Annotated in this window: 49 protein-coding genes, 5 pseudogenes and 1 riboswitch (2 of these 55 running past the window's edge); of the genes and pseudogenes, 19 read left to right on the top strand and 35 right to left on the bottom strand. The window is 73.3% G+C overall.

The features are described from left to right. The 4 genes from ACZ8ZB_RS05300 to ACZ8ZB_RS05285 form a co-directional block, all read right to left on the bottom strand. Nucleotides 1-168, bottom strand: partial view of a beta/gamma crystallin domain-containing protein gene (locus tag ACZ8ZB_RS05300; RefSeq protein WP_470736554.1) — the 5' end (the start) only. The gene continues 168 nt to the left of window position 1, outside the view; 168 of the gene's 336 nt are visible here — the first part of the coding sequence; its start codon is at nt 166-168; its stop codon lies off the left edge, out of view. Between the two features lie 131 nt (nt 169-299). Beyond that, nucleotides 300-767, bottom strand: coding sequence for a cupin domain-containing protein (locus ACZ8ZB_RS05295; protein ID WP_470736553.1), 468 nt, complete (start codon nt 765-767; stop codon nt 300-302). 1,227 nt (nt 768-1,994) lie between these two features. Next, nucleotides 1,995-2,666 (bottom strand): response regulator, encoded by a 672-nt coding sequence (locus tag ACZ8ZB_RS05290; RefSeq protein ID WP_470741424.1) that lies wholly within the window; start codon nt 2,664-2,666, stop codon nt 1,995-1,997. Between the two features lie 141 nt (nt 2,667-2,807). Beyond that, complete coding sequence (locus ACZ8ZB_RS05285) at nt 2,808-4,853, bottom strand: sensor histidine kinase (RefSeq protein ID WP_470736552.1); 2,046 nt, start codon at nt 4,851-4,853, stop codon at nt 2,808-2,810. 333 nt (nt 4,854-5,186) lie between these two features. On the opposite strand from ACZ8ZB_RS05285, the gene ACZ8ZB_RS05280 reads away from it, so the two are divergent. After that, nucleotides 5,187-6,776, top strand: coding sequence for an alpha/beta hydrolase (locus ACZ8ZB_RS05280; RefSeq protein ID WP_470736551.1), 1,590 nt, complete (start codon nt 5,187-5,189; stop codon nt 6,774-6,776). An 814-nt stretch (nt 6,777-7,590) separates the two neighbouring features. Here ACZ8ZB_RS05280 and ACZ8ZB_RS05275 read toward each other — a convergent pair. From ACZ8ZB_RS05275 to ACZ8ZB_RS05260, 4 genes are all read right to left on the bottom strand, one after another. Then, a complete protein-coding gene (locus ACZ8ZB_RS05275; protein WP_470736550.1) occupies nt 7,591-8,817 on the bottom strand; it encodes an MFS transporter in 1,227 nt (408 codons plus the stop codon). A 117-nt stretch (nt 8,818-8,934) separates the two neighbouring features. Then, complete coding sequence (locus ACZ8ZB_RS05270) at nt 8,935-10,320, bottom strand: amidohydrolase family protein (RefSeq protein WP_470736549.1); 1,386 nt, start codon at nt 10,318-10,320, stop codon at nt 8,935-8,937. Nucleotides 10,321-10,525: 205 nt separating this feature from the next. Beyond that, complete coding sequence (locus tag ACZ8ZB_RS05265) at nt 10,526-11,293, bottom strand: Atu4866 domain-containing protein (protein ID WP_470736548.1); 768 nt, start codon at nt 11,291-11,293, stop codon at nt 10,526-10,528. A 342-nt stretch (nt 11,294-11,635) separates the two neighbouring features. Beyond that, on the bottom strand, nt 11,636-12,313 hold the full coding sequence (locus ACZ8ZB_RS05260; protein ID WP_470736547.1) for a GntR family transcriptional regulator: 678 nt from the start codon (nt 12,311-12,313) through the stop codon (nt 11,636-11,638). A gap of 156 nt (nt 12,314-12,469) precedes the next feature. On the opposite strand from ACZ8ZB_RS05260, the gene ACZ8ZB_RS05255 reads away from it, so the two are divergent. The 5 genes and pseudogenes from ACZ8ZB_RS05255 to ACZ8ZB_RS05235 all read left to right on the top strand — a co-directional run bounded on the left by ACZ8ZB_RS05255 (nt 12,470) and on the right by ACZ8ZB_RS05235 (nt 18,735). Beyond that, nucleotides 12,470-12,892, top strand: a complete 423-nt coding sequence (locus tag ACZ8ZB_RS05255) for a VOC family protein (RefSeq protein WP_470736546.1) — start codon at nt 12,470-12,472, stop codon at nt 12,890-12,892. Continuing rightward, nucleotides 12,889-13,650, top strand: coding sequence for an SDR family NAD(P)-dependent oxidoreductase (locus tag ACZ8ZB_RS05250; protein ID WP_470736545.1), 762 nt, complete (start codon nt 12,889-12,891; stop codon nt 13,648-13,650). The genes ACZ8ZB_RS05255 and ACZ8ZB_RS05250 overlap by 4 nt, the downstream gene beginning before the upstream one ends. A gap of 225 nt (nt 13,651-13,875) precedes the next feature. Next, nucleotides 13,876-14,223: pseudogene (locus tag ACZ8ZB_RS05245) on the top strand (transposase); the annotation flags it as partial. 358 nt (nt 14,224-14,581) lie between these two features. Next, the gene (locus tag ACZ8ZB_RS05240) at nt 14,582-15,745 is read left to right on the top strand and encodes an exonuclease SbcCD subunit D (protein ID WP_470736544.1); all 1,164 of its coding nucleotides are present in this window, start codon (nt 14,582-14,584) and stop codon (nt 15,743-15,745) included. Further along, a complete protein-coding gene (locus ACZ8ZB_RS05235; RefSeq protein WP_470736543.1) occupies nt 15,742-18,735 on the top strand; it encodes an AAA family ATPase in 2,994 nt (997 codons plus the stop codon). Before ACZ8ZB_RS05240 ends, ACZ8ZB_RS05235 begins: the two co-directional genes overlap by 4 nt. 7 nt (nt 18,736-18,742) lie before the next feature. Here ACZ8ZB_RS05235 and ACZ8ZB_RS05230 read toward each other — a convergent pair whose 3' ends face one another. Next, nucleotides 18,743-19,189: an Lrp/AsnC family transcriptional regulator gene (locus ACZ8ZB_RS05230; protein WP_470736542.1), complete on the bottom strand. Its 447-nt coding sequence runs from the start codon at nt 19,187-19,189 to the stop codon at nt 18,743-18,745. A gap of 93 nt (nt 19,190-19,282) precedes the next feature. Between ACZ8ZB_RS05230 and ACZ8ZB_RS05225 the strand changes: the two genes are divergently transcribed. From ACZ8ZB_RS05225 to ACZ8ZB_RS05215, 3 genes and pseudogenes are all read left to right on the top strand, one after another. Then, entirely contained in the window at nt 19,283-19,756 is a 474-nt protein-coding gene (locus ACZ8ZB_RS05225; protein ID WP_470736541.1) for a rhodanese-like domain-containing protein, read from the top strand. Between the two features lie 43 nt (nt 19,757-19,799). Continuing rightward, nucleotides 19,800-20,289 (top strand): annotated as a pseudogene (locus tag ACZ8ZB_RS05220) (Imm21 family immunity protein). A gap of 48 nt (nt 20,290-20,337) precedes the next feature. Continuing rightward, a complete protein-coding gene (locus ACZ8ZB_RS05215) occupies nt 20,338-21,183 on the top strand; it encodes an SDR family oxidoreductase (RefSeq protein WP_470736540.1) in 846 nt (281 codons plus the stop codon). A gap of 16 nt (nt 21,184-21,199) precedes the next feature. On the opposite strand, the gene ACZ8ZB_RS05210 is transcribed toward ACZ8ZB_RS05215, so the two are convergent. Together ACZ8ZB_RS05210 and ACZ8ZB_RS05205 are read right to left on the bottom strand one after the other, a co-directional pair. Further along, nucleotides 21,200-22,888 carry a DUF885 domain-containing protein gene (locus tag ACZ8ZB_RS05210; protein ID WP_470736539.1) on the bottom strand — a complete coding sequence of 563 codons (1,689 nt, stop codon included), beginning with the start codon at nt 22,886-22,888 and terminating at the stop codon, nt 21,200-21,202. Nucleotides 22,889-22,920: 32 nt separating this feature from the next. Then, the gene (locus tag ACZ8ZB_RS05205) at nt 22,921-23,412 is read right to left on the bottom strand and encodes an Lrp/AsnC family transcriptional regulator (RefSeq protein WP_470736538.1); all 492 of its coding nucleotides are present in this window, start codon (nt 23,410-23,412) and stop codon (nt 22,921-22,923) included. Between the two features lie 72 nt (nt 23,413-23,484). Here ACZ8ZB_RS05205 and ACZ8ZB_RS05200 point away from each other — a divergent pair, with 72 nt between their 5' ends. Continuing rightward, entirely contained in the window at nt 23,485-24,660 is a 1,176-nt protein-coding gene (locus tag ACZ8ZB_RS05200; protein WP_470736537.1) for a trans-sulfuration enzyme family protein, read from the top strand. Nucleotides 24,661-24,730: 70 nt separating this feature from the next. On the opposite strand, the gene ACZ8ZB_RS05195 is transcribed toward ACZ8ZB_RS05200, so the two are convergent. The 4 genes from ACZ8ZB_RS05195 to ACZ8ZB_RS05180 all read right to left on the bottom strand — a co-directional run bounded on the left by ACZ8ZB_RS05195 (nt 24,731) and on the right by ACZ8ZB_RS05180 (nt 30,091). After that, on the bottom strand, nt 24,731-25,990 hold the full coding sequence (locus ACZ8ZB_RS05195; protein WP_470736536.1) for a GNAT family N-acetyltransferase: 1,260 nt from the start codon (nt 25,988-25,990) through the stop codon (nt 24,731-24,733). A gap of 97 nt (nt 25,991-26,087) precedes the next feature. Next, a complete protein-coding gene (locus tag ACZ8ZB_RS05190; RefSeq protein ID WP_470736535.1) occupies nt 26,088-27,671 on the bottom strand; it encodes an alkaline phosphatase D family protein in 1,584 nt (527 codons plus the stop codon). A gap of 102 nt (nt 27,672-27,773) precedes the next feature. Further along, nucleotides 27,774-29,204 (bottom strand): MocR-like pyridoxine biosynthesis transcription factor PdxR, encoded by a 1,431-nt coding sequence (pdxR, locus tag ACZ8ZB_RS05185; protein WP_470736534.1) that lies wholly within the window; start codon nt 29,202-29,204, stop codon nt 27,774-27,776. A gap of 56 nt (nt 29,205-29,260) precedes the next feature. After that, on the bottom strand, nt 29,261-30,091 hold the full coding sequence (locus tag ACZ8ZB_RS05180; protein WP_470736533.1) for an alpha/beta fold hydrolase: 831 nt from the start codon (nt 30,089-30,091) through the stop codon (nt 29,261-29,263). 566 nt (nt 30,092-30,657) lie between these two features. Between ACZ8ZB_RS05180 and ACZ8ZB_RS05175 the strand changes: the two genes are divergently transcribed. After that, complete coding sequence (locus tag ACZ8ZB_RS05175) at nt 30,658-31,419, top strand: GntR family transcriptional regulator (protein WP_470736532.1); 762 nt, start codon at nt 30,658-30,660, stop codon at nt 31,417-31,419. Between the two features lie 258 nt (nt 31,420-31,677). Here ACZ8ZB_RS05175 and ACZ8ZB_RS05170 read toward each other — a convergent pair whose 3' ends face one another. Further along, complete coding sequence (locus ACZ8ZB_RS05170) at nt 31,678-32,859, bottom strand: ROK family transcriptional regulator (RefSeq protein WP_470736531.1); 1,182 nt, start codon at nt 32,857-32,859, stop codon at nt 31,678-31,680. 95 nt (nt 32,860-32,954) lie between these two features. Beyond that, nucleotides 32,955-33,229: pseudogene (locus ACZ8ZB_RS05165) on the bottom strand (response regulator transcription factor); the annotation flags it as partial. Between ACZ8ZB_RS05165 and ACZ8ZB_RS05160 the strand changes: the two are divergent. Next, nucleotides 33,225-33,440, top strand: a pseudogene (locus ACZ8ZB_RS05160) (ABC transporter ATP-binding protein); the annotation flags it as partial. The pseudogenes ACZ8ZB_RS05165 and ACZ8ZB_RS05160 overlap by 5 nt on opposite strands. A 2-nt stretch (nt 33,441-33,442) precedes the next feature. Then, nucleotides 33,443-34,165 carry an ABC transporter permease gene (locus tag ACZ8ZB_RS05155; RefSeq protein WP_470736530.1) on the top strand — a complete coding sequence of 241 codons (723 nt, stop codon included), beginning with the start codon at nt 33,443-33,445 and terminating at the stop codon, nt 34,163-34,165. 132 nt (nt 34,166-34,297) lie between these two features. On the opposite strand, the gene mug is transcribed toward ACZ8ZB_RS05155, so the two are convergent. From mug to ACZ8ZB_RS05125, 6 genes are all read right to left on the bottom strand, one after another. Further along, nucleotides 34,298-34,846 carry a G/U mismatch-specific DNA glycosylase gene (gene mug, locus ACZ8ZB_RS05150; RefSeq protein WP_470741423.1) on the bottom strand — a complete coding sequence of 183 codons (549 nt, stop codon included), beginning with the start codon at nt 34,844-34,846 and terminating at the stop codon, nt 34,298-34,300. After that, nucleotides 34,843-36,285: an adenylosuccinate lyase gene (gene purB / locus ACZ8ZB_RS05145; protein WP_470736529.1), complete on the bottom strand. Its 1,443-nt coding sequence runs from the start codon at nt 36,283-36,285 to the stop codon at nt 34,843-34,845. Before purB ends, mug begins: the two co-directional genes overlap by 4 nt. 72 nt (nt 36,286-36,357) lie before the next feature. Further along, a complete protein-coding gene (locus tag ACZ8ZB_RS05140) occupies nt 36,358-37,140 on the bottom strand; it encodes an SGNH/GDSL hydrolase family protein (protein ID WP_470736528.1) in 783 nt (260 codons plus the stop codon). A 58-nt stretch (nt 37,141-37,198) separates the two neighbouring features. Continuing rightward, complete coding sequence (locus tag ACZ8ZB_RS05135) at nt 37,199-38,212, bottom strand: hemolysin family protein (protein ID WP_470736527.1); 1,014 nt, start codon at nt 38,210-38,212, stop codon at nt 37,199-37,201. Further along, nucleotides 38,209-39,591, bottom strand: a complete 1,383-nt coding sequence (locus ACZ8ZB_RS05130; protein ID WP_470736526.1) for a hemolysin family protein — start codon at nt 39,589-39,591, stop codon at nt 38,209-38,211. Before ACZ8ZB_RS05130 ends, ACZ8ZB_RS05135 begins: the two co-directional genes overlap by 4 nt. A 159-nt stretch (nt 39,592-39,750) precedes the next feature. Continuing rightward, on the bottom strand, nt 39,751-40,176 hold the full coding sequence (locus tag ACZ8ZB_RS05125; RefSeq protein ID WP_470736525.1) for a GNAT family N-acetyltransferase: 426 nt from the start codon (nt 40,174-40,176) through the stop codon (nt 39,751-39,753). A 218-nt stretch (nt 40,177-40,394) separates the two neighbouring features. Between ACZ8ZB_RS05125 and ACZ8ZB_RS05120 the strand changes: the two genes are divergently transcribed. Together ACZ8ZB_RS05120 and ACZ8ZB_RS05115 are read left to right on the top strand one after the other, a co-directional pair. Continuing rightward, entirely contained in the window at nt 40,395-40,670 is a 276-nt protein-coding gene (locus tag ACZ8ZB_RS05120; RefSeq protein ID WP_470736524.1) for a toxin-antitoxin system HicB family antitoxin, read from the top strand. Between the two features lie 4 nt (nt 40,671-40,674). Next, on the top strand, nt 40,675-41,049 hold the full coding sequence (locus ACZ8ZB_RS05115; protein WP_470736523.1) for a fic family toxin-antitoxin system, toxin component: 375 nt from the start codon (nt 40,675-40,677) through the stop codon (nt 41,047-41,049). Here ACZ8ZB_RS05115 and ACZ8ZB_RS05110 read toward each other — a convergent pair whose 3' ends face one another. The 4 genes from ACZ8ZB_RS05110 to bioB all read right to left on the bottom strand — a co-directional run bounded on the left by ACZ8ZB_RS05110 (nt 41,050) and on the right by bioB (nt 44,962). Beyond that, complete coding sequence (locus tag ACZ8ZB_RS05110; protein ID WP_470736522.1) at nt 41,050-41,751, bottom strand: class I SAM-dependent methyltransferase; 702 nt, start codon at nt 41,749-41,751, stop codon at nt 41,050-41,052. Nucleotides 41,752-41,819: 68 nt separating this feature from the next. Then, a complete protein-coding gene (bioD, locus tag ACZ8ZB_RS05105) occupies nt 41,820-42,536 on the bottom strand; it encodes a dethiobiotin synthase (protein WP_470736521.1) in 717 nt (238 codons plus the stop codon). Between the two features lies 1 nt (nt 42,537). Then, nucleotides 42,538-43,818, bottom strand: a complete 1,281-nt coding sequence (locus tag ACZ8ZB_RS05100; protein ID WP_470736520.1) for an adenosylmethionine--8-amino-7-oxononanoate transaminase — start codon at nt 43,816-43,818, stop codon at nt 42,538-42,540. Beyond that, the gene (gene bioB, locus ACZ8ZB_RS05095) at nt 43,811-44,962 is read right to left on the bottom strand and encodes a biotin synthase BioB (protein WP_470736519.1); all 1,152 of its coding nucleotides are present in this window, start codon (nt 44,960-44,962) and stop codon (nt 43,811-43,813) included. The genes ACZ8ZB_RS05100 and bioB overlap by 8 nt, the downstream gene beginning before the upstream one ends. 147 nt (nt 44,963-45,109) lie before the next feature. Between bioB and ACZ8ZB_RS05090 the strand changes: the two genes are divergently transcribed. Further along, entirely contained in the window at nt 45,110-46,237 is a 1,128-nt protein-coding gene (locus ACZ8ZB_RS05090; RefSeq protein ID WP_470736518.1) for an 8-amino-7-oxononanoate synthase, read from the top strand. Between the two features lie 53 nt (nt 46,238-46,290). Here ACZ8ZB_RS05090 and ACZ8ZB_RS05085 read toward each other — a convergent pair whose 3' ends face one another. Continuing rightward, complete coding sequence (locus ACZ8ZB_RS05085; protein WP_470736517.1) at nt 46,291-46,515, bottom strand: DUF397 domain-containing protein; 225 nt, start codon at nt 46,513-46,515, stop codon at nt 46,291-46,293. A gap of 9 nt (nt 46,516-46,524) precedes the next feature. Next, entirely contained in the window at nt 46,525-47,385 is an 861-nt protein-coding gene (locus tag ACZ8ZB_RS05080) for a helix-turn-helix domain-containing protein (RefSeq protein WP_470736516.1), read from the bottom strand. Nucleotides 47,386-47,596: 211 nt separating this feature from the next. Between ACZ8ZB_RS05080 and ACZ8ZB_RS05075 the strand changes: the two genes are divergently transcribed. After that, nucleotides 47,597-48,058: an ATP-binding protein gene (locus ACZ8ZB_RS05075; RefSeq protein ID WP_470736515.1), complete on the top strand. Its 462-nt coding sequence runs from the start codon at nt 47,597-47,599 to the stop codon at nt 48,056-48,058. A gap of 37 nt (nt 48,059-48,095) precedes the next feature. Here ACZ8ZB_RS05075 and ACZ8ZB_RS05070 read toward each other — a convergent pair whose 3' ends face one another. From ACZ8ZB_RS05070 to ACZ8ZB_RS05060, 3 genes are all read right to left on the bottom strand, one after another. Beyond that, entirely contained in the window at nt 48,096-48,569 is a 474-nt protein-coding gene (locus ACZ8ZB_RS05070) for a C40 family peptidase (protein WP_470736514.1), read from the bottom strand. Between the two features lie 3 nt (nt 48,570-48,572). Continuing rightward, nucleotides 48,573-48,762: riboswitch (cyclic di-AMP (ydaO/yuaA leader) on the bottom strand. Between the two features lie 345 nt (nt 48,763-49,107). Continuing rightward, on the bottom strand, nt 49,108-49,416 hold the full coding sequence (locus tag ACZ8ZB_RS05065) for a hypothetical protein (RefSeq protein ID WP_470736513.1): 309 nt from the start codon (nt 49,414-49,416) through the stop codon (nt 49,108-49,110). A gap of 7 nt (nt 49,417-49,423) precedes the next feature. Continuing rightward, complete coding sequence (locus tag ACZ8ZB_RS05060) at nt 49,424-50,059, bottom strand: ATP-dependent Clp protease proteolytic subunit (protein ID WP_470736512.1); 636 nt, start codon at nt 50,057-50,059, stop codon at nt 49,424-49,426. Between the two features lie 67 nt (nt 50,060-50,126). On the opposite strand from ACZ8ZB_RS05060, the gene ACZ8ZB_RS05055 reads away from it, so the two are divergent. Then, entirely contained in the window at nt 50,127-50,414 is a 288-nt protein-coding gene (locus tag ACZ8ZB_RS05055) for a type II toxin-antitoxin system Phd/YefM family antitoxin (protein ID WP_470736511.1), read from the top strand. A gap of 420 nt (nt 50,415-50,834) precedes the next feature. Here the strand turns inward: ACZ8ZB_RS05055 and ACZ8ZB_RS05050 are convergent, their stop codons facing one another. After that, nucleotides 50,835-51,560, bottom strand: a complete 726-nt coding sequence (locus ACZ8ZB_RS05050; protein WP_470736510.1) for a lysophospholipid acyltransferase family protein — start codon at nt 51,558-51,560, stop codon at nt 50,835-50,837. Nucleotides 51,561-51,747: 187 nt separating this feature from the next. Here ACZ8ZB_RS05050 and ACZ8ZB_RS05045 point away from each other — a divergent pair, with 187 nt between their 5' ends. Beyond that, nucleotides 51,748-52,203, top strand: coding sequence for an RpiB/LacA/LacB family sugar-phosphate isomerase (locus tag ACZ8ZB_RS05045; RefSeq protein WP_470736509.1), 456 nt, complete (start codon nt 51,748-51,750; stop codon nt 52,201-52,203). A gap of 23 nt (nt 52,204-52,226) precedes the next feature. Here the strand turns inward: ACZ8ZB_RS05045 and ACZ8ZB_RS05040 are convergent. Continuing rightward, nucleotides 52,227-52,460: pseudogene (locus ACZ8ZB_RS05040) on the bottom strand (hypothetical protein); the annotation flags it as partial. Between the two features lie 123 nt (nt 52,461-52,583). Further along, on the bottom strand, nt 52,584-54,539 hold the 3' portion of the coding sequence (locus ACZ8ZB_RS05035) for a SpoIIE family protein phosphatase (RefSeq protein WP_470736508.1). It continues 492 nt past the right edge of the window; the window shows 1,956 of its 2,448 coding nt (coding positions 493-2,448); its start codon lies off the right edge, out of view; its stop codon occupies nt 52,584-52,586.

Here is a 54,539-nt window from a genome sequence, read left to right as displayed (position 1 = left end):
GGCGAAACAGGCGGTGTTCTTGCCGCCGTTGTACCAGACCTTCACGAAGTCGATCCGGTTGCCGCAGTCGGCCCTGTTCATGGCAACGGCGGGGCCTGCGGGTATGAGGACTGCCAGGGCTCCGGCAGCAGCCATGACCAGCGTCGTTCGCTGAGTGACACGCTTCATGATGGGTTTCCTTCACATGGTGGGAACAGCACTGGGTTTCGGCGCACCGTGGCCGGTGACCGGTATGCGTCTGGTGAACATCCGCTCAAGCACCGGGTACGGCGGTTGCGGCGTCGCGGAGGGGCGGTCGTTCAGCCGAGGGTGTAGCCGTACTTCTCGGCAACCTCACCCATGGCGACCACATCGGCCGGGTCGAGGGGAGGGCCGACTCGGCCCCGGACACCGGGGCGGCCGATCTCCTGGAACATGCCGTCCATGCCGCCAGGCACATAGAGGAAGTACATGCGGGCGGGGTGGCCCGGGCTGGTGTTCTTGAAAGAGTGACGAACCCCCTTGGGGACGTACACGACCCCTCCGGGCTCGACGTCGAACTGCTCGTCACCGGCGGTCACACGAAGTGTTCCGTCAAGAAGAACGAACGTCTCGGACTCGCCGTGGTGGGTGTGCGGCGGGGGGCCGGCATCGGCCGGAACGATGGCCTCGGCCAGGGACAGCTCACCGCCGGTGTCAGCGGCGCTGAGCAAGGTGGTGTAGGTGTCCCCCACGAGGAACACCGGGGATCCGCCGTCCGGCGGTATGTGCAGTGGGGGCAAAGACATGGATCGTACTCTCTTGCGGGTGCGGGGAGCGCTGTGTTGCGCCTGGCTTGTGGGAAAAGGCGTGGCCGGTGCCCGAACCACCGGCCCGTCGGCGGTCGCCCCGCGCCCGTCCGGTGCCAAGAACGGTCGAAGAGCGGTCGGCGGGGATGCTCGCCGGACGGGTGACGAGAACAGCGCCGCTCGTGGAGGGCGTGGCGTTCTCGGGGGTGTCGCCGGGGGAGTGACGGCGGCTCGCCGGCCGGTCCGTTGCGTCGACAACTGCGGAGCGTGTGGTCTCCCAGGAGCCGCCGGAGGATCGTCTGCCCACCGTTGGACCCGAGCAGTTCCCGCCTCGGTGGGTCCGTTCGCCAACACCAGGACGCCAACACCAGGAAGGGGCAGCAGAAGTGGGGCGGCCGCGGTCAGCTCCTCGGAACCCCCGCCGCTCGTCTGCTCGCCGATGCCGGAGGAATCGAAGGCGACGACGCGCTTGCCTTCAAGCGGACTCCTTCCCAGACGGTGTGTGCAGGCACGGTGGGTTCCCTCCTCCTCGTGTATTGAGCCTCTCGTCGGGGCTGCGGGACATATCCGAGCACACGATGCCGCGATACGGCGGCTGGACGAGCGACAGCAACATGGCGCCCCATATCCCTTTTGCGGGGAATCGGTCGCAGGGTCGGCGGCCGTGTCACCGACCGTCGAATGCCGCACTCCAAGCAGCGTCGGTCGCCTCGACCATCAGCGAGGTTCCCTTCCGCGCAAATGTGTGAAGGGAGGGTCATGGGCAAGATGAGCCAGGAATCATGCATGGAAGATGCCGTACAAGCGACCTCCGAGTTGCTTCAGTAACTGATGTGGCGCGACTCGTCGATTACCGGCAGGAACAATGCGCCGTCTCATCCGTCCGCGAACCCCGCGTCTCGACGGCGCGGATCGTCGCAGTGAGATCACGGAACGACCCGTGCGGGTTTCGTGACCTTCTCTGCCGGTGGTCTTCGTGGTCGTGCCTGCCGAGCAGCAGCGCACGGGGAGCGGACAGGGGCCCAGCGGTGACGGTTCCGGGGCCCGTCCCTTCCGTGCTTGGCGGCACTGCTTTCGGGGCCCTGGGCAGCAGGCGAAAGAGCTGGGCGGAGACGGACCGCACAGGGCAACGGCGGCGCAGTCGTCCACGGGTCCGCGATCGCGCCTGCCGGGTTCACGGCCAACCCTCCCTCTGGCTGCCCCGGTAACAGGCAAGCGGAGGGCCGCTCAGAGAGCCGGCGTCACCGACGGGCGGACCAGCCCGCTCTCGTAGGCGAAGATGGTCGCCTGCACACGATCCCGCAGGCCCAGCTTGTTGAGCACTGAGCTCACGTGCACCTTCACCGTTCCCAGGGCCACTTCCAGACGCGCGCCGATCTCCGCGTTGCTCAAGCCCGTGGCGACGAGGACGAGGATCTCGCGTTCGCGGTTGGTGAGGCTGCCCAGTGCCCCTGTGATCTCCGGAGCGAAGGAGGCCCCCTGAGCGAAGGCAGCTATCAGACGTCCCGTGACCGCGGGCGCGAGGACGCCGTCACCGGAGGCGACCACCCGTATCGCGGCCAGGAGGTCCTCCGGCTCGGAATCCTTGAGCAGAAAGCCGGAGGCCCCGGCGCGCAGGGCCTCATAAACATAGGCGTCGAGGTCGAACGTGGTGAGCACGAGAACCCGGGAACCGCTGCCGTGACTGGTGATCAGCCGGGTCGCCGTCAGTCCGTCCATACCCGGCATGCGGATGTCCATGAGCACCAGGTCGGGCGCGAACTGTGCCGACATCGCCACAGCCGCGTCACCGTCCGCCGCCTCGCCGACCACGGTCATGTCGGCCTCGGCCGTCAGGATCGCCACGAAACCCGCGCGGACGATCGCCTGATCGTCCACGACCAGCACACGGATACCGATGGCCCTGCTCCTCTCTTCGCCCGCACCGAGGCCACTGTCTGCGCCGCATCCTCCCATGGAGGCGGTGCGCGGGACCCACCAGGTCGGCGTGCGTATCCAGAGGCCGCCACGCACTCGCTGACCCGTCGGCACGGACCACTTCTACATGCGAGGGGTGTTCGCCACAACGGCTCTTCGAGGCGCTTTCGGCGCTCTGCCGGCGTCCAGGCTTCCGAGCAACAGGCGCATGGCGCTCAGCGTCGCTCGCGTAGCGGCGGCCACCTCCTCCAGGCTGCCCGCCTCAGCCGAGGAGATCACCCGGTCCGTCTGCCGGAGCACCGTCTCCCGCAGACCGACGGCGACTCGCTGCCGTTCGCCATGGACCATGGCCCTCGTGCTCGACAGCACAGCTGTGAGCGCCGTGTCCTCCCGGCTCAGTTCCCGCCTGCGACGCCTGTGCATCAGCCATCCCGCCCCCCAGGCGGCCGTGCATCCCAGGCCGGACAGGCCCAGCGTCCAGCAGGCGAGGAACAGCACGAGAAAAGGCCCGGCCGGGTCTCCGAGCAGCGTCCCGTCGGCGGCGAAGGCGGCCGTCATGGAGATCGCCGACGAGAGGACCGCGGCGGGCACGGACAGGTACGACAGCCGCGGACCCGCCGGATACGTCAGTGGATGCGTCGTCGGCGGCGGGACGCGTCGGCCGGAGGGCACGGGCGCGGTTCTCAGGACTCGGCCATAGGCCGCGACCGCGTAGACCGCGGCCGGCGCGACGATGCCGCCGCCGAGGAAGCAGATCGCGGAGGACGGCGGCAGCACACCACCGCGGAGCAGAACCGGCCACAAGAGGGCGGTGGCCCCGGTCGCTGCCAGGACCGCCCAGGGCGCATGGCGGCGCCACAGCAACGGCAGGGCATGAAGGGTCAGCACCAACACGAGCAGCAGGCATGTGCCGGCCCCGTAGCCGGCGTCCTCCGCCTTCGTCAGGGCGACGCCCGACGCCACCGCGGCGGCCGAGCCGAAGACCGCCCCGTCCGCGATCCGCTGTTCGCGAGGAAAGTCGCGCCGTCGTCCTGGGTTCGGCCGAGGGGCGGACGCAGCGTCGGGGAGCACGGCGTGTACCCGCCAGCCCCCGTCGGGGCGGGGTCCCGCGGACAGCCGCCCGCCGAGGACGGCGGCACGCCGGTGCATTCCTTCCACCCCCCGCCCGGAGCCGATCCCCGCCGTGCCGGTGTCGGCGCCGCCGGGCGGCCTGCCGTTGTCGACGGTCAGGTGCAGCGTGTCCCCGGCCCGCTGCACCCGCACGCTGACCGCGGCGCCCGGCGCGTAGCGCAGAGCGTTGGTCAGGGACTCCCGGATGATGCCGTGGGCCGCTTCCGCCGCGGGTCCGGCGAGATCAGCGGGCAGGGAGACGGAGACGGGGCGGCCCAGCCTGCCGAATCCGGCGATCAGCGTCTCGATCGGAGCGGTCATCGCCTGGGGAGCCGGTACGTCGCCCACCTGCATGACCGCTACGAGACGCCGCAGTGCGGACTGGGTCTCCCGCGCGGTGCGGCGCGCGAACGCGAGCGCCTCCGCGGTCAGGTCGGGCCTGCTGTCACCGAGCCTGCGGGCGGCCTCGACGGATACCACGACGGAGGTGAGGTGGTGCGCGCTGATGTCGTGCAACTCACCCGCCAGTCGTCCCCGTTCGGCTTCGGCGGCCTGCGTCCGCTGCTGCTCGGCACGGGCCAGCCGCTCCTTGGTCGCCTGCCGTTCCCGCAGCCAGTGCCGGCGGCCGGCGCCGAGAGCGGACACCAGCAGAAAGGGGCCGACGCCAGTGAGCCAGTCCGAGAGGAGAAAACCGCCGATGCCATGCCGTGCGGCCGCCTGCAGGAGCTGGACGATGGCGACAGCGGCGGTCGCGCCCAGGCCGACGGGCCAGCTGCACAGAACGGTGACGGTGAACAGCGCCACCATGACCGCCAGCCCCGGCACCAGGCCCAGCAGGTCGGGTGGCGCCAGGATCTGTCCCACCACGGACACCGCGACGATGACGCCCAGGGCGGCGAGCGGTGCCCGGTGACGCCGATCGAGCGCCACCACAGCGAGCGCCGTGGCACAGAAGGCGGTGATCCACGCAGTGGTGTCCGGCGGCTCCCCCGAAGAGGGAACGACGGTGAACCACGAAAGCAGTTGCGCCACCGCGAACAGGACCGGCAGTGGCCGCACTCGACGAATTTTCCCCACTGGCGCAAGTGTATGTCTGGGCGTCGGCCTCCTCCCGTCCGCCGCCGGGGTGCGGGGGCCGGGACGGGGCCGGCCCCGGGGTCGTGCCACCGCTCTATGTCCTGCGGACTAGGCGACGATCCTCCCGGCGGGCGACAGGGCGGCACGTTCAACGCGAAAGGATCGGCACATGGATCGCGTCGTCGCGTCGAGCCTCCGGGGGATCAGGTCCTTCCAGGGCACACGCACCGACCGGTACGCCTACCACCACGACTTCGTGTGAGCGTCCGTCCACTGCGTCCGTATCACCCACAACAACTGGAGACCGGCAAAAGCATGCCCGCACAACCTCGCATGTCCCGGACCGCTGTCGCCCTGGCGTCGCTCGCCGTACTGGCGGCCACCGCGGTGACAGCCTGCAACCCCGAGACCGTCGACGACGCCGACGGCAATGCCGCGAGACCCGCGGTGCCCACCGCTCTCAGCGAGCAGGAACTGAAGTGGAGCGCGTGCTCCGCTCCGTCCACGGCCCAGGGCGGTGGCGACAGGCCCGAGAAGCTGCCGGACGGAACGACGTGGCAGTGCAGCACCATGAAGGCTCCGCTGGACTACGCGGACCCCGACGGCGAAACCATCGATCTGGCCCTGATCCGGGCGAAGGCATCCCCGGACTCCGGCGAGAAGCGCCTCGGGTCCCTGGTCTTCAACTTCGGCGGCCCCGGCGGCTCCGGGGTGCTCACCCTCCCCCTCGCCGCCGGCGACGACTACATGACGCTGCACAAGCGCTATGACCTGGTCAGTTTCGACCCTCGCGGGGTCGGGGACAGTGCCGGCGTGCACTGCCTGGACACGAAGGCCATGGACGCCTGGCTGGCCGCGGACGCCACCCCTGACGACGCCACGGAGGAGAAGGCCCGCGAGCGTGGGGTACGCGCCTTCGCCCGGGCCTGCCAGAGCGGGTCGGGCGCGGTGCTGGATCACGTCGGCACCCAGGAGGCCGCACGTGACCTCGACCTGATGCGCCACGTCCTGGGCGACGAGAAACTCAACTACTTCGGCATCTCCTACGGCACACAGCTCGGCGGCGTCTACGCACATCTCTTCCCGAAGCGTGTCGGACGCTTCGTCTTCGACGCCGTGGTCGACCCCACCGAGGACGCCCTGAACAGTGCCCTCGGCCAGGCGAAGGGGTTCCAGGGCGCACTGCGCAACTTCCTCAATGACTGCGTACGGCAGGACTCCTGCTTCTTCGAGGGCACGGACCCGCAGCAGGGCGAGAAGGACATCATCGCGCTGCTCGAGCGCCTGGACACCGGCCCCCTGCCCACGGAGTTCGGGCGTTCCCTGACCCAGAGCCACGCCCTCAACGGCATCGCCGCCGCCCTCTACGACCAGGAGAGCTGGATGCTGCTCAGGGGCGGACTGGCCGCCGCCATGGACGGCGACGGCAGCGCACTGCTGCTGCTTTCCGACCTCCTCAACGAACGGATCGACGACGACGGATACGCCAACATCAACGCAGCCAACACCGCGGTGAACTGCGCGGACTACAAGGACCGCTTCACCCTTGAGGACGTACACCGTCACCTGCCCGAATTCCGCACGGCATCCCCGGTGTTCGGCGACTGGATGGCCTGGGGGCTGCTCCAGTGCACCGGCTGGCCCGTTGACGGCCACGCACCCACCGTCGAGGTGTCGGCCGACGGCGCGGGTCCCGTCCTCGTCATCGGCAACACCGGTGATCCGGCCACTCCCTATGAGGGTGCCGAGAAGATGGCGGACGAACTGGGAGGGAAAGTCGGCGTCCACCTCACCGTGGACGGTGAGGGGCACGGCACCTATGGCGTCAACGACTGCCTGACCGAGCTGGTCGACGCGTATCTGCTCGACGGGACGGTCCCGGCGAACGGCACGGTCTGCTCGTGACGCTCGCGCCCCTGCGGCTTCCCGGAGCCACCGTCCTCGGCGGCAGACAAGTCCGCTGCCCGTCGGCGTGGACGGGGACGTGGACCCGCCCGACCTCGGGCCCGACGGATCACCACGGTCCGCGGCGTCCGGCGGGTCACCGCCCGCACGGATCAGGGACCGGGCCACCTGGAGCCCGACGCGGTCCCCCGGCGGCCACGACGTGCTGCCCACCCCGGCCGTACCGGTGCTTCCCGTGCCCGTGGGCACGCCCCTGCTGAGGTTCCGCAGGCGCTGGACGGCCGCGGTCGCATCGAACAGCGCGGTCGGTATCCGCTCACCGTTGACCGTCCCGTGCGACGCGGCGGTCCGCCCGCCACATCGGCGCCGATGACAACCGGGGCCCGGAAGGACGCCCGGCTGGGGGCAGTACCACCGGGCTTGGACCCCCGAGGGCCGCCGTCCAGGGGCGGTATCCGGTCCGGCGAGGCGGCGGGTCCTGAGACCGCTCATCGTGCGCGGGACGACGGTTTCGTAACGGACGGGTCCCTGATGAGCAGTGAGGAGGGGACCGGGCAGGAGGCTGTCGCCTCTGGGTTTCGGCAGACCATTTCCGCTGCCCGCCCGGACATCGCGTCTGCTCCGTCCGATGCGCCTCGACGACCGGCATCCGCACCGGACGAACTTCGCTGCCGAACCCGACGCGTTCGGCCGACGGCGGTTCCGGCTCTCGCGGGTCAGCCCGTGGTGCGGCGGGGAACAGCGGTCGGCGTACGGTTGCCGGAGGAGGTCTTTCCGCGGGCCAGTGCGTTGTGTGTCGAGCCGATGGTGGGGGTCACGGGGTGTGGTGGCGCATGGCCGGCAGGGTCAGGGAGGCACCCAGAAGGAGCACCCCGGCGACGACGAGCAGGATGCCGTCGAAGCCCAGTCCGGTGAGCGCACCGGCGAGCTGTGGGCCCAGGCTGGCACCGGTGAACATGCTGCATCCGTAGAGGGCGACCGCCGCACCACGTGCCTGCGAGGCGTTGGCGTTGATGGTCTCGACGACCGCAGGCGCCGCTACTGCGACGGCGGCCACGAACAGCAGCAGGGCCATGGCGAGCAGCGCCGTGTGACCACCGAGGAAGGAACCGGCGGCGACGGTGAGGGCAGCCAGGGCGAAGGCGAGGGCCGCGCGCAGAGGCGCGAGCAGCCGTTGGAGCACGGGAACGAGCAGGGGTACGGCGATCAGGGCGGGGAGCGCGCTGGCCCGCAGGGCGAGGATCGCGGTGGAATTGCCGGTGATGGCCGGTGGACCCGCGATGGCCACCGCCGTGTAGAGGGCGACGAAAGCCGTCATCAGGGCGATGGTGGACAGGCACAAGGCGCCCAGCCGCGGCTGTCGCAGCAGCCGTGGCATCGCTGCGAACGCCTGTAGCAGTCCGCCGTCGGTGCCACGGCGCGGAGTGGGTCGCAGGACCCGGCGCACCGGGAACAGGTTCAGGGCCATCAGCACGGCACTGATCCAGAAGACCGCACGCCAGCCGATTCCGGCCGCAACGGCCTGCGCGCCGACCTGAACGACGACGGCGGCGGCGAGCATGCCACTGGTGATGCAGGTGAGGGAAGTGCCGCGATGCTGAGGCGCGATGTGCCGGACGACGTAGGAGAGCGCGGAAGGGGCGAAGGTCGCGGCGGTCAGTCCCTGCAGGCTGCGCAGCACGATGGCGGCGGGAAGGTCGGAGACTGCGCTGACCGCCGCGGTGGACGCCGTGGCGGCCGCGAGCCCCGCGGTGATCACAGCGCGTGGTCCGTAACGGTCGCAGAGCGGACCGGCGAAGAGGAACCCGGCGGCGTAGGCGAAACCGAACGCGGTCGCCGTCCACGTGACCTGACCGGGTGTGGTGTCGAACTCGGCGGCCATGGGGTGCAGCAGTGCCAGGACGGTGTACATCTGGCCAACCATCAGCACGCCTAGCGCGGTGAGCAGTGCGGTGGTCCTGGCGGCAGGGGCCCAGCCTGTTGGTCGACCGGGCGTTCCGCTCCCGGGTGTGTGATCGAGTGCGCTGGTGGGGTGGGGCATGGGGACTCCGAAAGAACGTCTGGTGGCCCCGTGTGCCGCATGACAGGCCGATGGCGGGCGCGGGGACCGGGGTGCCCCCGACCGGCGAGGGGCCGGCCGGGGGCGGTGACGGGATGATCAGGCAGCCGGGGTGTTCAGCACGTGCTCGCGCGAGGCGTGGACCTCGCGGCGCAGGGCGGGCAGGTCGACGTCGAGGACGTGGCCGTTCCACTTGCGGGGCTCGCCGTTGATGAGGACGGTGCTGATGTTGCGGGCGTCGGAGCCCAGTACGACGGTGCCGATGGGGTCGTTGAGCGGCATGTTGTTGAGGTCCTCGGCCTGGATGACCAGCAGGTCGGCCTTCTTGCCCGGGGTGAGCGAACCGGTCACGCCGTCCAGGCCGTTGGTGCGGGCGCCCTGGAGGGTGGCGAAGTCCAGGACGTCGTGGGTGGTGATGCGGGCCGGTTGCCGGCCGGTGCCGTGGGCGGCGTTGACGGCCCGCATCCGCTGGATGGCGTGCAGGGCCCGCATCTGCGTGAACATGTCGCTGGCCAAGGCGACTTCGACGTCGATGCTCAGCCCGGGGCGGATGCCGACGGACAGGGCCTCGTCGACGGCGGGAATCGCGGTCTCCAGGCCGATCTGCGCGTCGGAGGTGGGGGCGAGCGCCACGGTGGTGCCGGTCTCCCCCATCGCCTTCCATGCCGCGGGAGTCAGTCCGGTGGCGTGGATGAGGGTGACGTCACTGCCGAGGATGCCGTCCTCGGCCCAGCGCAGGATCGCCTCGGAGGAGGCCGTGCCGAAGACCGCGTCCACGCTCACTCCGATGCCCAGGTCCTTGGCTGCGCGGGCGAGTTCGGGACCGTAGGCGAGCGCCGGCCCGGCGATCTCGTCGGTGGCGAGCGTCGCCAGGCGCAGGGTCAGCAGCTGGTCCTCGCTGTTGAAGTACTTCTCCTTGAGGCGGGCCAGGTCGCCGGGCCACTGTTCGTCCCAGTCGCCGAAGTGCGGGCCCATGGAGGCGTGCACGCCGCGGATGCCGGTGTCGCGGAGGGCCTCGACGGCGGCGTCGGAGTGTTCGGGGGTGCGGGAGTTGTGGGAGAAGTCGAGCATGGTCGTGATGCCGCCGTCGATCGCGGTGAGGGCGGCCAGCTTGGTGCCGATGTACATGTCCTCCGGCCGGTAGAGCGTGGCGTAGCCGGCCAGGGTGGACATGACGTAGGCGCCGAGGTCGTCGACGTCCGGCATGATCCGGCGCAGCTGGGCCTCCCAGGCGTGCCGGTGGGTGTCGACGAAGCCGGGGCTGAGGACGGCGCCGGTGGCGTCGACGACCACGGCGTCGCAGGCGTCGAGGTGGGGACCGACGGCGGTGATGGTGTCGCCCTCGACGAGCAGGTCGGCGTCGGGCAGGACACCGAGGCCGGGGTCCATGGTGACGATGGTCGCGCCGGTGAACAGGATGCGCCGTTCGTCCGCGGGGCGACGGCGGAGCTGTTCGAGGACGGCGGTGCCGTTGACGTTGGTCATGGAAGGGCTGCTTTCAGTACTTTGGGGAGGGGGTGGGTCGTCGGGAACGCCCGGCTGCCCGGTTTCCGGTCTTGGCGGGTCCGGCCCCGGCAGCCAGGGCGCCGTGCACCCGGGCACCGTGCGCCCGCGACCGAAAGGCCGCGGAGGCACGGTTCGGCCCCGGCCGTTGTCGCCGTGTGCGGCTCGGCCGTTGCCGGCCGGCGGTTCAGCCCAGCTTCATGACGTAGCCGGCGTGGTGCAGCTCGTCGCCCCTGAACTCTCCGTAGGCCCAGAAGCCGAGGTCGTCCAGGTAGTCGATGCGGTCGCCGTCGATCCAGAACCGGCCCTGGTAGGCGTGGGGCCGGCCGCCCCGTGTCTCGTCGTAGCGGCCGTCCGCGGTCAGTTCCTGATGCAGGAAGTCCTCCCGGTCGATCCAGACGCCGAGCCGAGGGCTGCCGGTCAGGTCCGGAGCGGCGGGGATGCCGGCCTGGGGGGTTGTGGGCCCACCGGGAATCTCGGTGCCCGCCCACCGGACGGGCCGGCCGGCCGCGACCAGCGCGCGGACCTGCTCCGGGCGGGACATGAGGGTGGCGACCGCGCTCGGCACATCGGCGGCGAGTTCGTCGGGCACCACCAGGAAGTCGGTGCTGTTGCCGGGCGTCAGCGTCGCGACGTACTCCGCGCGCCGGCCGCGTCCGCCGACCAGGGCGACGGTGTCCACGACGGCGGGAACGATGGTCGTGCCCGTGCAGTCGACGACGATGGCGTTGTCGTCCTGTGCCGCGGTGACGATGGCGGGGCCGACGCCCACGATCAGGGAACCGACGAACAGGATGTCGGCACCGGTCATGGTCCCGATCAGCGGGTCCATCGTCACGATCCGGGCGTTGGTGAACAGGACGGGGCGGCCCCCGTCGTTCGAGAGAATTTCGTCGAGCGCTTCCGGGTGCCAGCTCAGGGCGCCGGTGTGGGCGTGGGCGTCGTTGGTGGTCATCGTCTTCCTCAGGGGTTCGGCTCATCGGTCTGCCCGGCGAACGAAGCGAGCTTCCTCGCGGGCAGATCGCGGCTGCTCGGCCGTCACAGCAACCGCATGACCACCAGGTTCGTCCGGCTGTACAAGCGGAACCAGGCCGCCGTGCACCCGGGTGCACGGCACCCACCCATGACCGGCCGGAGGAGAGCAGAAGGGGAGCCGGCACCATGACCGGCAGGGAGATGGCGAGTCCGGCACAGGCCCGGTGCACAGCGTCCGGCAAGTCCCGCCCACAGCCACTCGCCGGCAGCCTGGCGCGTACAGGGCACGCTCAGGTACGGCCGGACGCCTCGGTGCTTGATGTCACGGTGCGGCCGGCAGACTGGCCAGCAGACTGCGCCGTGCGGATTCCACATGCTCCTCGGCCCGGCGGGCCAGCGTCCGGATGTCGCCGGAGCGCAGGAGTGCGGCGAGCTCGCGATGCTCGTCGACCACGCGTGCGCGGTAGTGGTCGTAGGCCGCGTCGACGCGGCGCAGCTGGAACAGGTGCAACTGAGAGCGGATCGCCTCCCAGGCGGAGGTGAGCCTGCCGTTCCCGGCTGCGGCGTAGATCTGGTCGTGGAAGGCGATGTCCAGTGCCACCAGCCGGGGGGCGTCGCCGCCTCCGGCGATCTCGGTTGTCATCTCGGCCACCAGCCGATCCAGCTCGGAGAGGTGCTCCGCGGTCGCGGCCCGCCGCGCGGTGGTCGCCGCCAGACGGTCCAGCGCGGCTCGCAGCGCGTAGACCTCCTGCACGTCATCAGCCGTCACCTCGATGACGGTGGTGCCGCGGTGCCAGCCGCCGCGTACCAGCCCTTCCCGCTCCAGCCGGGCCAGCCCTTCGCGGACCGAGCCACGGCTGACCCCGAGGCGTTCGGCCAGCTCCACTTCGCGCAGTGCGGCTCCGGGCGGGAAGTGACCCGAGAAGATCGCGGCGCGCACCAGGTCGGCGGCTTCGTCAGCCAGCCCGCGCCGGGCGGCCTTCGGCAGTGCGAATGACATGCGGACAATGTTGACATCCGGACACTAGGGACCGCCAGGCCGGTCAGGCGACTCGTCCCGGACTTCGTGACGGACGGACTCTTGTCCTAATGTTGACATTAGAACATCAGGTGGGTCAGGCTGCCCTGGCCGCCGAGTCCACCAGAGGGGACCCCGATGCCACACCGGCCCGCTTTCCACCTGGCCGTCCCGGTCGACGACCTGGTCGCCGCCCGCGGCTTCTACGGACAGGTGCTGGGCCTGCCCGAGGGACGCAGCACCGACCACTGGGTGGACTGGAACCTCGAAGGCCACCAGCTGGTGACCCACCTGGTGCCGGCCGCGCCGCAGCCGGCCGGCACCAGCATGGTGGGACAGCACCAGGTGCCGATCCCGCACTACGGTCTCCTGCTGCCCGAACAGTCCTTCCATCAATTCGCCGAACGGTTGCGAGCCGCGGGGGTGGGCTTCGACATCGAGCCGCATCGCCGCTTTCCCGGTGAGCCCGGCGAACAGTGGACCATGTTCTTCCGTGACCCCGCGGGCAACGCCCTGGAGTTCAAGTCCTTCCGTGACGAGTCGATGGTGTTCGCCCGATGAGGGGCGTGCTGGTCACCGGCGGATCGCGCGGCATCGGCCGCGCCGTCGCGAGGGCCTTCGCCGCCGGCGGTGACCGGGTCGCGGTGCAGTACGCCGGCCGCCGTGCGGACGCCGAACGGACGGTGCGGGAGCTGCCCGGTACCGGACACACGTTGCTCCAGGCCGACCTGGGCGAGCCAGGTGCGGCCGAGCGGACCGTGGCCGAGGCGGTGGCCGCGCTCGGCACGGTGGACGTGCTGGTGAACAACGCGGCCGTGGCACCCGCGGCGGACACCCGGCATCCGATCACCCAGACCCCGCTGGAGCACTGGCAGCAGGTCTGGCGGCGGATGGTGGACGTCAACCTCCTGGGCGCGGCCGACTTGAGCTGGGCCACGGCCCGCCACCTCGTCGGCCGGGGCGCCGGCGGGGCGATCGTGAACATCGGCTCGCGCGGCGCGTTCCGGGGCGAACCCGATTTCCCCGCCTACGGGGCCACCAAAGCCGCACTGCACGCCCTCGGTCAGTCACTGGCCGTGGCCCTGGCTCCGCACGGCATCACGGTCACCTCCGTCGCGCCCGGATTCGTGGCCACCGAACGCCAGACGGCGAAGCTGTCCGGCCCGGAAGGCGAGCGCCTGCGCGCGGAGAGTCCCTTCGGACGGGTCGGCACCCCGGAAGAGGTCGCCGCCACGGTGCATTTCCTCGCGTCCCCGGCCGCGGCATGGGCCTCGGGCACCATCGTCGACCTCAACGGCGCATCCCATCTCCGCACCTGACGCCCAACCGCGTCGGAGGAGAACGGCGTGCCTGTGGGGTCCCGCCAACGTATGAGACCAACTCGGTGAACACCGCGGGACGAGCCTGACGCATGCGCTCGGGTTGCGTCCAGGAGGTGGTGTACGGGATCGACCCGATCCGGGGGGTGCTCCGGCATCGGGATGAGGCCCGCATGGACGGACGGCCACCGGCCGGTCTTCGAAGCCTCGAAGGAGATCAGCACGCTGACCGCACCCGGCAGTCTGCCCTTGCACGCCCTCGCCGAGGACAACCTCGCCTGGGGGTGCCCCCGCTTGCGGGGGAGAGTCCCGATCTGCTGCGTGCGATGGTCAAGACGTTCGCCGACGCGATCATGTCCGCGGAGGCCGATGCCCTCCGCAACGCCGAGCACGGGCAGGTCAGCGACGAACGCGTCGACCACCGCAACGGTTACCGGTCACGCGAGTGGGACACCCGCGCCGGCACCGTCGAACTCGTCGTCCCCACTCCGCAGCGGCGGCTACTTCCCGCACCGGCTTCTCGAACGCCGCCGCCGGGCCGAGCAGGCCCTGTTCTCGGTGGTAGTCACCGCCTGCCTCCTCGCCAAGGCCCTCCTCCACCTGATCGAGTCAGGAACCGACGACCCCGCCCTGTCCACGGAACTCACCGCATAACCTCCAAGACGAGATCACCGAGTGGCCGTCGACACACCACTCCATCACGGACGTGACCTGTCCTTCGGTGTCCAGGGGGTGGGTGGGGAGACGACCTCCTGTGCGGACTCACGGACATGTCCATCGGTGTATTGATTGACGTGACCGCGTTTGAGGTCAGTGGTGAACCAGGTGCCGGTAGGCGCTAGCGTGGTGGGTGCCGGCCCGGGTCCCTCGTGCTGGCTTGTGCTGGTTCTTGGGGTGTAACCAAGAGGAACATGCAGGTCAGGGTTATTTTATGAGATTGCTGCACACCTCCGACTGGCACCTCGGCCGGTCCTTCCACCGGGTCGGCATGCTCGGTGCCCAGGCCGAGTTCATCGGCCACCTCGTCAGCACCGTGCGGGAGCGCGGGGTGGACGCGGTGGTCGTGTCGGGGGACGTGTACGACCGTGCCGTGCCGCCGCTCCCCGCGGTCGAGCTGTTCGACGACGCCCTGCACCGGCTCGCCGCTCTGGGCGTGCCGACGGTGATGATCTCCGGCAACCACGACTCGGCCCGCCGCCTCGGCGTCGGCGCCGGACTCATGGGGCGCGCCGGCATCCACCTGCGGACCGAACCGTCCGCGTGCGGCACACCCGTGGTGCTGTCCGACGAGCACGGCGACGTCGCCTTCTACGGGCTGCCCTACCTCGAACCCGCCCTGGTGAAGGACACCTTCGGGGTGGAGAGGGCCGGCCACGAGACGGTGCTGGCCGCCGCCATGGACCGGGTCCGCGCGGACCTCGCCGCCCGCGCGCCCGGGACCCGTTCGGTCGTCCTCGCGCACGCCTTCGTCACCGGCGGCGAACCCAGCGACAGCGAGCGGGACATCACCGTCGGCGGGGTGGCCGCCGTGCCCGCCGGGGTGTTCGACGGCGTCGACTACGTGGCGCTGGGGCATCTGCACGGCTGCCAGGCCCTCACCGAGCGGGTGCGCTACTCCGGCTCCCCGCTGCCGTACTCCTTCTCCGAGGCCGCGCACCGCAAGAGCATGTGGCTCGTCGACCTGGCCGCCGACGGAGCGGTCACCGCCGAACGCGTCGACTGCCCGGTGCCGCGCGCGCTGGCCAGGATCCGCGGCACCCTGGAGGAACTGCTCGCCGACCCCGCACTGGCACGGCACGAGGACGCGTGGGTCGAGGCGACCCTCACCGACCCGGTGCGCCCCGCCGACCCCATGGCCCGGCTCGCCGAGCGCTTCCCGCACACCCTCAGCCTCGTCTTCGACCCGGACCGCGCGGCGGACGGCCCCGCGGTCTCCTACGCCCGCCGCCTCGCCGGCCGCGACGACCAGCAGATCGCCGAGGACTTCGTGGCCCATGTGCGCGGCGCCGGTCCGGACGCGCACGAACGGGCCGTCCTGCGGGACGCCTTCGACGCCGTCCGCGCGGACGACACGGTGCGGGAGGTGGCGCGATGAGGCTGCACCGGCTGGACATGACGGCCTTCGGGCCCTTCGGGAGCACCCAGAGCGTCGACTTCGGCGAGCTGTCCGCCGCGGGGCTCTTCCTGCTGCACGGCCCCACCGGCGCCGGCAAGACCTCCGTCCTGGACGCCGTCTGCTACGCGCTGTACGGCTCCGTCCCCGGGGCCCGGCAGAGCGGTCAGGGCATGGCCCTGCGCAGCGACCACGCAGCCCCGGGCGTGCGCACCGAGGTCACCCTCGAGCTCACCGTCGCCGGACGCCGGCTGGAGATCACCCGGCAGCCGCCCTGGGAGCGTCCCAAGAAGCGCGGCACCGGCACCACCCTGGACAAGGCCCAGACCTGGTTGCGCGAACGCGACGCCGCCTCGGGCGCCTGGAAGGACCTCAGCCGCTCGCACCAGGAGATCGGCGAGGAGATCACCCAGCTCCTCGGCATGAGCCGGGAACAGTTCTGCCAGGTCGTGCTGCTGCCCCAGGGCGACTTCGCGCGCTTCCTGCGCGCCGACGCCGAAGCCCGCGGCAAGCTGCTGGGCCGCCTCTTCGACACCCGCCGCTTCGCCGACGTGGAGAAGCGCCTCGCCGAACGCCGGCGGGCCGCCGAGTCCCGGGTGCGCGAGGGCGACGCCGACCTGCTCGCCGACGCGCACCGGATGCAGCAGGCCGCGGGCGACTCCATGGAGCTGCCCGAGCTGACGCCCGGCGAACCGGGACTGGCCGAGGCCGTGCTGACCGCCGCCGCCGTCGCCCGCAGCACCGCGCGGGAACAGCTCACGGCCGCCCGCTGCCGCCTCGCCACCGCCGAGGCCGCCCTCGCCGACGCCGACCGCGCCCTGGAGGTCGTACGCGAACGGGACCGGCTGCAACGGCGGTTCGCCGAAGCACGGGAGCGAGCGGCCCGGCTCCAGGAGCGGGCCGGCGCCCACCAGGAGGAGCGGGCCCGCTTGGAGCGGGCCCGCAAGGCCGAGACCGTCGCTCCCGCCCTGGAGCTGCGGGACTCCGCCGAGGCCGAGCACCGGCGGGCGGCCGGTGCCGAACTGCGCGCGCGTGCCCTGCTCCCGGCGTCCCTCGCGGACGCGGGAGCGGCCGGACTCGCGGCCGCAGCCCGCCGGGCCGCCGAGGAACTGGGCGGGCTGGAGTCGGCCCGCCGCGCCGAGCGGCGGCTGACGGGACTCCTCGCCGAACGCGCCGGCCTGGACCGCCAGGAACGCGCCGACGAGGAGGCACGGGAGGAGGCGGAGACCTGGCTCGCGGACTGGGAGCAGACCCGCGCGGACCTGCAGGCCGGCATCGAGTCCGCGCAGCAGGCCGCGACGCGGGCCGGTGAGCTCTCCGTGCGGCGCGACCCCGCGCGCCGGCGGCTGAACGCCGCACGGCTGCGCGACCGGCTGGCCGGGGACGTGGAGACGGCCGAGGAACAGGCCCGTACCGCCCGGGAGCAGGCGCTCGCGGCGAAGCAGCGCTGGCTCGACCTCAAGGAACAGCGTCTGAACGGCATCGCCGCCGAGCTGGCCGGCGGCCTCACCGAGGGCGAACCCTGCGCGGTCTGCGGCGCCACCGAACACCCCGCTCCCGCCCGCAAGGTCGACGGGCACGTCGACCGGGAGACGGAGGAACGTGCCCTCGCCGACCACCAGCGCGCCGACGACCACCGCGCCGAGGCCGAGCAGCGGCTCGGCTCGGTCCGGGAGGCGCTGGCCGCCGCGAGCGCGGAGGCCGGTGACACCGCGGCCGAACAGCTCGCCCGTGAAGCCGACGAGGTGGAGCGGCAGTACGCGCAGGCCCGGGACGCCGCCTCCGTACTGCACACGGCGCGGGAGCGGCTGCGCCGTGCGGAGCGGGAACACGAGCTGCGGATCACCGCCCAACGGGAGGCGGCCGTCCGGGCCGCCTCCCGGGTGGGTCACCGCGAGCGACTGGACCGGGAACACGCCGCGCTGACGGAGGAGTTGGCGCGGGCGCGGGGGGACGCCACCAGTGTGGCCGCGCGCGCCGCGCAGCTGGAGCGGAACGTCGCACTCCTCACGGACGCCGCCGACGCCGCCCGCACCGCCGAGGACACGGCCCAGCGGCTCAAGGAAGCCGACGCCCGGCTCGCCGACGCCGCCTTCCGCGCGGGATTCGACACCCCGCGGGCCGCCGCCGACGCCCTCCTCGACGACACCGCCCACCGCGCGCTGCAACGGCGCCTGGACGACCGGCAGCACGAGGAGGCCGCCGTACGGGCCGTCCTCGCCGAACCGGAGACCGCGGCCGCCGCCCGGCAGCCGCCCGCCGACCTCGCCACCGCACAGCGGGCCGCCGAGGACGCGGACCGCAGGGTGCGCGAGGCGGCCTCCGCGCGGGACGCCGCCGACCGGCGCTGCGCCGAACTCGACCGGCTCTCCGCGCGGGCCGTCGCCTCGGCGCGCCGGCTGGGACCGCTGCGCGAGGAGTACGACCGGGTGGCCCGCATGGCCGGACTCACCGCGGGCACCTCGGCGGACAACGAACGCAGGATGCGCCTGGAGTCGTACGTCCTCGCCGCCCGGCTGGAGCAGGTCGCCGCCGCCGCGACCGTACGGCTGCACCGCATGTCGTCCGGCCGGTACACCCTCGTCCACTCCGACGACCGCTCAGGCCGCGGCCGCAGCGGACTCGGCCTGCACGTCGTCGACGCCTGGACCGGACGGGAGCGCGACACCGCGACCCTCTCGGGCGGCGAGACCTTCTTCGCCTCGCTCGCCCTGGCGCTCGGTCTCGCGGACGTCGTCACCGACGAGGCGGGCGGGGTCCGGCTGGACACCCTCTTCATCGACGAGGGCTTCGGCAGCCTCGACGACCAGACCCTCGACGAGGTCCTGGACGTCCTGGACTCCCTGCGCGAACGCGACCGCAGCGTGGGCATCGTCAGTCACGTGGGCGATCTGCGCCGGCGGATACACGCCCGGCTGGAGGTCGTGAAGGACCGCTCCGGTTCGCGGCTGTGCCAGCACGGGACCCGGTGAGGCCGGCTCACCGTCCCAGGGCGCGGCGCGGCAGCGGCGAGGAGTAGACGACGCTGGTGGTCACCGGGCCGAGCGCGCCGATCCGGCCCGCCACCTCCTCCAGGTGCCGCATCGAGCGGGCGGCGACCTTGATGACGAAACAGTCCTCGCCCGTCACGTGGTGCGCCTCCAGGATCTCGGGCATCACGGTGACGAGGTCGTGGAAGGGCTTGTAGTTGCCGGTCGGGTAGCGCAGCCGCACGAAGGCCAGGATCGGCAGCCCGATCCGTTCCGGGTCCACCACCGCCGTGTAGCCCCGGATGACGCCGGCCTCCTCCAGCCGGCGCACCCGCTCGGTGACCGCGCTCGCGGACATCGAGACGGCACGGGCGAGTTCGGCGAAACTGGCCCGTCCGTCCCGCTGGAGGACGTCGAGGATGCGCCAGTCGGTGGCGTCCGGGGAATACGTGGTCATTCCCGAGAAGTAGCAGGGGAATCCCGGCCGATCAAGGAGAAGGCCGGGGTTCCCCGCTTCAGGACCGGAGTGCGCGGCCGTAGTTTCTCTCCCATGACCACCACCGTGAACTCCGTCCTGCGGGTCGTCCCCGCCTCCCCGGCCGAGGCCGCCGCCCATTTCCGCGCGAGCCTGGCCCTCCACGCCGACGTCTCCGACGTGGCCGCCGCCCTCGCGGCCGACGGCGACCCCGGGTTCGTCCTGGTCGACTCGCGTTCCACCGAGGCCTGGGACCAGGGGCATGTGCCCGGCGCGGTGCACCTTCCCACCGGGCTGATCCCCGAGCGGGCCGCGGAGCTTTTGGATCCGTCCGTTCCGGTCGTGACGTACTGCTGGGGACCCGGCTGCGACGGCGCCACCCGTGCCGCGCTCGCCCTCGCCGAACTCGGCTACCGGGTCAAGGAGATGCTCGGCGGATTCGAGTACTGGGTGCGCGAGGGCTTCGAGTTCGAGACCCGGCGGGGCCGTGAGCGCCGCGCCCCCGACCCGCTGACCGCGCCGTTGGGCGCCGACGACTGCGGATGCTGAACCCCGGCCTCCGGTAAGGGAGTCGACCCGACCGGCTCTGCGCGTGGTGCGATACGCGGAGCCGGGCACGGTCGAGCGGGTGGAGCCGGGCGGCGGGCCGCTCGTCGCGGTGGCGGAGACGGTGCTGTCGTTCCGGACGGGAGCCGACGGCCTCGGACCACGACCGGGCCTGCGAGGCGGGCGGACCCGTCGGACTCCTCCCGGTGGGCGACGCGGCGGCCCTGGTCCTGGGCGACGAGCCCGCCGCGACCGCTTTCCCGCCCGAGCACGGCACCCTCGTCCGCCGGCTCGCCGGCGACTTCGAAGCGGAACTCCCGGCGGCGCCGCGCACCGCGCGGTGGCAGCCCGAGGCGCACGGGAAGGTGCCCGGCGCGGTCGTCCTGTTCGACGCGGCCCGGCCCGGCACCGACTCCGCGCGCGCCGACCACGCGAACCCCACGCTCGCCCCGGGCCGTTGCGCGGTCCGCGCGGCCCGGGTCCGGCCGGGCCCGGAAACCCGGCTGCTCCTCGTCCGGCTCCGCCCACCGCTCTGACCGATATTCGCGTGCGCCCGCCCGCCCGGTCCCGCATCATGGACGATCATGCCCAAACTCCCGCCCCCCGCACCCGAAGCGCTCCGCCGTGACCCCCTGCCCCTGCGGGGCCGGACCGCGCTGGTCACCGGGGCCAGCCGGCGCAGCGGCATCGGCCATGCCGTGGCCCGCCGCCTCGCCGCCCACGGGGCCAGTGTCTACCTGCACCACCACGTGCCGCACGACGCCGCCATGCCCTGGGGCGCCGACCGGATCGAGGACGTGACCGCCTCCGTGCGCGACGCCCTCGGCGACCCCGACGCCCGGGTGCTCGCCGGTCCCGGCGACCTCACCGACCCCGCGGCCCCCGCCGAGCTGCACGCCCGGGCGGCCGAGGCGCTCGGCGGACGGCTCGACATCCTCGTCGCCAACCACGCCCTCAGCGGCTTCGACGGCGACCTCGACACCGTGGACGCCGCCATGCTCGACGCACACTGGGCCGTCGACGCCCGTTCGGTGCTGCTGCTCGTCCAGGCCCACGCCCGGCACCGCGCCGCGCTGCCCCCGCGCACCCCGGGCGGACGCGTGGTGATGATGACCTCCGGGCAGGACATCGCCGGGGGCATGCCGGGCGAGATCGCCTACGCCCTCCAAAAGGGCGCCCTCGCCTCGATCACCCGTTCCCTGGCGACCGCCCTGGCCGAGCACGCGGTCACCGTGAACACCGTCAACCCCGGCCCCGTGGACACGGACTACCTGACCGGCGACGCCTACGACGCCGTCGCGGCCCTCTTCCCCGCGGGCCGCTGGGGCATGCCCGACGACCCCGCCCGCCTCATCGCGTGGCTGGCCACGGACGAGGCGGACTGGATCACCGGTCAGGTCATCGACTCGGAGGGCGGCTTCCGGCGCTGACGGGCGCCGGCCCGGCTCACAGCGCCGAGAGTTCGTCCACCAGGTCGTCCAGGCCCAGCGAACCCTGGGACAGCGCCGCCATGTGCCAGGCCTTGAGGTCGAAGGCGTCACCGTGCCGCGCACGGGCGTTCTCCCGGCCCAGCAGCCACGCCCGCTCGCCGAGCTTGTAGCCGATCGCCTGGCCCGGGATCGTCAGATAGCGGGTCAGCTCGCTCTCCACGAAGTCCGCCGGGCGGCTGCTGTGCGCCCCGAAGAACTCCTCGGCCAGCTCCGGTGTCCAGCGCTCACCCGGGTGGAACGGCGAGTCCGCCGGGATCTCCAGCTCCAGGTGCATGCCGATGTCGACGATGACCCGGGCCGCCCGCATCATCTGCGCGTCCAGGTAGCCCAGCCGCTCCTCCGCGTCCGTGAGGAAACCGAGCTCGTCCATCAGCCGCTCCGCGTACAGCGCCCAGCCCTCGGCGTTGGCGCTGACCATGCCCACGGAGGCCTGGTAGCGGGAGAGGTCCTCGGCCACGTGCACCCACTGCGCCAGCTGGAGGTGATGGCCGGGCACGCCCTCGTGGTACCAGGTCGACACCAGGTCGTAGACCGGGAAGCGGGTCAGGCCCATCGTGGGCAGCCAGGTGCAGCCGGGCCGGGAGAAGTCCTCCGACGGAGGCGTGTAGTACGGCGCCGCCGCACTGCCCGCCGGGGCGATCCGCGACTCCACCTTCCGCACCCGCTCGGCGAGGTCGAAGTGGGTGCCGTCCAGGGAGTCGATCGCCCGGTCCATCACGCCCTGGAGCCACCGGCGGACCTCGTCGACGCCCTCGACGTGCCGGCCGTGCTCGTCCAGGTGCGCCAGCGCCACCCACGGCGTCGCGGCGCCGGGCAGGATCTTCTCGGCCTCCTTCTCCATCTCGCCGAGCAGCCGGTGGTACTCGGACCAGCCGTACGCGTACGCCTCGTCCAGGTCGAGATCGGTGCCGTTGTAGTAGCGGGCCCAGCGGGCGTAGCGCTCCCGGCCCACGGTGTTCGGCGCGCCCTCGACCGCCGGGGCGTACACGTCGCGCATCCAGTCCCGCAGCTCCACGACGGCCGCGGTCGCCGCGCGGGCGCCCTCGTCCAGTTCCGTGCGCAGCGCGTCCGGTCCCGCCGCGGCGAAGTCCTCGAACCAGCCCCGGCCCCCGCCGGTGTCCGCCCACTCGCCGAGCTGCCCGGTGAACGTCCTCGTCGGCCGCGGAGCCGCGTACAGCTTGCGCTCCAGCCCGAGGGCGAGGGACTCCCGGTAGCCCGCCAGCGCGGCCGGGACCGCGCGCAGCCGCTCGGCGATCGCCGCCCAGTCCTCCTCCGTCCCGGCCGGCGTCACGGTGAACACCTCGCGCACCGAATGCGCGACCGTGCCCAGGTTGCCGACCGCGCGCAGACCCTCGTCGGCCTCGTGCACGGCGAGTTCCGCGGTGAGCCGCTCGCGCAGCAGGCGGGCGCAGCGGCGTTCGATGCCGCTGTCGGCGCCCGGCCGCCGCTCGGCCTCGTCGAGCCGTACGAGCGTGGCCCGCTGGAGCCCGGCGAGCGCCTCCTGCCCGGCGGGCGAGAGATCGGGCAGACGGGAGGAGCTCTCCCGCACACCGAGGAACGTTCCGGTGACCGGGTCGAGGGCGATGAGCTCGTCGACGTAGGTGTCGGCGACCTGACGGGGAAGCGCGCTGTTGGTCTGAGACATGCGGACCATCCTGGTACGCGGTCCGCCGCACGTCATCCGGTTTGAGCTGTGGGCGAAGGCGGCAGCAGGGGACCGCAGTCCCACCGCTGGAAGATCAGCCGGGTCTCCACGCGGGCCACCTCCCGCCGGGCGGTGAACTCGTCGAGCACCAGCCGTTGCAGGTCCGCCATGTCCGCGACCGCGACGTGCACCAGATAGTCGTCGGGGCCGGTCAGATGGAACACGGTCAGCGACTCCGGCAGCGCCCGGATCCGCTCCACGAACGGCCCCACCAGCTCCCGCCGGTGCGGTCTGACCTGCACCGAGAGCAGAGCCTGGAGTCCGCGCCCCAGCTTGGCGGGATCCAGCTCCAGCCGGTGTCCGAGGATCACGCCACAGCGGCGCAGCCGGTTCACCCGGTCCAGACAGGTCGAAGGCGCGACCCCGATCTGTGCGGCGAGATCCCGGTACGTCGTCCGGGCGTCGTTCTGCAACAGCCGCAGCAGGTGGAGATCCACCGGATCCAGTACGACGGGTTCGGCCATCGGCCGAACGTAGCACGGGGTAGGGCTCCGGGAGCCCGTTCGGTGTTCACCCTTCCCTCCATGGACTTGGGCATGGACACGCGACGCACCACCCGCGCACTCGCCACCGAGGCCGTGCACGCAGGCCGCGACGACCTCGCCGGACTGGGACTGCACGCTCCGCCGATCGACCTGTCGACCACCTACCCCTCGTACGACAGCCGCGCCGAGGCGGCCCGCATCGACGCCTTCGCCGCCACCGGGGCCGAGCCGGAGGGCCCGCCCGTCTACGGGCGGCTCGGCAACCCGACCGTCGCCCGCTTCGAGACCGCCCTGGCCCGGCTCGAAGGCACCGGGTCGGCGGTCGCGTTCGCCAGTGGCATGGCCGCGCTCAGCGCCGCCCTGCTGGTCCGCGGCTCGGCGGGACTGCGGCACGTCGTCGCCGTACGTCCCCTGTACGGGTGCAGCGATCATCTGCTGACCGCCGGACTGCTCGGCTCCGAGGTGACCTGGACCGACCCGGCCGGCGTCGCCGACGCGCTGCGCCCCGACACCGGCCTGGTGCTCGTGGAGACCCCGGCCAACCCCACGCTCGCCGAGATCGACCTGCGGGCCGTCGCCCACGCCTGCGGCTCCGTCCCGCTGCTCGTCGACAACACCTTCGCCACGCCGGTCCTCCAGCGTCCGGCCGAGCACGGGGCGCGGCTGGTGCTGCACAGCGCCACCAAGTACCTCGGCGGACACGGGGACGTGCTGGCGGGCGTGGTGGCCTGCGACGAGGAGTTCGCCGGTCGGCTGCGCCAGGTGCGGTTCGCCACGGGCGGTGTGCTGCACCCGCTGGCCGGCTACCTGTTGCTGCGCGGTCTGTCGACCCTGCCGGTACGGGTTCGGGCCGCGTCCGCGACCGCCGCGGAACTCGCCGCCCGGCTCGCCGCCGATCCACGCGTGGCCCGGGTGCACTACCCGCGCATCGGCGGGGCGATGGTCTCCTTCGAGGTGCACGGGGACCCGCACGAGGTGATCGCCGGCGTACGCCTGGTCACCCCGGCCGTCAGCCTGGGCAGCGTGGACTCCCTCATCCAGCACCCGGCCTCCATCAGCCACCGCATCGTGGACGCCGGCGACCGCAGGGACGCCGGGGTGAGCGACCGGCTGCTGAGGCTCTCGGTCGGCCTGGAGGACGTCGAGGACCTGTGGGCCGATCTGGACGCGGCCCTGGGGGAGCGGACCGGGACCCCGGGGCGTCCGGAGGCGTCGGCCCGGGGCTGAGGCCGGGCACACGGGGGACGGCCCGGCGGCGTGATCCGCCGGGCCGTCCCCCGGACGCCCGCGTGACGGGCTACGGCCGGCCGATCCGCTCGCCGTGCTCCCGGTCCCCGGGTGCATGGCGGCCCGCCACGGCGTCCAGGCGGGCCGTGACGACCAGCGTGCCCTCCTCGATCTGGTAGTCGAGCGGCAGCCCCAGGCCGCGCATCGCGGCGACCATGCCGGTGTTGGACGTCTGGGTCACGGCGTACACCTGGGCGCAGCCGTCCTCGGCCGCCATCGCCACCAGCCGGGTGAGCAGCTCGGCGCCGATGCCCCGGCGCTGCCAGGCGTCCTCCACGATCAGCGCGACCTCGGTCTCGTCGCCGTCCCACAGCAGATGGCCGAGGCCGACGACGCGGCCCGAGGCGGTCTGCGCGGCGAGCGTGCGGCCGAAGCGCGGGCTGAGCAGGTGGTTCAGATAGCGGTCCGCGTCGCCGACCGGCCCGTGGTACCGCATGCGCAGGGTCTCCGTGGAGCACCGCTCGTGCATCGCCCGTGCGGCCGCCAGATCGCCGGTGTCCGCACGGCGCACGGAGATGGCGCCGCCTTCCGGCAGTGTGAGGACGTCACGGCCACGCGGGATGCGGGGACCGAGCCGGGCGTCCAGCTCCACCAGCGCGCGGGCGCGGGCGAACTCGGTGGGCGTGAACGGTGGATACGGCCGTTCCACGGTGATCACCCCGCCCTCCGGGGCGCGCAGCCGGATCACGGTGTCCTCCAGGAGGCCCTCCTCGGGCACCCGTCGGCCGCCCATGGAGGTGGCGGGCCGGGATCGGATCGTGCACCGGCCCAGCAACTGGCGCAATGCGAGCGGCAGTTCGGCCGCGTCCTGGGCGGTGCGGGCGGCCAGCCCCAGGACCCGGGTCGGCGCGTCCACCAGATCGTGGGCGTCGGCCCGCTCGGTCCAGGTGTCCGCGCCTCCGGCGAGCGACACGGCGGCGACGAGGTCCGTTCCCTCGGGGGCGCGCAGCAGGAACTCGTCGACGGTGTCCTCGCCCAGCGGGTGCGTCTGCAGGCTCAGGATGTCGACCCGCAGCTCGGCCAGCGCCGTGCAGAGCGCGGCCAGCGCGCCCGGTTCGTCCTTCACCGTCGTCCGCATCCGCCACAGCACGCTGCCGCCGGCCGCGGCGGAGGGCGGCCGGGCGCCGCCGGTATCGTGCGCCGGCGGTGCGTGGCCGTGGCGCCGTGCCCACCACGCGTGGAAGGCGGCCGTGCACCGCGCGGCGAGTTCGACGGGGTTCCACCGGCGGTGCACGGGCCCGCCGTTCCGGGTGTTCGTCACGTCAGACATGTCTCGACTCATACAGTCACTGTGAAGGAATCGTGTTTCGTGATCACAAACGTACTGTGACTGATGGGTAAAGCGCGCTTCTGCCCGTTTTGTTGATTTACTGACCGACCAGGCCCGGTCGCAGCGTCTTCGTGAACAGCACGGTGCCGTCCTGCTCCCGCATCCGCACCGTCAACTCACCGCTGCCGCCGTCGATGTCGACCTCGCCGAAGAACTGGTAGCCGCCGGCGGGCGAGACGTTCGAGGCGGTCGGCGCCTTCACCCACACCCGCTCCGGGCCGAAGGTGCCGTCGAGCGCGCTGGCCGGGAAGGCGCCCGCGTTCAGCGGACCGGAGACGAACTCCCAGAACGGCTCGAAGTCGTCGAACGCGGCCCGTGAGGGCTGGTAGTGCTGCGCCGAGGTGTGGTGCACGTCGGCCGTCAGCCACACCGTGCCGGTGATCCGCCGGTGCTTGACGAACCGCAGCAGCTCCGCGATCTGCAGCTCCCGCCCCAGCGGCGCCCCCGGGTCGCCCTGGGCCACCGCCTCGACGTGCCGCGCGCCCTCGGTCGTGTCGGGCACGACGAGGCCGATCGGCATGTCGGCGGCGATCACCTTCCACACCGCCCGCGACCGCGCCAGTTCCCGCTTCAGCCACTCCAGCTGCTCCCGTCCGAGGATGCCCTGCGGGTCCACGGTCTGGTCGCCGGAGGAGTTGGCGTTCCGGTACGTCCGCATGTCCAGCACGAACACGTCGAGCAGCGGACCCTGCCGCAGCACCCGGTACACCCGGCCCTCCCGGGCGCCCGGCCGCAGCGTGGACATCGGGAAGTACTCGCCGAACGCGCGCCGCGCCCGGGCGGCCAGCACGTCGACGCTCTTCACCGTGTACCGGGCGTCCGTCTCCGCGATCCGCTGGCCCGGGTACCAGTTGTTGCGCACCTCGTGGTCGTCCCACTGCACGATGGACGGCACCTGGGCGTTGAACCGGCGCAGGTTCTCGTCGAGCAGGTTGTAGCGGAAGTTGCCCCGGAACTCGGCCAGGGTCTCGGCGACCTTGGCCTTCTCCTCGGTGGTGACGTTCCGCCAGACACCGCCGTCCGGCAGGGCGGCGGTCTCGGAGACGGGCCCGTCGGCGTAGACGGTATCGCCGCTGAACAGGAAGAAGTCGGGATCCAGGCGCGCCATCGCGTCGAAGATGCGGTAGCCGCCGATGTCGGGGTTGATGCCCCAGCCCTGGCCCGCCAGGTCCCCCGACCACAGGAACCGCACGCCGTCCCGGCGCCGGGCGGAGACCGTGCGGAACGTGCCGGTGACCGGCTCACCGGTGCGGCGCGGGTCGTCGGGGTCGGCGAGCAGCACCCGGTAGTGGATCTGCTCCCCGGACGGCAGCCCGCGCAACCGGGTCGTGCCGGTGAAGTCGGTGTCCGCGCCGAGCAGCGGACCGTGCCATCGGCGCGGGTGACGGAACGACTCGGTCGCCGAGGTCTCGACGATCATCCGCGCCGGACGGTCGGAGCGCACCCACACCAGCCCCGAGTCACGGGTGACGTCACCGGTCTGCACGCCCCACCCGGCCCGCGGACGCCCCGAACGGGCGAAGGCGGGCGCGGCGAGCGCGGTGGGCAGGGTCAGGGCCGCCGAGGCCGCGAGCGAGCCGCGCAGCACGGCGCGACGGCCTGGGAGCGGACGGTGTGACATGGATGCGCCTCCAGGGACGGGATCCGGCCAGTGTGTGCGACCACACCTACGCGGGCGGCGCGGCGCGCACGCGAACCCCGGGTGAACAACTCGCGCGGGCGGCTACCGGGCGGCGGCCCCCGCCATCAGGCGCACCCCCTCGTGGATCCGCGCGGGCGTCATGTGCGCGTAGCCCAGCACGAGCCGCACACCCTCCTCCGGCGCCCCGTCGTGCGCGTGGTCCGCGAGCGGGCGCACCGCCACACCGGCCTTTGCCATGCGCGTGAGGAAACGCTCCCGCGGCCCGTAGCGCTCGGGCAGCGCGACGATGACGTGCAGCCCCGCCGCGATCCCGGACACCCCGGCGCCCGGGAAGTGCTCCCCGAGGGCGGTGACCAGGGCGTCGCGCCGCTCGCGGTAGGCGCGCTGGCAGCGGCGCAGCTGACGGTCGTAGTCGCCGCGTTCCAGGAACCGGGCGAACAGCGCCTGGTCCAGGGTGGGATGGCCGAGATCCATGGTGCGCTTGCGCTCCACCACCTCCTCGGCCCACCCCCGCGGCACCAGCAGCCAGCCGAGCCGCAGCCCCGGGGCGAGGGACTTGCTGACCGAACCGGTGTAGGCCACGCGCTCGGGGTCGAGCCCCTGGAGGGCGCCGACGGGCGCCCGGTCGTAGCGGAAGTCGCCGTCGTAGTCGTCCTCCAGGACGATCCCGTCCACGGACCGAGCCCAGTCGAGCAGTTCGGTCCGGCGCCGCGCGGAGTACGCGATGCCGGTGGGGAACTGGTGCGCCGGCGTCACGACGGCCGCCCGCGCCCCCGAGGCCCGCAGCGGCTCCATCACGAGCCCCTCGCCGTCCACCGGCACGGGGACGGCGGTGACCCCGGCGGCGGCGTACAGGGACTCGTGCTGCGGACTGCCGGGGTCCTCCACGGCGACGGCGCGCACCCCGCGCGCGCGGAGGGCGGATCCGAGCAGCGCCGACGCCTGCGCCACTCCGGAGACCACCACGATCCGCTCGGGATCGGCCACCACGCCCCGGCGCCGCGCGAGCAGCCCGGCCAGCGCCGTACGCAGCCGGGGCAGCCCGCGCGGGTCGGGATAGCCCAGCTCCCGGTGCGGAAGGTCCGCGAGCACACCGCGCTGCGCCGCCGCCCACGCCGCGCGGGGGAACAGCGACAGGTCGGGTGTGCCGGGGACGAAGTCCGCGCGGGCGCCGGGAGTGCGCGGAGCGAGGTCGCGGGCGTGCGGGCGGGCGGCCCGCACCGCCGCTCCCACCCAGGTCCCGGAGCCCCGGCCGGAGCGCAGGTAGCCCTCCGCCGTCAGCTGCTCGTACGCCTCCGTGATCAGCCCGCGCGACACGCCGAGGTCGGCCGCCAGATCACGGCTGGAGGGCAGCCGGGTCCCCGGCGCGAGCCGCCCCGACCGCACCGCCTCGCGCAGCGCGGCCTGCAGCGAACGGCCACGCGCGCGTGCCGGTGCGGAGGCGGCCGGCAGCAGCAACTCCCAGGCGGAGGAGGCGGCGGGCCCCTCGGGGCCGGTCGGCGGTGACGTCATGGCAGGGCCACCTTAGGCGCTTTCGGGCCGCGGGACGCCTCCGTGCGGCCCCGCCCTCAGCGGCTGCCGTCGAGGATGACGCGCGCGACCAGCGCCGGGTCGTCGTTCATCGGGACGTGGCCGCAGCCGGGCAGCCGGACCAGCCGGGCCCGGGGAATGATCTGCTTGGCGCGGATGCCCTGCCGGGGGACCAGGATCCGGTCCCGGGCGCCCCAGGCGACGGTCACGGGGATGCCGGGCACGTCGTCGGTGAACCGTACGGCGGTGCCCGCGCGGAGGGTCTCGGTGAAACCCGTGGCGCCGGCGAGGGCGAGCGTCTCGGCGACCACGGCCTCGGGGGAACGGCGCCCCGGGCGGGCGTAGATGGTGCTGGTCAGCGCCGCCCGGCCGACCGCGGAGCGGGCGAGGCGCTCGACCAGCGGGAGCGGCATCCGCTCCGCGATCCGCCGCATGCCGATCAGCACGCCGAAGGCGTACCGCCGCTCGGCCTGCGTCCAGAAACCCGCCGGGGACAGGGCGGTGACGGACCGCACGAGCCGTTCCCGGCCGAGCTCCAGGGCCAGCAGGCCGCCGAGCGAGTTGCCCGCGACGTGCGGCCGGCCGAGCTCCAGCTCCTCGCACAGGGCGCCCAGGGCGGCGTTCATGGTCGGCAGGTCGTGGGCGAGGCCGTCGGGCAGCGACGGGGAAGCGCCGAAACCGGGCAGGTCCACGGCGATCACCTCGCGCTCGGTCGCCAGGATGTCCACCACCGGGTCCCAGGCCTGGCGGTGGTGGCCGATGCCGTGCAGCAGGAGCAGCGGCTCACCGCGGCCCACGCGCGCGTAGGAGAGGGTCACGGTCTGCGGGCCGAGGGGAGAGGTGACCTTGCAGGAGACGGTCGCGGACATGAGGGTGCTCCTCGTCTGGGACTCGCGGAAACGGACGTCGCCCGACGCCGTGGACAGCTTGTCAGCAATTGCTACCGACGGGTAGCCCCCGGTCGGCGTGTCCCGTCGGCCGACGGCCGGCGCCGCCCGGACACGGCCGCACGGGCCGGTCGGGACGGGGACGTGACCACCGGCACCGTGACCGACGTCCTCGAGGAACTCCGCCCCCTCCTCCTGGGATTCGCCTACCGGATGCCGGGCCGGGTGGCCCCCGCCGAGCGCCGCGCCGCGAGCCCCGCCGCGGGTCCTGGAGGGCGCCGACCGCACGGGGCGGTTCCTCCTCGGCGTCGCCGGCGGGCGCGTCCGGACGGTGTGCGTCATCCGCGACCCCGGCAAGTCGCGTTCGCTCGCCGAGGCCCGGCAGGAACCTTTGCGCCGAAGCCCCCGGCGCCCCTGGGGGCCCGTCGCCGTGCCCGATTGGTCTTGACCAAGGGTGAGGGGCACCTTATCGTCGCAGATAAGTGAAACAACCTTTAATAAACAAGGGCGCTAAAACGCGGCCGGACACGGCGATCGTGGAGGACAGGGTGGGGACCACGCAGCTGGAAACGGTGCCGGAACCGAAGTACTGGCACCTCAGGACCGTGCTCAGCGAGGCGCTGGACTCGGAGTTCTCGGTGGGCGAGGTCCTGCCCAACGAGCGCGACCTCGCCGCCCGCTTCGGCGTCGCCCGCGCCACGCTCCGGCAGGCCCTGGAACAGCTCGAACTCGAAGGCAGGCTGCAGCGCCGCCGCGGCGTGGGCACCACGGTCGCCCCGCCGCGCATGGGCGTGTCCGTCGGCACGGCACAGCACGCCTGGCCCGGCGGGCCGCACGACGCCTGGCAGAGCCTCGACTGCGCGCTCGAGGCGCCGCCCGCCGCCGTCGCCGAGACGCTGGTGACCGGCCGCGACGAGTCCGTGCACGTCGTGCGGCGCTCCCGCGTCTTTCACGGCCAGCCCGTCGCCGCCGAACTCCTCTACATCCCGGCGGACTCGGTACCGGACCTGTCCGGCATCGACGCGCCCTCCGGCACCGCACGCGCGCGTGCGGTGCTGCGGGAACTGCAGCGCCTGGAGCTGGAGCGGCAGGAGAACGCGGTGGAGCTCGGCTCCGCCCGCGCGGACGACGCGCGGGAACTGGACCGTCTGCCCGGCGCGCCCGTCCTCGTCGTCACCACCCGCTTCATCGCCCGCGGCCGCGCCGCCGCGCTCTCCGTGGCCACGTACCGCGCGGACACCTGCCGTCTGACCTTCGGCGACTTCGGCGGCGTCGAGATCCACCACGGCCCGGAACGCCACGCGTCCTGAGGGCGCGGCGGCCTGCCGACGCGCCCCGCGCCCTGCGCGAGCCGGCGTCGCGCCGGCGCGGTGACGGCTCACGGCCGGCCGGCTGACAGCTGAGGGCGTGAGGTCGCGCTGTACGCCTCCGCCGTCAGCGTGATGCCGTCCCGCCGGGCACCTGCCGTCGGCGCGTTCGCCGTTCCGCGGATCGACCGGGTGCCGGGGCGTCGGCGTCCCCGCGGTTCGTCCCGTCCGGGGGCCGGTGCCGGGGCGAGGCCCCGGCCCTCACCGGGCCGGAGAGCGCGGCCGCCGGCGGCGGGCCGTCACCGTGCCCTCCACCGCGAAGAGTTGCTCCTCCACGTGGTCGAGGGCGAGACGGACCGCGCCGGTGGCGACCGCCGCCTCGCCGAGGTGGGACAGGGCGACCTTCGGCGGACGCAGGCAGTAGCGGGCCAGTTCGCGGCGCAGCGGTTCCAGGACGCCGTCCAGGCCGGCCGCCCAGCCGCCGATCACGACCAGCTCCGGGTCGAGGGCCAGCACCAGCGCCGCCACGTCGTGGACGAGCCGGCGGATGAACCGGTCCATGGCCGCCAGCGCCCGCTGGTCGCCCTCGCGGGCCTGGGCGAAGACGTCCGCGACGGCCTGTTCGTCGAGCGGGTGCAGCGGTTCGTCCGTGGTGGACAGCAGGGTTTCGGGGGTCGCCTCCCGGCCCAGCAGATGCAGCGCCCCGATCTCGCCGGCCGCCCCGCCGTACCCCCGGTGCAGCCGCCCGCCGATCAGCGAGCCGGCGCCCGGACTCAGCCCGGCCAGCACGAACACCACGTCGTCGGTCTCCCGGGCGGCGCCCTTCCAGTGCTCGGCGACGACGGCCGCGTTGGCGTCGTTCTCCACCAGCACCGGACACTTGAAGGACCGGCTCAGCCGCTCGCCGAGGCCGAGCCCCGTCCAGCCGGGCAGCGCCGTGCCCAGCCGCACCGTGCCGTCCGCCTCCACGATCCCCGGCGTGCCCACGCCCACGGCCCGCAGCGAGCCGCGCGGAACACCGGCCCGCCGCAGCAGCTCCGCGACGGCCGTGCCGATCCGCTCCAGCCGCTCGTCGGCGTCGACCGTCTCGTCGACGTCTCGCGCCTGCGCGCCGATCACCTTGCCGTCCAGATCGGCCAGCAGCGCGGCCACCCGGTGCACGCCGATCTCCAGGCCGAGCAGATGCCCGGCCTCCGCCCGGAACCGGAACCGCCGCGCCGGCCGCCCCTGCCGCCGCGCGGTCCCCTCCTCGGCCGCCTTCTCCACGACGAGCCCCGCCTCGATGAGCCCCTCCACGACGCCCTCGACGGTCGGCCGGGACAGCCCCGTCACCCGGGTCACCTCGGTCAGCGTCGCGCAGTCCGTCGCCCGCAACGCGTGCAGCACCACCGCGGAGTTGATCCTTCGCAGCAGCGAGGGGTCCCCGCCGGTCAGCCGACCCACCGTCCGTCCTCCCAGCTCGTCCGCATGTTGGGCGGATCGTACTCGGCGCCGCCGACCCCGGCGACCTCCGGGCACGGCCCCCTTCGCAGGCGAGTTCAGCCCGGCGCCACGAAACCCGACTCGTAGGCCGCGATCACCGCCTGGGTCCGGTCCCGCGCCCCCAGCTTCGCCAGCACGGCGCTCACATGGGACTTCACGGTCTCCGTCCCCACCACCAGCCGCGCGGCGATCTCCGCGTTCGTCAGGCCCCGCGCCATCAGCCGCAGCACCTCCCCCTCGCGCTCGGTCAGCCGCGCCCGCTCCAGCACGGCGCGCGCCGCGCGGTTTCCGCCCCGCTCCCGTACTCGGCGGCCAACTGCCGCACCGAGGCCGCGCTCGCCCGGGAGGGCCACGAGATGGCGGAACATCCCGACGGGCACTGGACCGTGCCGGACGCGCGGGCGGACGACACCGGACGCCTCGCCTCCGCCGCGGGGGTGCCGCTCCTCGAACTCGCGGCGGACGAGGGCACGCTGGAGCAGGCCTGTCTGGACCTGACCGCGGCCGAGACCGAGTTCACCGCACAGCCCCAGGAGGCCTGACCATGCAGTTCGCACCCGTACTCCGGTCCGAGTGGCTGAAGATCCGCACGCTCCGCTCGCTCCCCGGGGCCCTCCTGGCGCTGTTCGCCGTGAGCACGGCGTTCTCCGCGCTCGCCGGCGCCTCGGAGATGCCGGACGACTTCGACCCGCTGTACATCTCCCTGTCCGGCGCCCTGCCGGGCCAGATCGCCGCGATCTCCTTCGGCACCACGGCCGTGTCGTCGGAGTTCCGGAACGGTGCCCTGCGGCTCTCGCTGGAGGTGGTTTCGCGGCGCGGCCGCTGGTTCGCCGCCAAGGCGACGGCCATCGCCGTGCCCGCGCCCGTCGCCGGGCTGCTGACCGCCCTCGCCGCGCTCCTCGCCGCCCGTGCGGGGCTGGGCTCCCTGACGGACGGCCTCACCGGGGCCGCGCAGGTGCGCGGGGTCGTGGGCTGCGGCGTCTACCTCATGCTGACGGCCCTGTTCGCCGCGGGGCTCGCGATGCTGCTGCGCAGCGGCGTGGCCACGCTGTCCGTGCTGATCCCCTTCGTGATCGTCGTCTCCCTCGTGATCGGCGGCGCGATCGGCCCCGTCGTCGACTTCCTGCCCGACCGGGCCGGGCAGCTGGTCCTCCAGCGGTCCCACGAGGGACCGCCGGGGCCCTGGCCGGGGCTGGCGGTGACCGCGCTGCGGACGGCCGCCGCGCTCCTCGCGGGGGCGTGGAGCCTGCGCCGCCGGGACGCCTGACCGGGGAGGGGCCGGGAGCCGGCTCCGGGGACCGGCCGCGGTCCGGACGGCTCCCGGCCCCCGTTCACGGACCGCCGGGTCCGGCGGAGGGGAGAGCGCCCGGGCCGTGGGCCGGGCCCGCCGCACCTGCGCCTACCGCCGCGCGGCGGCCTCCCGCAACCGCGCGAACTCCTCGGCCAGGGCCGCCGGTGTCCAGTGGGCGTTCAGCCCGCTCGGATTGGGCAGCACCCACACCCGCGTGCCGCCGATCGTCCGCTCCTGGGGCCCCACCTTCGCCCCGCGGTCGTCGAACGCGGTCCGGTACGCGGTGACGCCCAGCACGGCCAGCCACCGCGGACGGAGCCGGGCCACCTTCAGGGCGAGCAGCCGCCCGCCCTCCCGGTACTCCTCGGCCTCCAGCTCGTCGGCCCGCGCGGTCGCCCGCGCCACGACGTTGGTGATGCCGAGCCCGTACGACGGCAGCTCCCACTGCTCGGACGGCAGCATCAGCCGGGGCGTGAAACCGGAGCGGTGCAGGGCCGGCCAGAAGCGGTTGCCGGGGCGGGCGAAGTGGTGGCCGGTCGCGGCCGTCATCAGACCGGGGTTGATGCCGCAGAACAGCACGCGCAGGCCGTCCGCGACCACATCCGGTACGAGGCGGTCGCGGGCGGCCTCCAGCTCCTCCTGGGTGAAGCGGGTCAGAGGATCGCCCCGGGGGTGTATCCGGCGGCCGCCGGGTGCTGCTTGACGATCTCGTCGACGCGGCCGACGACGGCGGCGACCTGGTCGCCCGCGGCACCGGTGAAGGACAGCTTGTCCGCCATCAGAGCCTCCAGCTCGGCCCGGCCGAGCGGCAGCCGCTCGTCGGCGGCGAGCTTGTCGAGGAGGTCGTTGCGTTCGGCGCCCCGCTCCCGCATGGCGAGGGCGGTGGCGACGGCGTTCTCCTTGATCGCCTCGTGCGCGACCTCGCGGCCGACACCCGCGCGCACGGCACCCATCAGCACCTTGGTGGTGGCGAGGAACGGCAGGTAGCGGTCCAGCTCCCGGGCCACGACCGCCGGGAAGGCGCCGAACTCGTCGAGCACCGTCAGGAACGTCTCCAGCAGGCCGTCGAGCGCGAAGAACGCGTCCGGCAGCGCGACCCGGCGCACCACCGAGCAGGACACGTCGCCCTCGTTCCACTGGTCGCCGGCCAGCTCACCGGTCATCGAGGCGTAGCCGCGCAGGATCACCATCAGGCCGTTGACGCGCTCGCAGGAGCGGGTGTTCATCTTGTGCGGCATCGCGGACGAGCCGACCTGGCCCGGCTTGAAGCCCTCGGTCACCAGCTCGTGCCCGGCCATCAGCCGGATCGTCTTCGCCAGCGACGACGGCGCGGCGGCCAGCTGCACCAGCGCGGTGACGACCTCGTAGTCGAGCGAGCGCGGGTAGACCTGGCCGACGCTCGTGAACGCCTGCGAGAAGCCCAGGTGCCCGGCGACCCGCCGCTCCAGCTCCGCGAGCCTGTCCGCGTCGCCGCCGAGCAGGTCCAGCATGTCCTGCGCGGTGCCGACCGGGCCCTTGACGCCGCGCAGCGGGTAGCGGCCCAGCAGCTCCTCCACCCGGCCGTACGCGACGAGCAGCTCGTCGGCGGCGGTGGCGAACCGCTTGCCGAGGGTGGTGGCCTGCGCGGCCACGTTGTGCGAGCGGCCGGCCATGACCAGCTCGCCGTACTCACCGGCCAGCTTGCCGAGGCGCGCCAGCACGGCCACCGTGCGGTCGCGCACCAGCTCCAGCGAGAGCCGGATCTGCAGCTGCTCGACGTTCTCGGTGAGGTCGCGGGAGGTCATCCCCTTGTGCACGTGCTCGTGTCCGGCGAGGTCATTGAACTCCTCGATCCGCGCCTTCACGTCGTGCCGGGTGACCTTCTCGCGCTCGGCGATCGAGGCCAGGTCGACGGTGTCGAGGACACGCTCGTAGTCGGCGATCGCCGCGTCGGGCACCTCGATCCCGAGGTCCTTCTGGGCCCGCAGCACGGCGAGCCAGAGCTGCCGCTCCAGCCTCACCTTCTGCTCGGGCGACCAGAGCGTGGCGAGCTCGGCGGAGGCGTAGCGTCCGGCGAGGACGTTCGGGATACGGGGCTTGGCGGGCGCAGCAGTCACGTGCACGGAGTCTACTGGCGATTCCTGCAGGTCGGCGCCACCGGGTGACCTGGAGGAAACCACAAGGAGGCGTTACAGGCCCTCGTACGGCAGCAGCTCGGGCCGCTTCGGCGGCAGCCCGTCGCCGGAGGACCGGCCGGTGAGCCGGCGGCCGATCCACGGCAGCAGGTGCTGCCGGGCGAACCGGGCGTCCTCGACCCGCCGGGCCACCCAGCGCGGGGGGAGCGTCGCCTCCGGGGGCAGGTGCCACTCGGGGTCCTCCGGCGGGTACCCGAGCGTCTGCCACACCGCTTCGGCGACCCTGCGGTGCCCGTCCGCGGTCAGGTGCAGCCGGTCCACGTCCCACAGCCGGGGGTCGGCGAGCGACGGCGCCCCGTACAGGTCGACGACCAGCGCGCCGTGCTTCCCGGCGAGCTCGTCGACGCACTCGAAGAGCGCCTCCATGCGCGGGCGGAAGCGCTCCAGGACCGGCCCCTGGCGGCCGGGGCTGCGCATCAGCACCAGCTGCCCGCAGTGCGGCGCCAGCCGCTCCACCGCCTCGGTCAGCAGGTCCCGCACCCTCCCCATGTCGCACTTGGGCCGCAGGGTGTCGTTGAGCCCGCCGACCAGGGTGACGACGTCGGCCCGCATGGCGGCGGCGACCTCGACCTGCTCGTCGACGATCTGCTGGATCAGCTTGCCGCGCACCGCGAGGTTGGCGTACCGGAAACCGGGGCGGACGGCCGCCATCCGCGCGGCGAGGAGATCGGCCCAGCCCCGGTAGGTGCCGTCGGGAAGGAGGTCCGACATGCCCTCGGTGAAGGAGTCGCCGAGGGCGACGAGGCTGCTGTGGGTGGGTGTGGGATCAGTCTGCATGGCGACACAGATGGTATCCCGCGGCACATACCCAGCGGTCGGTCACCCGTCCCCGTGCTCAGGCCCGCTGCCCGAACAGCTCCTGGAGCACGTCCTCCATGGTCACCAGTCCGGCCAGTCGCCCGTCGCTCCCCAGGACGGCCGCCAGATGCGTACGGCTGCCCCGCATGGCGGTGAGGACGTCGTCCATCGGCGTGCTCTCCCGCACGCGCGCGATGGGCCGCATGTCGCCCAGCCGGAACGGCAGGTCCCGCGGCGAGGCGTCGAGGGCGTCCTTCACGTGCAGGTAGCCCACGATCCGCCGCTGCTCGTCCACCACCGGGAAGCGGGAGAAGCCGAACTCCGCCGACAGCCGCTCCAGCCCCTCCGGGGTGACCCCCACGCTCGCGTAGACCACGCGCTCCAGCGGCATCACCACGTCCCGCACGGGCCGTCGGCCCAGCTCCAGCGCGTCGTGCAGCCGCTCCCGCGCGCGGTCGTCGATGAGGCCCGCCTCGCCGGAGTCCTTCACGATCTGGGCCAGTTCGGAGTCCGAGTAGGACGCGACGACCTCGTCCCGCGCCTCGACCCGCATCAGCTTCAGCAGCACGTTGGCGAACGCGTTGACCGTGAAGATCACCGGGCGCAGCGCGCGGGACAGCGCCACCAGCGGCGGACCCAGCAGCAGGGCGCTGCGCACCGGCTCGGCGAGCGCGATGTTCTTCGGCACCATCTCGCCGAGCAGCATGTGCAGGTACGTCGCGAGCGTCAGCGCGATCACGAACGACACCGCGTGCCCCGCGCCCTCCGGCACGCCCACCGCGTGGAACACCGGTTCGAGCAGGTGCGCGATGGCGGGCTCGGCGACGACGCCGAGCACCAGGGTGCACAGCGTGATGCCGAGCTGCGCGGCCGCCATCAGCGCGGACACGTGCTCCAAGCCCCACAGCACGCTCTTCGCGCGCCGGTCGCCCCCGTCCGCGTACGGCTCGATCTGGCTGCGGCGGACCGAGATCAGCGCGAACTCGGCGCCGACGAAGAAGGCGTTGACGACCAGGGTCGCCAGACCGATCAGCAGCTGTACGACGGTCATCGCCGCGCCCCCCTGTCATCCGTGGTCCCGGCCGTCCGCCGGTCCGTCGCGTGCCGGTCCGTCGTGTGCCGGTCGTCGAGGGGCGCGTGCAGCAGGACGCGTGCCGCGCGGCGGCCGGTGGCGTCCACCACGTCCAGGCGCCAGCCGGCGACCTCGAAGGTGTCGCCGACGGCCGGGATCCGGCCCAGCTCGGCCGCCACGAGTCCGGCGAGGGTCTCGTACGGCCCCTCCGGCGCGCGCAGGCCGACCCGGGCGAGCTGGTCCACCCGCGCGGAGCCGTCGGCCGAGAACAGGGCGCGCCCGCTCGCGTCGGTGCCGGCGCGGGCCAGGTCGGGGGTCTCGTGCGGGTCGTGCTCGTCGCGGACCTCGCCGACGACCTCCTCGACGATGTCCTCCAGCGTGGCCACGCCGGCCGTGCCGCCGTACTCGTCGATCACCACGGCCATGGTGCGCCGCCCGGAGAGCCGGTCGAGGAGCCGGTCGACGGTGAGCGTTCCGGGGACCAGCAGCGGTTCGCGCATCAGCTCCGACACGGGCACCCGGGCGCGGCGCTCGGCGGGCAGCGCCAGTACGTCCTTGACGTGCGCGGTGCCGACGACCGCGTCGAGGGTGTCGCGGTAGACGGGGAAACGGGACAGTCCGGTCGCCCGGGTCGCGTTCGCCACGTCCTCGCAGGTGGCGTGCACCTCCAGTGCGACGACCTGGACGCGCGGTGTCATCACGTTCTCGGCGGTGAGGTCGGCGAGGTTCAGCGTGCGGACGAAGAGCTCGGCGGTGTCCGGCTCCAGGGCGCCCTCCCGGGCGGAGTGCCGGGCGAGCGCCGCGAGCTCCTGCGGACCGCGCGCGGACTCCAGTTCCTCGGCGGGTTCCACGCCGATGCGGCGCACTATGCGGTTGGCCGTGTCGTTCAGGTGCGTGATGAACGGGCGGAAGGCGGCGCTGAACCAGCGTTGCGCGTTGCCCACCCGTCTGGCGACGGCCAGCGGCGAGGAGATCGCCCAGTTCTTGGGCACCAGCTCGCCGACGACCATCAGGAACACCGTCGACAGGGCCGTGCCGATCACCAGGGCGAGGGAGCGCGCCACCGAACCGGAGACGCCGATGTCCTCCAGCGGGCCCGCGAGCAGCGCGGCGATCGACGGCTCGGCCAGCATGCCGACCACCAGGTTGGTGACCGTGATGCCGAGCTGCGCGCCGGAGAGCTGGAAGGTCAGGTTCCGTACGGCTTCGAGGGCGCCCGCGGCTCCCCGCTCACCGCGTTCGACGGCCCGCTCCAGCTCGCCCCGCTCGACCGTGGTGAGGGAGAACTCGGCCGCGACGAACGCGCCGCAGGCGAGCGAGAGCAGGATCGCCGCCAGAAGGAGGAGCACTTCGGTCATCGGGTCACCTCTGTCCCATGGTCGGACAGGACGGGGACGGATGCGCGGTGTCGTGGACGGGAGGGTTCGCCCATGGGCGGACGCACACAACCTTTCGTGGAGGACCGAGTGGCCGTCCCGGGGTAAAGGGTCGGCAAAAGGGCGCCGTCGGGCCGTGGATCACCCGGTGAGGGGTTTCACCCAGCGCCGCCAGCGTTCCTCCCGCGCGTACCCCGCGGCGCCCCATGCATGATGGGCCGTTTCGTTGTTCTGGAGCACCATCGCGTCCGCGCGACGCCCGCCGAGCCGTGCGAACCGCTCCTCCGCGGCGGCCAGCAGCGCGGAGCCGACGCCCCGACGGCGGCGGTCCGGACGCACCGCCAGCCGGTAGAGGTGGCACCGCCAGCCGTCGAAGCCCGCGATCACCGTGCCGACCAGCTCACCGCCGCTCTCCGCGAGGATCAGCGCCTCGGGGTCGCGGGCGACCAGCCGCTCCACGCCCTCCCGGTCGTCACTGATGCTCGTGCCCGCGGCGGCCGCCTTCCAGAAGGCCAGCACGGTGTCGAGGTCCTCGGGCCCGGCGGCCCGTACGCGCAGCTCACTCATGCCGCGATCCCAGCACGCGGGAGCCCGCACGGCAGGGAATTCCACGATCCGGACGCCCGGCCGCGCACACCGCCCCGGCCCGTCCGCCCGTGCCGCCCGCCGCGGGCCGCGCGTCGTGTCCGGACCGGTTCCGTCTTCGGCCGGTCGCGCGGCTCGTCCGCGCCCGCCCCCGATGGCGGCACTTGCCGCTGCTAGCGTCCCGGCGCTAGCTTCGAGGCATGGCGAAGACCCAGCTGAACGTGCGCGTGGACGAGGGCACCGCCCGCGCGGCGCGGGAGCGTGCCCTGGCGCGCGGGATGAGCGTGAACCGCTACATCGAGGAACTGGTCCGGCAGGACACCGGCGAGGCGGGCCGCGCCTTCGTCGAGGCCGCCGCCGACTTCATGAGGCAGTACGAGAGCGTCTTCGCCGAGGAGTTCGGTGGGGATCCCTCCGCCCGAGCGGAGCCCGCAGCGGGGGCGGAACGCGAAGGCACGACCGAAGGTCGCCGCTGAGCCGTTGAACGACCTGCGCATCGACCTCGCATGGCTGCTCATGCTCGCCGAGCGGCAGACTCCGGGAGACCCCCAGGTCACCGACTGGGGCGCCCTTGTCGCCGCCGTCGCACGCCACCAGGCCGAGATCTTCGACGTCCCTGTCTACGACAGTCCGCACGCTCGCGCCGCTTCGCTGCTCCAGCTGCTGATCCGCGTCCCCGCGCTGGAGCGCTCCAACGCCCTGTTCGCCTCCGCCGTCGCGTACGCCTACCTCGTCGCCAGCGGTCTGAAGGTCGTCACCTCGCCGGAACAGGTGCGCGACCTGGCCCGGCTCGTCAACGACGGCGAGGCGACGGTGGACGACATCGCGGCCGAGCTGCGCCGCTGGTGCGACTGATCAGCTCCCGGTGGCCGCCGCGTCGCCCGGCGGACGCCACGCGGTGCCCATGACGCAGTACGAGGTGGGCAGTGCGGGCCCCCTGTCGGGCACCAGCACCCGCCGGTACGGGCCGAGCTCGAACCCCGCCTCCCGCAGCGCGCCGACCGGGTCCCGCGCCACGTGGCAGCCACCGGCCAGCGGCGGCCACACCGTCCGGTCCAGCGCCCGCTGGGCGAGGCGCATGACCCGGCCGCCGCCCAGGCCGTGCTCGAGGAACCGCACCTCGCCGCCCGGCCGCAGCACCCGCCTCAGCTCCGCGAGGGCCCGCGGCACGTCCCGGACGCTGCACAGCACCAGCGAGAGCACCGCCGCGTCGAACGCCTCGCTCTTGACCGGCAGCGCCTCCGCCACACCCGGCGCCACATCCACCGGCGCCCGGGCGCGCAGGGCGGTCTCCACGGCCAGCGTCCGCAGCTCCCGCTCCGGTTCGATGGCGACGATCTCCGAGACGGCGCCCGGATAGTGCGCGAAGTTCAGACCGTTGCCCGCGCCCACCTCGATCACCCGGCCGGACAGCCCGCCGAGCAGTCCGCGCCGCAGCCCGGCCATCCCCGCGCGGGTCTCGGCGGCGACGCTGAGCCGGGCGTAGCACCGCGCGAACAGCGGATGGTGCACGGCATCCCGCTCCACCCTCGTGGACCGGCCGGACCGCAGCTGCATGAGGACCTCCCCGGAACGGGCCTACGGCGATTCTCCCCCGGACGGGTGATCCACACCCCTGCCCGACGTCAGGGCGCCTCGCGCGCCCGGAACGTCTCCGCGTCCCAGGTCCCCTCCAGCCGGGGCGCCAGCCAGTGCGGCGCCGAGGCCCGGAACCCCGCGGGGTCCAGCGCACCCGCCCCGGCCGGTACGGCGCCCAGCAGCGGGGCGCCGGCCACGTCCGGCAGGTCCAGCAGGTTGCACCGCGAGGCCAGGTCCGGTTCGGCGGGCCAGCCGCCGATCACCACACCCGCCAGGTCCAGCCCCCGCCGACGCAGTTCACGGGCCGTCAGCTCCGTGACGTTCAGGGTGCCGAGCCCGGCCGACGCCACCACCAGCACCGGCGCGGCCAGCAGCGCCGCCGCGTCCGCCAGCGTCCCGCCGGCCGCGTCGAACCGCACGAGCAGCCCGCCCGCGCCCTCCACCAGCACCAGGTCGTGCTCCGTGGCCAGCTCGGCGGCCCGCTCCGCGACCTCGTGCGGACGCACCGGCGCCCGGCCGGCCCGGCGGGCCGCCGTGGCCGGCGCCAGCGGATCCGGGTACCGGGCCAGCTCGTCCGTCGTCACCGCACCGGCGAGCCGCGCGACCTCCTCGGCGTCCCCGGCCTCGTCCGGCCGCACCCCCGTCTGCGCCGCCTTCAGCACGGCCACCGACCGGCCGGCCGCCAGCGCCGTCGCGGCGAGGGCGGCCGTCACCACCGTCTTGCCGACCTCGGTGCCCGTGCCCGTGATCACCATCACCGGCATGTCATCCCTCCTTCGCCGCCGCGCACACCGCGCGGGCGATGCGCGCCACGTCCGCGTCGTCCGTGACGTACGGCGGCATGGTGTAGATCAGGTCGCGGAACGGGCGCAGCCACACGCCCTCACGCACGGCGGCCTCCGTGGCCGCCCGCACGTCGACGGCGTGGTCGAGCTGGACGACCCCGATGGCGCCGAGCACCCGCACGTCCCGCACGCCGGGCAGCCGGACCGCCGACGCCAGCCCTTCCCGCAGACCGGCCTCGATCCGCTCGACCTCCGCGAGCCAGTCCTGGCCGAGCAGCAGCTCGACGGAGGCGCAGGCCACGGCCGCCGCCAGCGGATTGCCCATGAACGTCGGACCGTGCGCCAGCACCGGCACCTCACCGCGCGAGATGCCCTCGGCCACCCGCGCGGTGCACAGCGTCGCCGCCATGGTCAGATAACCGCCGGTCAGCGCCTTGCCCACACACATCACGTCCGGCGTCACCGCCGCGTGCCCCGCCGCGAACAACGCGCCCGTGCGCCCGAACCCGGTCGCGATCTCGTCGAACACCAGCAGCACGTCGTGCGCGTCGCACGCCTCGCGCAGCACCCGCAGATACGCGGGGGAGTGGAACCGCATCCCGCCCGCGCCCTGCACCACCGGCTCCACGATCACCGCGGCCAGCTCGCCGGCGTGCCGTTCGACCGTGGACCGCAGGTGCTCCGCGTACGCCTCCTCGTACCCGGCGGGCGGCGCGTCCGCGAAGACCTGGCGCGGCAGCACCCCGGACCACAGCTCGTGCATCCCGCCCTCGGGGTCGCACACCGACATCGGCTGCCAGGTGTCGCCGTGGTAGCCGCCCCGCCAGGTCAGCAGCCGCCGCTTCTCCGGCCGTCCCAGCGAACGCCAGTACTGCAGGCACATCTTCACCGCGACCTCGACCGACACCGACCCGGAGTCGGCGAGGAACACGTGCTCGAGACCGTCCGGCGACATGTCGACGAGGAGCTTCGCCAGCCGCACGGCGGGCTCGTGGGTGAGCCCGCCGAACATCACGTGGCTCATCCGCTCCAGCTGCCCGCGCGCGGCCTCGTTGAGCACCGGGTGGTTGTAGCCGTGGATCGCCGACCACCAGGACGACATCCCGTCGACCAGTTCGCCCGAGCCGTCGGCGAGCCTCAGCCGCACCCCGCTCGCCGACTCCACGACGAGCGGTTCCTGACGGCCCGGCATGGGCCCGTACGGATGCCAGACGTGCCGCCGGTCGAGCTCCAGCAGCTCGGCGACGGACCGCTCAGGCATTGGGCGCGAGGTCCGTTCCGGCGCCCCGGCGGCGTACCGCGACCAGGTCCGTGCGGGGCTCCTCGGGCGTGCTTTTGCAGGAGTCCGCGGTCGCCGGACCGCACGCACCGGCTCCTTCGTGCGAGCCGCAGCCGCCGCCCGCGCGGTGCTCGGGCAGCGTCACCTCGCCGGTGCCCTCCACCTCGAACCCGGCGTCCGCGATCATCTCCAGGTCGGCCTTGCCGGCCTGGCCCTCGCTGGTGAGGTAGTCGCCGAGGAAGATCGAGTTGGCCAGGTGCAGCGCGAGCGGCTGCATCGTGCGCAGGTGCACCTCACGGCCGCCGGCGATCCGCACCTCGACGTCCGGGCAGACGAACCGCACCATCGCGAGGATCCTGAGGCACCGCTGCGGGGTCAGGTTCCACTCCTTGGCGAGCGGCGTCCCCTCGAACGGGATCAGGAAGTTCACCGGCACCGAGTCCGGGTCCAGTTCGCGCAGCGAGAAGACCACGTCGACCAGGTCCTCGTCGGACTCGCCCATGCCGGCGATCAGCCCGGAGCAGGCGGACAGACCGGCCGCGTGCGCCTTCCGCACGGTGTCCACCCGGTCGGCGTACGTGTGCGTGGACGTGATGTCACCGTACGTCGACTCGGAGGTGTTGAGGTTGTGGTTGTAGGCGTCCGCGCCCGCCTCCCGCAGCCGCTCCGCCTGGCCCTCGGAGAGCAGACCGAGGCAGGCGCACACCTCGACGCCCTCGTGCCGCTCCTTGATGGCCTTGATGGTGTCGGATACCCGGTCCACGTCACGGTCGGTCGGGCCCCGGCCGCTCGCCACCAGGCACACCCGCTTGGCGCCGCCCGCGAGTCCGGCGGCGGCGGCCTGCGAGGCCTGGTCCGGCTTGAGCCAGGTGTACTTCAGGATGTCGGCCTTGGAGCCGAGCCGCTGGGAACAGTAGGAGCAGTCCTCCGGGCACAGGCCGGACTTGAGGTTGACGAGATAGTTGAGCTTCACCCGTCGGCCGAACCAGTGCCGCCGCACCTTCCCGGCCGCGGCCACCACATCGAGCAGGTCGTCGTCGGACGTCGCGAGGACGGCCAGTGCTTCCGCGCGGGTCGGCGTCTCGCGCCGAAGCCCCTTGTCCACCAGCGTGTTCAGCAGGTCCATGGGAGCCGATCCTGTCCTACTCGACCCGTCCGGGCCAAGGAGGGTTCGTACAACAGGGGCACTTCGAGGTGTGGGTATCGCCACACAGTGGTCCGTCCGGCCGCCCGCTAGTGTCTGTGCACTGCCTACAAAATCCCCGGAGGACCCATGGCGTTCGGCTGGATCGACGAGCAGGCGGAACTGCGCCGCCGGGCCGGACTCGTACGCGTCCTGCGCCCCCGGGCCGCCGGCACGCCCCTGCTCGATCTGGCGAGCAACGACTACCTGGGCCTGGCCCGGCATCCGGAGGTCACCGAGGGCGCCGCGCGGGCCGCGCGGACCTGGGGCGGCGGGGCGACGGGCTCCCGGCTCGTCACCGGAACCACCGAACTCCACGCCGAACTGGAACGCGAACTGGCCGGTTTCTGCGGCTTCGAGGCGGCCCTGGTCTTCTCCTCCGGCTACGCGGCCAACCTCGCAGCCGTCACCGTGCTGGCCCCGCACGGCTCCAGGATCGTCTCCGACGCGGGCAACCACGCCTCGCTGATCGACGGCTGCCGGCTGGCCCGCGGTACGACACAGGTCGCGGCGCACTCCGATCCCGACGCCGTGCGCAAGGCGCTGGACGGGCACCAGGGGCCCGCGGTGGCGGTGTCCGACACGGTCTTCTCGGTGGACGGCGACGCCGCCCCGCTCACCGGACTCGCCGCGGCGTGCCGGGAGCACGGCGCGGGTCTGGTGCTCGACGACGCGCACGGCCTCGGTGTGCTCGGCGACGGCGGGCGCGGGGCCCCGTACGCGGCGGGGCTGGCGGGCGCCGACGACGTCGTCGTGACGGTGACGCTGTCCAAGTCGCTCGGCAGCCAGGGCGGAGCGGTGCTCGGCCCGGCCCGGGTGATCGAGCACCTGGTCAACGCGGCCCGGACCTTCATCTTCGACACGGGACTCGCCCCCGCCGCGGTGGGAGCGGCCCTGACGGCCCTTCGGCTGCTGCGCCGTGAGCCGGGGCGCGCGGCACGGGCGGGTGAGGTGGCGCGGGAACTGCACTCCCGGCTGACGGCCGCGGGTCTGGAAGCGGTACGTCCGGACGCCGCGGTCGTCTCCGTGCGTGCTCCTTCCCCGGAACAGGCCGTGCGGTGGGCGGCCGACTGCCGGGCGGCCGGCCTGGCCGTGGGCTGCTTCCGTCCTCCTTCCGTGCCCGACGGCGTCTCACGGCTCAGACTGACCGCCCGCGCGGATCTGTCCGGGGCGGAGATCGAACGCGCTGTACGGGTGATCGGCGAGACGCGGCCATGAGTCGGCGGGGCACGGCCGTGCGTCGCCCGATGACGGGCCGACCGGCCGGGCCGTCAGCCGATCGCGGTGACGAACGCCCTCCAGCTGGCGGGGGAGAAGAGCAGCGCGGGCCCCTCGGGGGCCTTGGAGTCGCGCACGGCGAGCAGTCCGGCCAGGGGGCCGGCGGCCGGCCTGGCCGTCTCGACGCAGTTGTTCGCCCCCGTGCTGTAACTGCTGCGCAGCCACCCCACGTCGTGCACTGCGAGGCTGGAAGGGATGGTCCGAGGCGGTACGGGCATCGTGCCTCCTTACGCGCCGGCGGCTGCGCCGGCGATGAAGTCCAACGAGTCCTCGGGTGAAAGGGCGTGGATCGAGAGGGCGTCGAAGGCCTCCGAATACACCCGGAGGTCTTCTTTCCGCTCCAGATGGAGGCTACTCGTCAGGTGGTCGAGAACAACCACGTCCAGATCAGAAGTGCGCGAAAATGAAAAGATTACGAAAGGGCCGGTCATGCCGATGTGCGCGCCGGCACCGAACGGCAGTACCTGCAGACGCACTTGAGGGAGACGGGCCGCCTCGACCAGCCGGTTCAGCTGACGGGACATCACGCCGGGGCCGCCGACCTCCCGGCGCAGCACGGCCTCGTCCAGGATCGCGCTCAGCTCCAGCGGCGGCGACGCCCGCAGCACGTCCTGCCGGGCCAGCCGCACCTCCACCAGCGTGTCCAGACGTTCCTCCGACGCGCCCTCCAGCGCCGCCTCCGTCACCGCGCGCGCGTACTCCGGCGTCTGCAGCAGCCCCGGGATCACCGTGGTCTCCAGGGTGCGCATCGCGCTCGCCTGCGACTCCAGGCTGATGAAGTCCCGGTAGGTCGGCGGCAGCACGCCGCGGTAGGCGTGCCACCAGTGGTGCCGTCCGTCCCCGTCGCCGGAGCCCGACAGCACCAGCAGCAACTCCCGCAATTGCGGGTCGGCCACGCCGTAGACGTCGAGCAGCAGCCGCACGTCGGGTGGTTTCACCCCGCTGGTGCCCGTCTCGATCCGGCTCACCTTCGACTGGTGCCAGCCCGCCAGCCGGGCCGCCTCGCCGCTGGTGAGCCCCGCAGAGGTGCGCAGCGCGCGCAGTTCGGCGCCCAGTTTCCGGCGGCGCACCGCGGGGCCGTGCTGCATGGGGTTCTCCTTACTCCTTCCGGGCCGCCCGGATACGGTCTCCCGTCGCAGAGTTCACCGCTTTGAGCGACAGATATATGCACATCTTGGTGGATCGCCGTCCTGCGCCGTGCGGTGATGGCAGTCTGGCGCCGAAGCACCAGTGCGGGACCGTACTCGAACCATCCGCTCCGTGTCGGACTGCGGCCCGTGGGAAAGGGACGACGTCGCCATGGCAGACCACCTGGAAGCATCCGTCACTCTGCCGAGCGATCCCGCCTCGGTCGCGGCCGCCCGTGCCCATGTGGTGGGCACGCTGGAGGAATGGGGCATGCCCGCGGACGCGGAGCTGTGCGACACCGTCCGGCTGATCGTCTCCGAACTCGCCACCAACGCGGTGCAGCACACGTTCGGGCAGTCGCCCACGTTCACCGTGGACGTCGTCCTGGTCCGTGGCGAACGGGTGCACATCGGCGTCACGGACAGCCACCCGCGGTTCCCCAAGCGGCTGCCCGCGGCGGTCCAGCAGGACAACGGCCGCGGGCTGGTCATCATCCGCTGGCTGACCGTGGAATGCGGCGGCAGGCTCAGGGTCCGCCCCACCCGGGAGGGCGGCAAGACCGTATCGGTGGAACTCCCGTGGACCGTCCGGGCCGCCGAAGCGGTAGCGGCGGCCGGGCAGCAGGAGCAGTAGCCGGGCGGCGGCGCCCCGGGGCGCCGCCGCCCCGAGGTCACTTCACCCGTCCGTACCAGACGTTGGAGGTCCAGATCTTCTGCAGGCGCACCACGTCCCCGGTCTTCGGAGCGTGCCAGATCTTGCCCTTACCCGCGTAGATGCCGACGTGGTAGACGTAGCTGCCCGAATGGAAGAAGACCAGGTCCCCCGCCCTGCGGCTCTTGGCGGAGATGTGGCGCGTCTTGTTGTACTGCTGGGCGGCGGTGCGCGGCAGCTTCTTGCCCGCCTTCTTGAACGAATACAGCGTCAGGCCCGAGCAGTCGAACCTGTACGGCCCCGTGGCGCCCCACTTGTAGGGCGAGCCTTTCTTGGAGGCGGCGACATTCAGCGCCTTGGTGGCCGTGCTCGCCGCGGCCGCCTCCGAGGCGGCTCCGGGGACCACGAGGGAGCCGCCCACGGCGGCCAGGGTGAGGGCCGAGGCCGTGCCGGCCCGGGCCATGAGAGACGGGACACGATTGAGCGCAGTCATGCGCAACCCTTCGTCAGCCGCCTGTGAAGGATGACCTGTCGGATTCGGGCTGGCGAAGTGGCCCGGCCGCACATGTGCGGCTTCACCCCAAGGACTGCTCGGAACTGACGTCCCGGCGGCCCGTCGTGCTTGGGTCCTCCACTCCTGCCGATCCACTCCTGTCGACCGGTCATCCGGGCGGCGGCAGGACTCGGCGTCCGCCCGGATCGCCCCGCCGCGGTGGCGGGGTCTTGTCGTCAGTCAGGGATCTTGGCTCATGACGCGGTCGAAATCCCAACGGAACGTGGGGTTTGTGTTGTTACTCACCACTCATCCGTTCGGGTGGACACCTCCCTGTTCGGGCTCCCGCCGCGACCCCGGGGAGCCACGGACCAGGGGCGAAAGGGCCGTTCCGGTGGTGCGGTACGCGCGCTGCGCAACTCCGAGGGGGCGAAAACAGCAGGTTCGTCTACGCCGGACGGGGGTAAGCCGTTCGGTCCGTTTCAACCCCGGCCGGGGCGCACCGCCGACCGGGACCTCCGGCCGGGGACCGCTGGCGTCAACTGCCGGGGGCCGGCGGCAGCGTGACCCGGGCCGTGCGCCGCTCGCCGTCCAGCACCCGCAGGGCCCGGGCCAGCGTGCCGGAGTGCAGTTCGCGCTCGCCGCGCCGGTGCATCAGGACCAGCGCGTCGCGCAGCGCGACGGCCTTGCCGACCAGCGCCTGGGCGGCGCGCAGTCCGCGGTAGGTGTCACCGCCCAGGGCCGGGTTGATCCGGCCGAGCAGGTCGACGGCCTCGAGGTAACGGTCGATCAGCTCGGCCTCCGCGCGGGTCAGCGCGGGCAGCGGCGGCAGCTCCGGTGGCAGCATCCGCGGTTCACCTCGCGCCGGAGGCGGGGGAGGCGCTCCTGCGGCCGGGTACGATCCGGTCCGCCAGGCCGTACTCCACCGCCGCCCGCGCGTCGAGGACCGTGTCCCGCTCGATGTCCGCCCGGACCTGCTCCGCGGTGCGGCCGGTGTGCCGGACCAGGATCTCCTCCACCCGGGACCGGATGCGGACCAACTCCTCGGCCCGGATCGCCAGATCGCCGGCCTGTCCCGCGACCGGCTCGGGGAGGGACGGCTGACGGAGCACCAGGCGGGAACCGGGCAGCAGCAGCCGCTTGCCCGGGGTGCCGGCGGCCAGCAGCAGCGCGGCGGCGCCCTCCGCCCGGCCCAGGCAGATCGTCTCCACGTCGCAGGAGACGTAGCGCAGCGTGTCGTAGATCGCCGACATGGCGTGGAAGGAGCCGCCGGGGGAGTTGACGTAGAACGAGATGTCCCGGTCGGGGGAGTGGTGCTCCAGGTACATGAACTGCGCCGTCACGTCGTTCGCGGAGGTCTCGTCGATCCCTGTCCCGAGGAGGACGATCCGCTCCTCGAGCAGTTTCGAGTAGGGGTCCGTCGTCCGGTTCCCGGACGCCGTGCGTTCGGTGAGCTCGGGCAGGACGTGGCGGGCGGACGGTCGGGTCATGAGAGCCCTCCTGTCTGGTCGTCTCTGTAAAAAATGTACAGGACGTACGTAGCGTTATGATGGGTTCATGGCCTACGAGATTCCGGTCACCCAAGCCAGGGCTGAGCTCGCCGACCTCATCAACCGTGTGGTGTACGGCGGTGAGCGCGTCGTCGTGACCCGGCACGGAAAGCCCCTCGTCGCCCTCGTCTCCGCCGATGACCTGCGACGACTCGAAGAGCTCGGGGAGACGCGGGAGCCGGCCGAGGAGCAGGTGGTCAGCACGGTGTCCGGCGTCCGCGAGGCCGCGTCCGCTCCCCGCGAACGGCAGCGCTTCGGCATCGCGGCGGAGCACCGGGGGACGGCCACCTCGTAGGCCCCGGCGAACAGGACCGTGCGCCCCCGTCCGCCACGGCGGGGGCGCACGGTCCTGTTCGGCCGCGGGCGGCGCCGCGGCCCGTGCGGGAGGTCAGCCGACGGGAGCGGGGCTCGGCCCGGACGCCGACTCGGCCTTCCGCGTCGCTCCCTCGGCGCGCCGCCGGCCAGGACGGCCTTCCGGGCCGGGCGCCGCCCACCGGGCCGGCGTCGGGGCGGGCCCCGTCGTGGCGGCGCCGTCGCACCAGCGGCTCCCGCCTCCTCGCCGAGGGAACGCCGGATCCGGCGGCGTCACCGGTCCGGTCGACCGCTGCGCCGACGACCGGGTGGACACCTGCCCGCTCACCGGCGAGGCGGACCGGTCCGACGTGATCCGCGCACCGCGCGCCGCACCGAAGCCGTCACACGCGCGGGTGAGGGATCAGCTCCGTGGCGTGCGCGGGAAGCGGCGCTTGTCCTCCGCCCTGCGCTCGGCGTCCTCCGCCTTGGCGACGGCCGCGTACCGGTCGACGTACTCCTGGCCGGACAGGCTGAGGATGGCGTACATGATCTCGTCGGTGGCGGCGCGCAGGACCGCCTTCTCGCTCTCCATCCCCGCGTAGCGCGAGAAGTCCAGCGGCTCGCCGAAACGGATCGCCACCGGGCGGATCCGGGGGATCTTCCTGCCGGGCGGCTGCGCCTCGAAGGTGCCGATCATCGCGCAGGGAACCACCGGGACGCCCGCCTTGAGGGCCATCACCGCGACGCCGACCTTGCCCTTGTAGAGGCGGCCGTCGTGCGAGCGCGTGCCCTCCGGGTAGATGCCGAGCAGTTCCCCCTTGCCCAGCACGCCGAGACCCTCCCGGATGGCGGCCTGCCCGGCCTCCTTGCCGGAGCGGTCGACGGGGATCTGCCCTGCGCTGTGGAAGAAGAACGCCGTCAGCCGGCCCTTGAGCCCGGGGCCGGTGAAGTACTCGGCCTTGGCGAGGAAGGTGATGCGCCGCTTGAGCACGGCCGGCATCAGGAAGTGGTCCGAGAAGGACAGGTGGTTGCCCGCGACGATGGCCGCGCCGGACGACGGCACGTGCTCCAGGCCCTCTATTCGGGGCCGGAAGACCAGACGTAGCAGCGGGCCCAGCAGCACGTACTTGAGCAGGTAGTAGAACAAGGACACGCTCCTCGACTCCGGCGGACGGGCGGTGCCGCCGCATCCCGGCAGGCCATCCGGCACGTCGTGGGGTGCCAGTCTAGGTCCGGGCGCCGTGACCCGGCACCACGTCCGACGCGACGGGACGCGCCGGGCCGGGGCGTTGAGTGCCCGTCAGGGGCGCGTCGCGGGGAGTAGGCTCGGACGCATGCGGATCTCCGTCTCCTCCGACATGGACGAGCCCGTGGCCCGGGCCCTCCTCGCCGAGCTCCGCGAGCGCGGCCACGAGGTACGCGCGCACGGCGCCCTGAATCCCGGGGACGACCCGCGGTGGGCCGTCTGCTCCGCGGCGGCGGCCCGTGAGGTCGCCGTCGGCACGGCCGATCAGGCGGTGGTCTGCTGCTGGACCGGCACCGGTGCCTCGATCGCGGCGAACAAGGTGCCCGGCGTCCGGGCCGCCCTGTGCACGGACGCGTACACGGCGGACGGCGCGCGCCGCTGGAACGACGCCAACGTGCTGGCGCTCAGCCTGCGGCTGACGTCCGCGCCGCTGCTGACCGAGATCCTCGACGCCTGGTTCGCCGGCGCGCCCAGTGACGACCCGGAGGACCGGAGCACCATGGAACGCGCGGCACGTCTCGACCGGGAGCGCACCGGCTCCTGATCCGGGGACGGCCGCGGGAGCGGTCACAGCCGTACCACGACCAGCGCCGTGTCGTCGGCGGCGCCGCCGGGCGGCGGTTCCAGCAGCACGATGTCCGCGAGCGTCTCGGGAACCCGCCTCCGGTGCCGGCGCGGGGCACCAGGGCCGGCGGCCCGGTCGAAGTCGATGAAGGCCGTCACCGCGGTCACGGACTCGGCTCCGTCCACCCCGTGGGCGTAACGGCCCACCGCGTCCAGCGCCTGCGCGGGCCCGCCCCGGCCCGTGGACGAAGGCCTCGCCGACGTCCGCGCACACCGGCTCGGGGGCAGCGGCGCTGCCCTGCCGGGCAGGCCAGGTGGACCGCGGCGTGGCCGATCGGCGCCTCCGCCCGGGCCGTCGCCTCACTCCGGCGGTGCGGTCAGCGGCTGCTCCGCCCAGATGATCTTCCCGCCGGGAACGAACCGGGTGCCCCACCGCCGGGCCAGCTGGGAGACCAGCAGCAGCCCACGTCCGCCCTCGTCCATCGCGCGGGGATGCCGCAGATGGGGTGTGGTGGCGCCGCCGTCGAACACTTCGCACACCAGTGCCCGCTCACGGATCAGCCGCAGCCGTACGGGACCGCCGACGTGCCGTATGGCGTTGGTGACCAGCTCACTGACGATCAGCTCCGTGGTGAAGACCAGGTCCTCCAGCCCCCAGCGGGCCAGCTGCCGGGTGCTGTTCCTGCGGGCCTCTGCCACGACCGCCGGATCCGCGGGCAGGTTCCAGACCGCGACCCGTCCGGGGTCGAGACGTCTGGTGCGCGCCATCAGCAGGGCCACGTCGTCGTGGGGCCGGGCCGGGACCAGCATGTCGACCACCGCGCGGCAGTTCGGCCCGAGCGCGTCCGTGGCGCTCTGCAGTGCCTGCCGCAGCCGTTCGCGGTCCGCCTCGTCGGGCACGGGCTTCCCGCCGGACAGCAGACCGTCCGTGTGCAGGGCGAGCGTGCTGCCCTCGGCCAGGGTCAGCTCCACCGCGTCGAACGGCGGGCCGCCCACACCGAGCGCCGGTCCCTGCGGGAGGTCGACGAAGACGACCGCGCCGTCGGGCGTCACCACGGCGGGCACGGGATGGCCGGCGGCCGCCATCGTGCACCGCCCGTCCACCGGGTCGTAGACGGCGTACAGGCAACTGGACCCGACGGACCGGCCGGGGAAGTCCCCGGACTCCCCCTCGCCCTCGTCCCGCGCCAGCCGGGACGCCAGGTCGTCCAGATGGGCGAGCACCTCCTCGGGCGGCAGATCGATCGCGGCCAGCGTCCGTACGGCGGTGCGCAGCCGTCCCATGGCCGCGGCGGCGTCGATGCCGTGCCCCGGCACCTCGCCGACGACCAGGGCGACACGGGCGCCGGACAGCGGGATCAGGTCGTACCAGTCGCCGCCCAGACCGGTCAGCTCGTCCGCCGGCCGGTAGCAGGCGGCCACCTCCACCGCGTCCTGCTCGGGCAGCCGCCGGGGCAGCAGACTGCGCTGCAGGACCAGCGCGGCGTCCCGCTCGCGGGTGTAGCGCCGGGCGTTGTCCACGCAGACGGCGGCGCGGGAGACGAGGTCCTCGGCCAGATGGAGGTCCTCCTCGTTGAAGGGATCGTGGCGGCGGCGGAAGAACGTGGTGATGCCCAGGGTGACGCCCCGGGCCCGGACCGGGACGACCATCGCGCTCCGCAGGCCGAGCTCCAGGAAGGTGGACTCCCGGCCGCCCGGCGGCGTGGCCCACGCCAGGGCGAGCGGGTCGAGCCGCTCCTGAAGCCAGGACCGGCCCGTGGTCAGGCAGCGCACCGGCGGAGAGCCCGCCAGGTACGGCAGCACCGTCCCGGCCGCCACGGCCGCCCGCGGCAGGTCCTCGTGCAGCGACCGCTGGCCCGCCCGGCGCAGCGGCACCCGGTCGGAACCGGCGAGGGGGTCCTGCTGGACCTCGGCGCCGTGCAGCACCGGCTCCAGCAGGTCCACGGCGACGTAGTCCGCGAGTTCCGGCACGGTCACGTCCGCCAGTTCCTGCGCGGTGCGCACGACGTCCAGGGTGCGGCCGATGTGTTCGCCGGCCCGGTCGAGCAGGGCGAGGCGCTGCCGGGCGCGGTGTCGTTCGGTGACGTCCACGACGGTGTAGTACACGCCCATCGGACGGCCCCGGTCGTCGTCGAGGCGGGTGAACGACAGCAGGTGCGCGGTCTCGCGCAGCGGCGCCGAGCGGACCCGGCCGACGTGCTCGTAGTCGAGCACCTGTTCGCCGGTGTCCAGTACGTGCCGCATCCGAGCCTCGACCGCCTCGGCGTCCATGCCCGGCTGGACGTCCGCGAACCGCAGTCCCAGGCGCCGCCCGGC

It is taken from the genome of Streptomyces sp. 12E, from assembly GCF_055633275.1.
This window is presented reverse-complemented; position numbering and strand designations above follow the sequence as displayed.

Bases quoted from the DNA above. Each gene is read 5' to 3' on its own strand.
- ACZ8ZB_RS05295 (WP_470736553.1), bottom strand. From the start codon at position 767: ATGTCTTTGCCCCCACTGCACATACCGCCGGACGGCGGATCCCCGGTG.
- ACZ8ZB_RS05280 (WP_470736551.1), top strand. From the start codon at position 5,187: ATGCCCGCACAACCTCGCATGTCCCGGACCGCTGTCGCCCTGGCGTCG.
- ACZ8ZB_RS05275 (WP_470736550.1), bottom strand. From the start codon at position 8,817: ATGCCCCACCCCACCAGCGCACTCGATCACACACCCGGGAGCGGAACG.
- ACZ8ZB_RS05270 (WP_470736549.1), bottom strand. From the start codon at position 10,320: ATGACCAACGTCAACGGCACCGCCGTCCTCGAACAGCTCCGCCGTCGC.
- ACZ8ZB_RS05265 (WP_470736548.1), bottom strand. From the start codon at position 11,293: ATGACCACCAACGACGCCCACGCCCACACCGGCGCCCTGAGCTGGCAC.
- ACZ8ZB_RS05260 (WP_470736547.1), bottom strand. From the start codon at position 12,313: ATGTCATTCGCACTGCCGAAGGCCGCCCGGCGCGGGCTGGCTGACGAA.
- ACZ8ZB_RS05255 (WP_470736546.1), top strand. From the start codon at position 12,470: ATGCCACACCGGCCCGCTTTCCACCTGGCCGTCCCGGTCGACGACCTG.
- ACZ8ZB_RS05250 (WP_470736545.1), top strand. From the start codon at position 12,889: ATGAGGGGCGTGCTGGTCACCGGCGGATCGCGCGGCATCGGCCGCGCC.
- ACZ8ZB_RS05240 (WP_470736544.1), top strand. From the start codon at position 14,582: ATGAGATTGCTGCACACCTCCGACTGGCACCTCGGCCGGTCCTTCCAC.
- ACZ8ZB_RS05235 (WP_470736543.1), top strand. From the start codon at position 15,742: ATGAGGCTGCACCGGCTGGACATGACGGCCTTCGGGCCCTTCGGGAGC.
- ACZ8ZB_RS05230 (WP_470736542.1), bottom strand. From the start codon at position 19,189: ATGACCACGTATTCCCCGGACGCCACCGACTGGCGCATCCTCGACGTC.
- ACZ8ZB_RS05225 (WP_470736541.1), top strand. From the start codon at position 19,283: ATGACCACCACCGTGAACTCCGTCCTGCGGGTCGTCCCCGCCTCCCCG.
- ACZ8ZB_RS05215 (WP_470736540.1), top strand. From the start codon at position 20,338: ATGCCCAAACTCCCGCCCCCCGCACCCGAAGCGCTCCGCCGTGACCCC.
- ACZ8ZB_RS05210 (WP_470736539.1), bottom strand. From the start codon at position 22,888: ATGTCTCAGACCAACAGCGCGCTTCCCCGTCAGGTCGCCGACACCTAC.
- ACZ8ZB_RS05205 (WP_470736538.1), bottom strand. From the start codon at position 23,412: ATGGCCGAACCCGTCGTACTGGATCCGGTGGATCTCCACCTGCTGCGG.
- ACZ8ZB_RS05200 (WP_470736537.1), top strand. From the start codon at position 23,485: ATGGACACGCGACGCACCACCCGCGCACTCGCCACCGAGGCCGTGCAC.
- ACZ8ZB_RS05195 (WP_470736536.1), bottom strand. From the start codon at position 25,990: ATGTCTGACGTGACGAACACCCGGAACGGCGGGCCCGTGCACCGCCGG.
- ACZ8ZB_RS05190 (WP_470736535.1), bottom strand. From the start codon at position 27,671: ATGTCACACCGTCCGCTCCCAGGCCGTCGCGCCGTGCTGCGCGGCTCG.
- pdxR (WP_470736534.1), bottom strand. From the start codon at position 29,204: ATGACGTCACCGCCGACCGGCCCCGAGGGGCCCGCCGCCTCCTCCGCC.
- ACZ8ZB_RS05180 (WP_470736533.1), bottom strand. From the start codon at position 30,091: ATGTCCGCGACCGTCTCCTGCAAGGTCACCTCTCCCCTCGGCCCGCAG.
- ACZ8ZB_RS05155 (WP_470736530.1), top strand. From the start codon at position 33,443: ATGCAGTTCGCACCCGTACTCCGGTCCGAGTGGCTGAAGATCCGCACG.
- ACZ8ZB_RS05140 (WP_470736528.1), bottom strand. From the start codon at position 37,140: ATGCAGACTGATCCCACACCCACCCACAGCAGCCTCGTCGCCCTCGGC.
- ACZ8ZB_RS05135 (WP_470736527.1), bottom strand. From the start codon at position 38,212: ATGACCGTCGTACAGCTGCTGATCGGTCTGGCGACCCTGGTCGTCAAC.
- ACZ8ZB_RS05130 (WP_470736526.1), bottom strand. From the start codon at position 39,591: ATGACCGAAGTGCTCCTCCTTCTGGCGGCGATCCTGCTCTCGCTCGCC.
- ACZ8ZB_RS05125 (WP_470736525.1), bottom strand. From the start codon at position 40,176: ATGAGTGAGCTGCGCGTACGGGCCGCCGGGCCCGAGGACCTCGACACC.
- ACZ8ZB_RS05120 (WP_470736524.1), top strand. From the start codon at position 40,395: ATGGCGAAGACCCAGCTGAACGTGCGCGTGGACGAGGGCACCGCCCGC.
- ACZ8ZB_RS05110 (WP_470736522.1), bottom strand. From the start codon at position 41,751: ATGCAGCTGCGGTCCGGCCGGTCCACGAGGGTGGAGCGGGATGCCGTG.
- bioD (WP_470736521.1), bottom strand. From the start codon at position 42,536: ATGCCGGTGATGGTGATCACGGGCACGGGCACCGAGGTCGGCAAGACG.
- ACZ8ZB_RS05100 (WP_470736520.1), bottom strand. From the start codon at position 43,818: ATGCCTGAGCGGTCCGTCGCCGAGCTGCTGGAGCTCGACCGGCGGCAC.
- bioB (WP_470736519.1), bottom strand. From the start codon at position 44,962: ATGGACCTGCTGAACACGCTGGTGGACAAGGGGCTTCGGCGCGAGACG.
- ACZ8ZB_RS05090 (WP_470736518.1), top strand. From the start codon at position 45,110: ATGGCGTTCGGCTGGATCGACGAGCAGGCGGAACTGCGCCGCCGGGCC.
- ACZ8ZB_RS05085 (WP_470736517.1), bottom strand. From the start codon at position 46,515: ATGCCCGTACCGCCTCGGACCATCCCTTCCAGCCTCGCAGTGCACGAC.
- ACZ8ZB_RS05080 (WP_470736516.1), bottom strand. From the start codon at position 47,385: ATGCAGCACGGCCCCGCGGTGCGCCGCCGGAAACTGGGCGCCGAACTG.
- ACZ8ZB_RS05075 (WP_470736515.1), top strand. From the start codon at position 47,597: ATGGCAGACCACCTGGAAGCATCCGTCACTCTGCCGAGCGATCCCGCC.
- ACZ8ZB_RS05070 (WP_470736514.1), bottom strand. From the start codon at position 48,569: ATGACTGCGCTCAATCGTGTCCCGTCTCTCATGGCCCGGGCCGGCACG.
- ACZ8ZB_RS05065 (WP_470736513.1), bottom strand. From the start codon at position 49,416: ATGCTGCCACCGGAGCTGCCGCCGCTGCCCGCGCTGACCCGCGCGGAG.
- ACZ8ZB_RS05060 (WP_470736512.1), bottom strand. From the start codon at position 50,059: ATGACCCGACCGTCCGCCCGCCACGTCCTGCCCGAGCTCACCGAACGC.
- ACZ8ZB_RS05055 (WP_470736511.1), top strand. From the start codon at position 50,127: ATGGCCTACGAGATTCCGGTCACCCAAGCCAGGGCTGAGCTCGCCGAC.
- ACZ8ZB_RS05045 (WP_470736509.1), top strand. From the start codon at position 51,748: ATGCGGATCTCCGTCTCCTCCGACATGGACGAGCCCGTGGCCCGGGCC.